At 62.6% G+C, this 47467-nt stretch carries 54 protein-coding genes and 2 pseudogenes (1 of these 56 only partly in view); 21 read left to right on the top strand and 35 right to left on the bottom strand.

Annotation, left to right across the window (positions count from 1 at the left end; translation table 11 throughout):
• The 3 genes and pseudogenes from NKJ84_RS04125 to NKJ84_RS04115 all read left to right on the top strand — a co-directional run.
• Nucleotides 1-402 (top strand): annotated as a pseudogene (locus NKJ84_RS04125) (hypothetical protein); the annotation flags it as partial.
• On the top strand, nt 399-794 hold the full coding sequence (locus NKJ84_RS04120) for a phage holin family protein (RefSeq protein WP_254818831.1): 396 nt from the start codon (nt 399-401) through the stop codon (nt 792-794). The pseudogene NKJ84_RS04125 and the gene NKJ84_RS04120, both read left to right, overlap by 4 nt.
• Nucleotides 791-1720, top strand: coding sequence for a hypothetical protein (locus NKJ84_RS04115; protein ID WP_352505445.1), 930 nt, complete (start codon nt 791-793; stop codon nt 1718-1720). The genes NKJ84_RS04120 and NKJ84_RS04115 overlap by 4 nt, the downstream gene beginning before the upstream one ends.
• Before the next feature lie 538 nt (nt 1721-2258).
• Here NKJ84_RS04115 and NKJ84_RS04110 read toward each other — a convergent pair.
• The 10 genes from NKJ84_RS04110 to NKJ84_RS04065 all read right to left on the bottom strand — a co-directional run bounded on the left by NKJ84_RS04110 (nt 2259) and on the right by NKJ84_RS04065 (nt 11642).
• On the bottom strand, nt 2259-2828 hold the full coding sequence (locus NKJ84_RS04110) for a c-type cytochrome (RefSeq protein WP_352476444.1): 570 nt from the start codon (nt 2826-2828) through the stop codon (nt 2259-2261).
• A complete protein-coding gene (locus NKJ84_RS04105; RefSeq protein WP_352505444.1) occupies nt 2809-3693 on the bottom strand; it encodes a cytochrome c oxidase assembly protein in 885 nt (294 codons plus the stop codon). The genes NKJ84_RS04110 and NKJ84_RS04105 overlap by 20 nt, the downstream gene beginning before the upstream one ends.
• Complete coding sequence (locus NKJ84_RS04100) at nt 3690-4031, bottom strand: hypothetical protein (protein WP_352505443.1); 342 nt, start codon at nt 4029-4031, stop codon at nt 3690-3692. Before NKJ84_RS04100 ends, NKJ84_RS04105 begins: the two co-directional genes overlap by 4 nt.
• A gap of 1 nt (nt 4032) precedes the next feature.
• Nucleotides 4033-4638 carry a cytochrome c oxidase subunit 3 gene (locus tag NKJ84_RS04095; protein ID WP_254818826.1) on the bottom strand — a complete coding sequence of 202 codons (606 nt, stop codon included), beginning with the start codon at nt 4636-4638 and terminating at the stop codon, nt 4033-4035.
• A complete protein-coding gene (gene ctaD / locus NKJ84_RS04090; protein ID WP_352505442.1) occupies nt 4635-6611 on the bottom strand; it encodes a cytochrome c oxidase subunit I in 1977 nt (658 codons plus the stop codon). The genes NKJ84_RS04095 and ctaD overlap by 4 nt, the downstream gene beginning before the upstream one ends.
• The gene (coxB, locus tag NKJ84_RS04085) at nt 6608-7582 is read right to left on the bottom strand and encodes a cytochrome c oxidase subunit II (protein ID WP_352505441.1); all 975 of its coding nucleotides are present in this window, start codon (nt 7580-7582) and stop codon (nt 6608-6610) included. Before coxB ends, ctaD begins: the two co-directional genes overlap by 4 nt.
• Before the next feature lie 38 nt (nt 7583-7620).
• Nucleotides 7621-8154: a c-type cytochrome gene (locus tag NKJ84_RS04080; protein ID WP_254818823.1), complete on the bottom strand. Its 534-nt coding sequence runs from the start codon at nt 8152-8154 to the stop codon at nt 7621-7623.
• Nucleotides 8151-9020, bottom strand: a complete 870-nt coding sequence (locus NKJ84_RS04075) for a substrate-binding domain-containing protein (protein ID WP_352505439.1) — start codon at nt 9018-9020, stop codon at nt 8151-8153. The genes NKJ84_RS04080 and NKJ84_RS04075 overlap by 4 nt, the downstream gene beginning before the upstream one ends.
• Nucleotides 9001-10758, bottom strand: a complete 1758-nt coding sequence (locus NKJ84_RS04070; RefSeq protein WP_352505463.1) for a methanol/ethanol family PQQ-dependent dehydrogenase — start codon at nt 10756-10758, stop codon at nt 9001-9003. The genes NKJ84_RS04075 and NKJ84_RS04070 overlap by 20 nt, the downstream gene beginning before the upstream one ends.
• A 104-nt stretch (nt 10759-10862) precedes the next feature.
• Entirely contained in the window at nt 10863-11642 is a 780-nt protein-coding gene (locus tag NKJ84_RS04065; protein WP_352505438.1) for a heme-binding protein, read from the bottom strand.
• A 214-nt stretch (nt 11643-11856) separates the two neighbouring features.
• Here NKJ84_RS04065 and NKJ84_RS04060 point away from each other — a divergent pair, with 214 nt between their 5' ends.
• The 3 genes from NKJ84_RS04060 (at nt 11857) to NKJ84_RS04050 (ending at nt 14184) form a co-directional block, all read left to right on the top strand.
• Nucleotides 11857-12687, top strand: coding sequence for an SIR2 family NAD-dependent protein deacylase (locus tag NKJ84_RS04060; protein ID WP_502900489.1), 831 nt, complete (start codon nt 11857-11859; stop codon nt 12685-12687).
• A 281-nt stretch (nt 12688-12968) separates the two neighbouring features.
• On the top strand, nt 12969-13604 hold the full coding sequence (locus NKJ84_RS04055; RefSeq protein ID WP_352505437.1) for a LysE family translocator: 636 nt from the start codon (nt 12969-12971) through the stop codon (nt 13602-13604).
• Between the two features lie 82 nt (nt 13605-13686).
• On the top strand, nt 13687-14184 hold the full coding sequence (locus NKJ84_RS04050) for a hypothetical protein (protein ID WP_352505436.1): 498 nt from the start codon (nt 13687-13689) through the stop codon (nt 14182-14184).
• 32 nt (nt 14185-14216) lie between these two features.
• On the opposite strand, the gene NKJ84_RS04045 is transcribed toward NKJ84_RS04050, so the two are convergent.
• From NKJ84_RS04045 to NKJ84_RS04035, 3 genes are all read right to left on the bottom strand, one after another.
• Nucleotides 14217-14513 carry a DUF982 domain-containing protein gene (locus NKJ84_RS04045; protein ID WP_352505435.1) on the bottom strand — a complete coding sequence of 99 codons (297 nt, stop codon included), beginning with the start codon at nt 14511-14513 and terminating at the stop codon, nt 14217-14219.
• Nucleotides 14514-14545: 32 nt separating this feature from the next.
• Complete coding sequence (locus NKJ84_RS04040) at nt 14546-14893, bottom strand: DUF982 domain-containing protein (protein ID WP_352505434.1); 348 nt, start codon at nt 14891-14893, stop codon at nt 14546-14548.
• A gap of 118 nt (nt 14894-15011) precedes the next feature.
• Nucleotides 15012-15215, bottom strand: a complete 204-nt coding sequence (locus NKJ84_RS04035; protein ID WP_254818814.1) for a hypothetical protein — start codon at nt 15213-15215, stop codon at nt 15012-15014.
• A gap of 295 nt (nt 15216-15510) precedes the next feature.
• Between NKJ84_RS04035 and NKJ84_RS04030 the strand changes: the two genes are divergently transcribed.
• A complete protein-coding gene (locus NKJ84_RS04030; RefSeq protein ID WP_502900970.1) occupies nt 15511-16095 on the top strand; it encodes a sigma-70 family RNA polymerase sigma factor in 585 nt (194 codons plus the stop codon).
• 11 nt (nt 16096-16106) lie between these two features.
• Here the strand turns inward: NKJ84_RS04030 and NKJ84_RS04025 are convergent, their stop codons facing one another.
• From NKJ84_RS04025 to NKJ84_RS03975, 11 genes and pseudogenes are all read right to left on the bottom strand, one after another.
• Nucleotides 16107-16283, bottom strand: coding sequence for a hypothetical protein (locus tag NKJ84_RS04025; protein ID WP_254818813.1), 177 nt, complete (start codon nt 16281-16283; stop codon nt 16107-16109).
• A gap of 179 nt (nt 16284-16462) precedes the next feature.
• Nucleotides 16463-16681: a hypothetical protein gene (locus NKJ84_RS04020; RefSeq protein WP_023676213.1), complete on the bottom strand. Its 219-nt coding sequence runs from the start codon at nt 16679-16681 to the stop codon at nt 16463-16465.
• Between the two features lie 222 nt (nt 16682-16903).
• Nucleotides 16904-17608 (bottom strand): annotated as a pseudogene (locus tag NKJ84_RS04015) (class I SAM-dependent methyltransferase); the annotation flags it as partial.
• 59 nt (nt 17609-17667) lie between these two features.
• Nucleotides 17668-18657, bottom strand: a complete 990-nt coding sequence (locus NKJ84_RS04010) for a GNAT family N-acetyltransferase (protein ID WP_352505433.1) — start codon at nt 18655-18657, stop codon at nt 17668-17670.
• Between the two features lie 7 nt (nt 18658-18664).
• Complete coding sequence (locus NKJ84_RS04005) at nt 18665-19729, bottom strand: glycosyltransferase family 4 protein (RefSeq protein ID WP_352505432.1); 1065 nt, start codon at nt 19727-19729, stop codon at nt 18665-18667.
• A 20-nt stretch (nt 19730-19749) separates the two neighbouring features.
• Complete coding sequence (locus tag NKJ84_RS04000; protein ID WP_352505431.1) at nt 19750-20682, bottom strand: glycoside hydrolase 5 family protein; 933 nt, start codon at nt 20680-20682, stop codon at nt 19750-19752.
• The gene (locus NKJ84_RS03995; RefSeq protein ID WP_352505430.1) at nt 20675-21436 is read right to left on the bottom strand and encodes a TIGR04290 family methyltransferase; all 762 of its coding nucleotides are present in this window, start codon (nt 21434-21436) and stop codon (nt 20675-20677) included. Before NKJ84_RS03995 ends, NKJ84_RS04000 begins: the two co-directional genes overlap by 8 nt.
• Before the next feature lie 2 nt (nt 21437-21438).
• Nucleotides 21439-22239 (bottom strand): nucleotidyltransferase family protein, encoded by an 801-nt coding sequence (locus tag NKJ84_RS03990; RefSeq protein ID WP_352505429.1) that lies wholly within the window; start codon nt 22237-22239, stop codon nt 21439-21441.
• Nucleotides 22239-23342, bottom strand: coding sequence for a CgeB family protein (locus NKJ84_RS03985; RefSeq protein WP_352505427.1), 1104 nt, complete (start codon nt 23340-23342; stop codon nt 22239-22241). Before NKJ84_RS03985 ends, NKJ84_RS03990 begins: the two co-directional genes overlap by 1 nt.
• A gap of 15 nt (nt 23343-23357) precedes the next feature.
• Nucleotides 23358-23954: a histidine phosphatase family protein gene (locus NKJ84_RS03980; protein ID WP_352505426.1), complete on the bottom strand. Its 597-nt coding sequence runs from the start codon at nt 23952-23954 to the stop codon at nt 23358-23360.
• Complete coding sequence (locus NKJ84_RS03975) at nt 23951-25054, bottom strand: inositol-3-phosphate synthase (RefSeq protein WP_352505425.1); 1104 nt, start codon at nt 25052-25054, stop codon at nt 23951-23953. Before NKJ84_RS03975 ends, NKJ84_RS03980 begins: the two co-directional genes overlap by 4 nt.
• A 160-nt stretch (nt 25055-25214) precedes the next feature.
• On the opposite strand from NKJ84_RS03975, the gene NKJ84_RS03970 reads away from it, so the two are divergent.
• Nucleotides 25215-27047, top strand: a complete 1833-nt coding sequence (locus NKJ84_RS03970; RefSeq protein ID WP_352505424.1) for a hypothetical protein — start codon at nt 25215-25217, stop codon at nt 27045-27047.
• A gap of 243 nt (nt 27048-27290) precedes the next feature.
• Here NKJ84_RS03970 and NKJ84_RS03965 read toward each other — a convergent pair whose 3' ends face one another.
• Genes NKJ84_RS03965 through NKJ84_RS03930 form a run of 8 tightly spaced genes read right to left on the bottom strand, consistent with a single transcriptional unit; the run spans nt 27291 to nt 36250 of the window.
• Complete coding sequence (locus NKJ84_RS03965) at nt 27291-28337, bottom strand: UDP-glucuronic acid decarboxylase family protein (RefSeq protein ID WP_352505423.1); 1047 nt, start codon at nt 28335-28337, stop codon at nt 27291-27293.
• Between the two features lie 23 nt (nt 28338-28360).
• On the bottom strand, nt 28361-29470 hold the full coding sequence (locus tag NKJ84_RS03960) for a CgeB family protein (RefSeq protein ID WP_352505422.1): 1110 nt from the start codon (nt 29468-29470) through the stop codon (nt 28361-28363).
• On the bottom strand, nt 29467-30561 hold the full coding sequence (locus NKJ84_RS03955) for a CgeB family protein (protein ID WP_352505421.1): 1095 nt from the start codon (nt 30559-30561) through the stop codon (nt 29467-29469). Before NKJ84_RS03955 ends, NKJ84_RS03960 begins: the two co-directional genes overlap by 4 nt.
• Nucleotides 30558-31688: a CgeB family protein gene (locus tag NKJ84_RS03950; RefSeq protein WP_352505420.1), complete on the bottom strand. Its 1131-nt coding sequence runs from the start codon at nt 31686-31688 to the stop codon at nt 30558-30560. The genes NKJ84_RS03955 and NKJ84_RS03950 overlap by 4 nt, the downstream gene beginning before the upstream one ends.
• A 2-nt stretch (nt 31689-31690) precedes the next feature.
• Nucleotides 31691-32794, bottom strand: coding sequence for a glycosyltransferase family 4 protein (locus NKJ84_RS03945; RefSeq protein WP_352505419.1), 1104 nt, complete (start codon nt 32792-32794; stop codon nt 31691-31693).
• Complete coding sequence (locus NKJ84_RS03940) at nt 32779-34071, bottom strand: TIGR04295 family B12-binding domain-containing radical SAM protein (protein ID WP_352505418.1); 1293 nt, start codon at nt 34069-34071, stop codon at nt 32779-32781. Before NKJ84_RS03940 ends, NKJ84_RS03945 begins: the two co-directional genes overlap by 16 nt.
• On the bottom strand, nt 34068-35147 hold the full coding sequence (locus tag NKJ84_RS03935) for an NAD-dependent epimerase/dehydratase family protein (RefSeq protein WP_352505417.1): 1080 nt from the start codon (nt 35145-35147) through the stop codon (nt 34068-34070). The genes NKJ84_RS03940 and NKJ84_RS03935 overlap by 4 nt, the downstream gene beginning before the upstream one ends.
• Nucleotides 35144-36250: an NAD-dependent epimerase/dehydratase family protein gene (locus tag NKJ84_RS03930; RefSeq protein ID WP_352505416.1), complete on the bottom strand. Its 1107-nt coding sequence runs from the start codon at nt 36248-36250 to the stop codon at nt 35144-35146. Before NKJ84_RS03930 ends, NKJ84_RS03935 begins: the two co-directional genes overlap by 4 nt.
• 256 nt (nt 36251-36506) lie before the next feature.
• On the opposite strand from NKJ84_RS03930, the gene NKJ84_RS03925 reads away from it, so the two are divergent.
• Nucleotides 36507-36779 (top strand): hypothetical protein, encoded by a 273-nt coding sequence (locus tag NKJ84_RS03925; protein ID WP_352505415.1) that lies wholly within the window; start codon nt 36507-36509, stop codon nt 36777-36779.
• A gap of 29 nt (nt 36780-36808) precedes the next feature.
• Here NKJ84_RS03925 and NKJ84_RS03920 read toward each other — a convergent pair whose 3' ends face one another.
• On the bottom strand, nt 36809-37405 hold the full coding sequence (locus tag NKJ84_RS03920; protein WP_352505414.1) for a response regulator: 597 nt from the start codon (nt 37403-37405) through the stop codon (nt 36809-36811).
• A gap of 1 nt (nt 37406) precedes the next feature.
• The gene (locus NKJ84_RS03915; RefSeq protein ID WP_352505413.1) at nt 37407-37604 is read right to left on the bottom strand and encodes a hypothetical protein; all 198 of its coding nucleotides are present in this window, start codon (nt 37602-37604) and stop codon (nt 37407-37409) included.
• Between the two features lie 166 nt (nt 37605-37770).
• Here NKJ84_RS03915 and NKJ84_RS03910 point away from each other — a divergent pair, with 166 nt between their 5' ends.
• The 7 genes from NKJ84_RS03910 (at nt 37771) to NKJ84_RS03880 (ending at nt 42916) form a co-directional block, all read left to right on the top strand.
• Nucleotides 37771-40875, top strand: coding sequence for a CheR family methyltransferase (locus NKJ84_RS03910; RefSeq protein WP_352505412.1), 3105 nt, complete (start codon nt 37771-37773; stop codon nt 40873-40875).
• A gap of 14 nt (nt 40876-40889) precedes the next feature.
• The gene (locus NKJ84_RS03905) at nt 40890-41231 is read left to right on the top strand and encodes a response regulator (protein WP_352505411.1); all 342 of its coding nucleotides are present in this window, start codon (nt 40890-40892) and stop codon (nt 41229-41231) included.
• Between the two features lie 151 nt (nt 41232-41382).
• Nucleotides 41383-41601 (top strand): hypothetical protein, encoded by a 219-nt coding sequence (locus NKJ84_RS03900; protein ID WP_254818791.1) that lies wholly within the window; start codon nt 41383-41385, stop codon nt 41599-41601.
• A 27-nt stretch (nt 41602-41628) separates the two neighbouring features.
• Complete coding sequence (locus NKJ84_RS03895) at nt 41629-42066, top strand: GFA family protein (RefSeq protein ID WP_352505410.1); 438 nt, start codon at nt 41629-41631, stop codon at nt 42064-42066.
• A gap of 146 nt (nt 42067-42212) precedes the next feature.
• On the top strand, nt 42213-42371 hold the full coding sequence (locus NKJ84_RS03890; RefSeq protein ID WP_352505409.1) for a hypothetical protein: 159 nt from the start codon (nt 42213-42215) through the stop codon (nt 42369-42371).
• Nucleotides 42372-42508: 137 nt separating this feature from the next.
• Nucleotides 42509-42694, top strand: coding sequence for a hypothetical protein (locus NKJ84_RS03885; RefSeq protein WP_254818788.1), 186 nt, complete (start codon nt 42509-42511; stop codon nt 42692-42694).
• Between the two features lie 3 nt (nt 42695-42697).
• Nucleotides 42698-42916: a hypothetical protein gene (locus tag NKJ84_RS03880; RefSeq protein ID WP_352505408.1), complete on the top strand. Its 219-nt coding sequence runs from the start codon at nt 42698-42700 to the stop codon at nt 42914-42916.
• 41 nt (nt 42917-42957) lie between these two features.
• On the opposite strand, the gene NKJ84_RS03875 is transcribed toward NKJ84_RS03880, so the two are convergent.
• Nucleotides 42958-43224 (bottom strand): hypothetical protein, encoded by a 267-nt coding sequence (locus NKJ84_RS03875; protein WP_352505406.1) that lies wholly within the window; start codon nt 43222-43224, stop codon nt 42958-42960.
• Between the two features lie 441 nt (nt 43225-43665).
• Between NKJ84_RS03875 and NKJ84_RS03870 the strand changes: the two genes are divergently transcribed.
• The 5 genes from NKJ84_RS03870 to NKJ84_RS03850 all read left to right on the top strand — a co-directional run.
• Nucleotides 43666-44382: a GntR family transcriptional regulator gene (locus NKJ84_RS03870; protein ID WP_352505405.1), complete on the top strand. Its 717-nt coding sequence runs from the start codon at nt 43666-43668 to the stop codon at nt 44380-44382.
• Complete coding sequence (locus tag NKJ84_RS03865; RefSeq protein WP_352505404.1) at nt 44379-45476, top strand: LLM class flavin-dependent oxidoreductase; 1098 nt, start codon at nt 44379-44381, stop codon at nt 45474-45476. Before NKJ84_RS03870 ends, NKJ84_RS03865 begins: the two co-directional genes overlap by 4 nt.
• Nucleotides 45476-46021, top strand: coding sequence for a flavin reductase family protein (locus tag NKJ84_RS03860; protein ID WP_254818785.1), 546 nt, complete (start codon nt 45476-45478; stop codon nt 46019-46021). Before NKJ84_RS03865 ends, NKJ84_RS03860 begins: the two co-directional genes overlap by 1 nt.
• 89 nt (nt 46022-46110) lie before the next feature.
• Nucleotides 46111-47088, top strand: coding sequence for a TRAP transporter substrate-binding protein DctP (gene dctP, locus NKJ84_RS03855; RefSeq protein ID WP_352505403.1), 978 nt, complete (start codon nt 46111-46113; stop codon nt 47086-47088).
• A 77-nt stretch (nt 47089-47165) separates the two neighbouring features.
• Nucleotides 47166-47467 carry the 5' portion of a TRAP transporter small permease gene (locus tag NKJ84_RS03850; RefSeq protein ID WP_352505402.1) on the top strand. 211 nt of this gene lie beyond the right edge of the window, so 302 of the gene's 513 nt are visible here — the first part of the coding sequence; it begins with the start codon at nt 47166-47168; the stop codon falls past the right edge of the window.

The raw sequence follows: 47467 nt of genomic DNA, 5'->3' as shown, positions 1-47467 counted from the left end.
TTGCGCGCGGCAAGCGAGCATCTTGCCAACAATGATCAACGGACCGCTTCGAAATTCGCCCTTGACGCCGCAGGCGGGCTCGAGCGGCTTTCCTCGTCCCTGAAGGATAAACCGTTCGACGAGGTGCTTGGCGAAATTCAGTCGTTCGGCCGCGAAAACTCGGGGGCACTGATCGCCGGCTCGGTATTGGCAGGCCTGGCTTTGGGGCGGTTCATCAAGAGCTCGCCACCCTCTGCCCAAACCGGAGCACCGGGCCAGTCGGGAACAGGCCGGGCGCCCGAGACGGGTCCTAGCTCGAATGAGTCGGGATGGCGATCGGCAGAGCCAGTTGAACCAGCCCCGTTAGGATCCGATCAGTCCGGCGATGACTGGGCCAATGCAAGCCTGGAGCGAAACCCATGACTGACAACCAGGACACTCGCAGCCTGACAACCCTTGTCAGCGATCTGGCACAGCAGGTCACAACACTGCTTCAAACCGAAAGCAGGCTGTTGCGGGCTGAAATGTCAGAAAAGTTAAGCAAGGCCGGCGCCGGCGCCGTGGAGGTAATGGGAGGCGTCATTTGCCTGCTTGCCGCCCTGATGGTGCTTTTGCAGGCGCTGGTGATTGCCTTGGCGAGCGCCGGCCTGGGAGCCGGATGGTCCTCGCTGCTCGTCGGCGTCGTGGTGGCAGTACTGGGCGTCATACTCCTGCGCTCCGGCAAGGCAAGCATGGCTCCCTCAGAGTTGACCCCCGACCGGACACAAGACCAACTTAAACGCGACGCACGCGTGATCAAGGACCAGATAAGATGACCGACAAATCCGCAGGCGAACTCGAACGCGATGCCGACATTGCCCGTGCCAAGATAACGGACACGGCAGACTCGATCCGGAGCAAGATGACACCAGGTCAGCTGATCGACGAATTCACCGGGATGTTCAGCGGCGAGGGATCCGCCATGCTCAGCAATCTTAAGACTCAGGTCAGGGACAATCCGTTGCCGCTTACATTGGTCGGCGCGGGCCTGGCCTGGCTGATGCTAGGCAAGGGCACGTCGGTAGACAGTTCAGCACTTGGTGCCTATTCGACCGGCAGGGAACCTGACGGCACCCGAAACTTCTCTGACCAGAGGGGCTTGGGCGGGGCCTGGCAGGACTCACGCGGCGATGAGTACGGTGCCGAGGGCGAAGGTTCCGCCGGCTCCATGCTCTCCGATGCCGCCCGTTCGGTTGCGTCCGTGGCAGGCGGTGCGACTGAGGCTGTGGCAGACGTTGCGAGCGGCGCCAAAGAAAGATTGAGAAGCACAGCCGGGCAGGTCGGCTCGGCCGCCACCGATAGGACGGGGCGGGTGCGGCAGTCGGCTCAGGACCTGTTCCAGCGCGAACCTCTGGCAATGGCCGCGGTAGGCCTTGCCGTGGGCACCGCCATTGGCGTGATGCTGCCTCACACCGCCGCTGAGGACGCGCAACTCGGCCCCTACCGCGACAAGCTTCGTGACAGTGCCGAGGAAGTCTTTGAAGAAGGCGTCGAGCAAGCCAAGCAGGTCGCCGCCGAAGCATATGAGACTGTAAAGGAAGAGGCTGACCGACAGGGTTCCAGCGGCGACGCCGAGACGTTGGTCGACCGCGTCGAGAAAGTCGTGAAAAAGACGGCAAGCAAAACCGAGGAAGCCATTCGCGATCGTTTGCCGGAGACCGACGAGGCTCCCAAATCGAACGAGTCTCCCGAAACGACGTGATTTCGCTGCGGTCGTTCGTGGCGACTCCGACCGCGGTCGCCTCGCGGTTGGAACATCGAAGTCGGCTAGGAGCCCGCAACCTTCGGCTGACAAATGTGATCGCGGCGCTCAAGTCATTAGCCGAGGCGCTCCGGTCCGTTCCGATTCTTCGCTCTAAATCCGTTCGGTTCTTCGGCTCCATGAGGCGTGTCTGCCCACGGCGTGGCACGCAATTCTCAGCAGCACTGTCCAATTCTGAAAAAAACAACCACCCCGTCAATTCGACTGGGACGACGACGTCGAGATTGCACTCGGCCCACTCGCCAAAGAAGCTCATATCCGAGATGCCCGCGAAACAATCCGCACAGCAGATTACCGGGCATAGCGGCGCTCGGCGATGTCCGACTGATCGCGGGCAGCCTCGCCGATGCGGGCCGGTTCCGAAAGGTTCGTCGGCAACTAACGCATCGAGCCGAAGGCGGTGACGATTGCCGGTCCCGGCAAACCGGCATCGGTAGACTGCCGGCAGGGTTTGATCTCGACTAGGCGAGCAACGATGTCATTTCAGCGAATAGAGGTAGGCAGCGACGTCCCGCGCCTCCTGCTCGGAAATCCTTGTCGAAGGCATTGCCGCGTGCGGATTGATCTCCCTTGCGGCCCGTATCCAACGGACCATGTTTCGCGGGTTGTTGGACAATACGCCGCCGATATAGACCCGGGTGGCCAAGCTGGCGTCGAGGCGTGGACCGACCATTCCCTGCGCGCCGGGAACGCCGGTGATCGTGTGGCATCCAGCACAGCCATTGGCCATCATGATGGGTATAGCGCGGGCGCCAACACCGCCGGTTGCATTGTCGGCCTTCTGCTCCACTCGACGGCTTTGCTCGAAGTACAACGCGATCCCGGCCAGGACTGCAACGAGCAAGACAATTGCTGCGGCGCCGAGTATGGGTCCGGACGGAGTAAAGCGCGATGTGGCGCGCACACCGATGCTGCTGGTGGCATTGTCCGTTTTATGCGCGACCCTGATGAGGCGCTCCGGCCACAACGTCAGCGCCGTCCAAGCTGCGGCCAGCACGACAATTGCCGTCCCGGCACCAATGACCAGCTTAGACAGCTTGGAGCGCATGCGACGTCTCCCATCTTCTCTGTCCACTGGAGCGGATCCACAGGCCGGCCAGCAGCAAAGCCGCGCCGCCATAGATCAGGCCGGCCGGAACCCACATAACCAGCCCGGCGAGCTGCTGGTCCTCGAGCGGACTAAGGTTCCACAATTTCGCACCGGCTGCGTTTACCGGATACCACAGCCTTGGCGAGACCAGCAGCAGCACCCCGAGCAGGCCGGTATGCAGCGAGGTGAAGAAGAGGTGCATGACCGCGCTGCCATAGGCTTGTTCGCGGCCTGAACGCGGCAGCAGCACCCACCAGAACAGCAGCCCTGTACCGAAGAAGCAGGCATGTTGCGCATAATGCAGGACACCCCGTGCAAGCGCCGCCTCGAACAGCGCCGGAACGTGCCACGCCCATATCGCGACGCCGTGCAGGAAGGTCGCGGCAACGGGGCGGCTGATGGCGGCCCAAACGGTTCGAAGCACCTTCGCCTGCCCGGCTGCGCCAAATGCCAGCCGCAGCTTGATCGGCAATGCCCACATCATCGCCGCCGCCGGGCGGGAGGCGACCAGCAGGGGTGCCGCCACCGCCATCAACAGCTCGTGCTCGATCATGTGGGCGGTGAAAACGCGCTCGCCCAATGCGTGGAGCGGACTGACCAGTGCTGCCGCCAAAATGGCCCAGCCGGTCGCAAACAGCAGGGCTTGCCGCATCCGCAACGGGCGGCTGCGGGCGCTCCGCCGCCACAGCCGAAAGGCGCCTGCCGCGTAAAGCAGTGCGACCATGGTTAGCGGCAGCGTGATCGGCAACGCCAGCGTCCAGCCGGCCTGCGGGGCACCGGCACCGTAGCAGATCGAGGTCGAGAAAAGCGCGTCGAAGCTCATCGCAGACAGCCGTCGAGAATGAGCGAGGCGGCGCCTTGCATGACGATTACCAGCGCAAACAGCAACGCGCTGAGAATGCCGATATTGGCGACGAAATCTTCAGTGCCGCGCGCACGGTCCGGTTTAAAGGCGGCGCCACCTTGCTGTCGCGCCCGCCACGACAGCGCCCCGCCGAGCAAGGCCAGCACTGTCAGCATCAGCGCAACGACCGGTATGACAGAAATACCGTGGGCGCACTGCCACTCCACGACCGCGTAATTCAGCTGCGTCGACACCGCCCAGGCCAAAGGCCCGGACAACAGCCCGCCCCATGATGTGCCCAAGCGAAGCGCACGCATCTCAGTCAAGCCTCGGCATCCAATAGATCAAAAGATAGATCGGGATCCAGGTCGCGACCACGAAATCCCAGTAGAAGACGTTGTCGCCAACATCCCCGAAACGCCGGCCGCTATAGCCATGGCGCGTGAACATCAGGACCGTCAGCACCAGCGTGTCGCCGACGTCGGTGATTAGGTGTGTGGTGTGGAGGCCGAGCAGGACCCACAGCATTGAGCCGTACGCATTGGTATCCCAATAGATGTTGAGGGCCGGAAATTCGAACCACCGCACGACAAGCGGTGCGATACCGAGCAGCGTCATGACGATCAGGCCGATGCGCACGGGTACCATGGCACAGGCTTCGGCGTAGCGATTCAGTATGTGATTGGGCACCACGCTGGCGAGCAGCAACAGCGTGACGATGGTGCCCGGCCAATGGTTGGGCGGCGGCACGCCCAATGGCCATTCGGGCGACAGATAGGCGAGGTAAAGATAGGCGCCTGCGGCGAGCGCGAAGCCGGTGCCCTCCAGCGCCATGAAGGCGAGAGTGCCCCACCAGGTCGGGCTGCGCGGTCCGATCCCGAAGGTCGGGAGTTTGGAAAGATCGGCGGCAGGACGCTGTTTCATTCCTCATCCTCCGGATCGCCTTTCGGCCAGAACCAACCGATCAAAGTGATGGCGATTGGCCCGGCTCCCCAGACCACCGCCCACGGGCTGAAGATCGAATAAAGAAAGGTGGCGCCGACGGCGAGCGCGGCGAACAATGGCCAGATCGACGGCGTCGCCGACTTCTCGCGCACATCTGGATGCGCCTCTGCCACCGTCGAAATGACAAGTTCGCGTGCGTCGACGCGAAGCCCGGTCGCGACAGGCAGCGTGTCACGTTCGGCCCAGAGCGGCTCGGAGTGGGTAACCACCGGAATCCGAGCGAAATTATAGCTCGGCGGCGGAGAGCTTGTCGCCCATTCAAGCGTGCCCGCATTCCAGGGATTGTCCCCGGCCGGGGCGCCCCTCGAGGCGCTGTACACCAGGTTTATGGTGAACAGAACGAAGCTTAGGAACAGGACAACCGCGCCGGCTGTGATGAACAGGTTGATGTTGCCCCAGCCGAGCTCCACCGGATAGGTGTAGACCCGGCGCGGCATGCCCCACAGGCCGACAATGTGCATCGGAAAGAACGCCGCATTGAAGCCTATGAAGGCAAGCCAGAAGTGCCAGCGTCCAAGACGCTCGCTCATCATCCGGCCGGTGATCTTGGGGAACCAGAAATAGGTCGCGCCGAGCAGCGGGAACACCGACCCGCCGATCAGCACGTAGTGGAAATGCGCGGTAACGAAATAGGTGTCGTGTACTTGCAGGTCCAATGGCACCGACGCCAGCATCACGCCGGTCAGGCCGCCCGCGACGAACGTGAAGAAGAAGCCGAACACGAACAGCAGCGGCGTCCTGATTATCGGGCGTTCGTCCCACAATGTCGCCAGCCAGCAGAAGATCTGCAGCCCGTTCGGGATGGCGATCAGCATGCTTGAGGCGGTGAAGAAGCTCGCGCCGAGCTTGGGCAGGCCGGTTGCGAACATGTGGTGAACCCACAGGCCGAACGACAGGAAGCCGACCGAAATCAGCGACAGAACCATGCCCAGATAGCCGAATACCGGACGCCGGGCGAAAGCGGCGATGATCGAGGACACCATGCCGGTGGCCGGCAGGAAAATGATGTAGACTTCGGGGTGGCCGAACAACCAGAACAGGTGCTGGAACAGCAGTACGTCGCCACCCTCGGCGGGATTGAAGATATGGGTGCCGACCAGTCGGTCGAGGATCAGGAAGGTCGACGTGATCATGACTGCCGGCATGGCGAACACGATGACGAAGGAGGTGACCAGCATCGCCCAGACATAGAGCGGAATCTTGTCCAGCGACATGCCCGGCGCGCGTTGCTTCAGCACGGTGACGATGGTGGCAACCGCAACCGCCAATGACGATACTTCGGTATAGGTGATCATCTGCGCCCACACATCGGAACGTTTGCCTGGCCCGAATTCAGGACCGGACAGCGGCACGTAGGAAAACCAGCCGACGTCGGGCGCCATGTCGAGTGCAAACGACACCCAGGCGAAGAGGCCACCGGAGAGATAAATCCAGAAGCTGAATGCATTGAGGCGCGGAAAGGCGATGTTGCGGGTGCCGACCATCAGCGGCACGAGATAGATGCCGGTCGCCTGAACGATTGGCACTGCAAACAGGAACATCATGGTCACGCCATGCATGGTGAATAGCTGGTTGTAGCGGTCCGGCCCGATCAGCCCGCGCTCCGGCCCCGACAGTTGGATGCGCATGGCAACGGCGCTGAGGCCACCGAGGCACAGGAAGACGAAAGCGGTGATCAGGTACCGCCGCGCGACAATTTTGTGGTCGACGCTCGAGAGCGCACCGATGATGCCCGGCACGGTCTGCCATGTCCGCGCCAGCCTGCGCTCGAGGCTGGCGTCGTCGAGGCCGGTATCGCGAGGGCCGTCGCGCTCGGGAACCAGGTCACCCTTTTGTGCTGCGGCGCGTTGCTGGGCGAGGTCTCGCCCATGGGCTAGGTCGGCGCTACTCATTTCAAGCCCTCGAGATAGGCTACTATCGCATTCAGCTCGTCCCCGTTCAGTCCCACCACGGGCATGCGGGCACCTGGCTTGATCCCTTGCGGATCGGCTATCCAGGCTGCGAGATTGCCGCGGCTCATCGCCAGCGTTCCGGCAGCGAGCGTCCGCCGGCTTGCGATATGTGTAAGGTCGGGAGCGACCGTGCCGCCGGCAATGGTGCCGCCGATCTTGTGGCACATCACGCATGGCCGTTTGAGGAACAGGTCGTGGCCGGTTTTGGCCTCGGTCGACACGGGGGCAGCTGCCGGCCGCAGCTGATCGTTCAGCCATGCGTCGAAGACGGGCCGAGGTTCGGCGATGATGAAGGTGCTCATATTGGCGTGCTGCGCGCCGCAGAACTCGGCGCACTGGCCGCGATAGACGCCGGGCTTGTCAGCCTTCAGATCGAGAACGTTCTCGTGGCCTGGAATGAGGTCCAGCTTGCCCGAGAGGTTCGGCACCCAGAAGGAATGGATGACGTCGGTCGAGGTCACTACAAGCCGCACCGGCTCGCCCGCCGGGATGTGGATTTCATTGGCGGTCGTCAGGATGCGGTTCGGCTGATCGTTTTCGTAGCGCACCTCCCACCACCATTGATGCCCGGTCACCCGGATCGTCAGCGCCGCATCCGAGCCGATGGCGGCAAGCGTCCGGTTAGCGAAGTAGCTCAGCAGCGTCAGGCCGACCAGGATCAGGGCGGTAGCGGCGAGTGCGGCGACGACAATTCGCATCTTGCCGCGCTCGGCGGCAGCGTCGAGGACAAGCGGATCGCCGACCGGCGCGGGGCGTCGGGCCAATGGCAGGATCAGCACGGCCATCACCAAAAGCCAGACCACCGTGCACAGCGCTGTGAAGAACCAGATCAGCCATGCAAGCTCGCCCGCGGCCGGGCCTTTTGGGTCAAGCGCGGATTGCCAGCCGCTGCATCCTGCAAGGAGCAGCATGCAGGCTGCGCCGCAGCACACGCTGCAAACAAGGCGGTTCACGGCGACTTCCCCAGAGTCGCGGCATCCGGCAGGCGATTTTCGGACGGATGGGGCATCATGTCGTCGTCGCGGCTCGGCGCAGCCGATTTTGGCGCGTTGCCGCTCAACGCGCGGACGAAGGCGGCAAGCTCCCAGATCTGGTCGTCCGGGATCTTGTCCCGAAAGCTCGGCATGCCGTTTGGCCGACCGTCCCTGATCGTGGCGTGGATGCTTTCGATCGAGCTGCCATAGAGCCACTTCTGATCCATGAGCGCCGGGCCCATGCCGCCACCGCCATTGGCATGGCAGCCGGAACAGTTGAACCAGTTGAACAGACGCTTGCCCTCGCTGAGGTGGAACGCGTTGGCCTCGAACACTCCGGCCTTGTTGTTGGACGAGGCTGGCCGCTGGCCGCCCGGCTCGAGGGCCGTGACGGCTGCCGGTTGGTCGCCCGAGCCGAGCGCCGACTGTGGACGCGTGTCGCGCTCCTCACGCTGGCAAGCGGCAAGAACGAGCATCGCCGACAGCACGCATGGAAGGCCGCGGTTCATCGCGCTGCCGCCCCGGCGACGTCGAGGCGAGGCACGTCATATGCCGCCAGGATTGCATCGATCTCGGCGCGGTGTTTGGCGAGCGCTGCGTCTACCTCCCTGCGCAGCGCATCGTCGTCGTGGCGCACGCCCATCGAAATGTCGTAGATCATCGGCAGCAGCGGACCGTCGATTCGCGGTGTAACCGGCGTAATCCGCAACGGTACTTTTTGCCTGGCACCGAAGTAGCCGGCCAACGGCCCCCAGACGACGGCCATATCGATGTCGCCATTCGCGACCGCCTCAATGATGCGCGCTGGCGGGTTTGGCGCCGAATAGTCGCCATAGACGGGGAAACCGACGAGATGGCCGACGATGCCGCGACTGCCGAGCGCCTGGACGGGTGGCGAGTTGGCGCCGTCGTCGCCGATCAGCTGGACGCCGATGTGCAGATCGCGCAGGCGAGGATCGTTGAAGGACGCGATTTCCGGCGCATCCCTGCGTGTCACGAAGACGTAGGAAGACCGGTAGTAGGGCGCGGTGGTGCGCAGCATCTCGAGATTGGTGGGCGTGCCGGGCACCAGATCGCACAGGCCGGCTTTCAGCGTGTTGCGGACGAAGCCGCGCCGCTGTGCCCACCACGTGTAGGAAATAGTCGCGCCAAGCTCCCGGGCGACGAGTTCGGCAATCTTGTTTTCAAAGCCCTGCCTGGCGGCATTGGAGAACGGCATGTTGTTGGGATCTGCGCAGATCCTCAACTCGCGCGCATCGGCAACGGCGGCGACAAACGAGAGCGCCAGTGCGCCAACCGCGGCGGCAAGCCGCCGCGAACGCGTTTTCCGTGAGCACATAACGCGGCCGATCGTCTCAAGGCAGCCGGAACACATACAGCGTACCTCCCGGCGTGGTTACATCCTTCAGATCCTTCATGACGTTGACGAAGCCGAGCGCGGCGGTGGCGTCGCGCGGGTCGAGATCGCCGGATACGATCGCACCGGCCCAGCCGCCGACGCCCGAAAGAACCGCAACATATTGGTGCCCGTCCGGGCCGCGATAGGTGATCGGCTGGCCGATGATGCCGGACGACGTCTTGAACTGCCAAAGCAGTTCGCCGGTCCTAGCGCTGACCGCCTTGAACCAGCCTTCCATTGTGCCATAGAACACGACGTTGCCGGCAGTGGCGACGGCGCCGCTCCACACCGGAAAGTTCTCCTTCAGGCTCCACGCCGGCTTGGCGGCGGCGATATCCCAGGCAGTAAATGCACCGCGATTGCCGCCCGGCCCGGGAATCATGCGCACGTTCATGCCGACATAGGGCGTGCCGGCGATGTAATTCACCTCGACGCCTTCTTCGTCCATGCACATGTTATTATGCGGGATGTAGAGCAGGCCGGTCTTGGGCGAGAACGCCGAAGGTTGCCAGTCCTTGAGGCCCGATGCGGTGGGACAGATGTCGCGGACGACCTTGCCGGTGCCGGTCTTCTTGTCCGGATTTACAATCAGCCGGCCGGTCTTCAGGTCGACGCCCTTGCTGGAATTGACAGGCCCGAACGGCACTGCCGACAGTACTTCGCCCGTAGTGCGGTCCAACAGATAGACGTAGCCGTTGCGTTCCGGTCGGACCAGCACCTTGCGGGGCTTGCCCTGCCAGGTCATGTCGAGCAGCACCTGTTCGTTGATGCCGTCGTAGTCGTGCAAATCGTGCGGGGTCCATTGATAAAACCATTTGGCTGCGCCGGTGTCGGGATCGCGGGCAAAGATGCCGGCGGTCCATTTGTTGTCGCCGGGCCGCAGATCCGGATTCCACGGACCGGGATTTCCGGTGCCGTGGAGGATCAGGTTGAGGTCCGGGTCATAGGAGATCCAGCCCCACACATTGCCGCCGCCGATCTTCCAGGCGTCGGGCGGCCACGATGTCACCCCGAGATCCTTGCCCTTGTCCATGTCGTAATGCGGCTTGAAATCGGGGCCGATCAGCACCTCGGCGTCCGGGCCGGTATTGTAGGCCGTCCAGACGACGTGCCCGTCGCCGGCGTCGAGCGCCTTGATCCAGCCGCGTACGCCCATTTCGCCGCCGGAATTGCCGACCAGTACCTTCCCCTTCACCACCAGCGGCGCCATCGTGATGGTCTCGCCGATATTGATGTTGCCGATATGGGTGTTCCAGACCGGTTTGCCGGTTGCCGCATCGACGGCGATGGCATGACCATCGAGCGTGTTGAAATAGATGCGCCCGTCGAAGAAGGCCGCACCGCGGTTGACCACGTCGCAACAGGCAACTCCCTGCGCGGCGGGCTCGGGGTTGGGCTCGAATTTCCACTTCATCGGCGCGCCGGGCTTGGTAAGGTCAAGCGCATAGAGGATGTTGGGAAACGGCGTCACGATGTACATCGCGTTGCCGACGACCAGGGGCGCAGCCTCCTGACCTTTGTTGACGCCGGTCGAGAAGGTGAACGCCACCTGCAGGTTTTTGACGTTGTCTTCGGTGATCTCCGCAAGTTCGCTGTAGCGGGTCGAGGCGTAGTTCTTTGCCGGCATCGCCCACTGGCCGTCGTCGGGCGGAGCAGCTGCGGCCGGCGGATTTATCGCAGGGCTTGATATTGACTGCGCAACCGCCGCCGTCATCAGTGCAAACCCCGCCAGCAGCGTCCATCCCAACCTCGCAGCCATTGGCCTGTTTCCCCCTCTGGCTGACACACGAGTTTTCGCCGCCACCTGTCGCCCTTTCCTCATTTGCGCATCGAGCCGCCGACCCCGGCGCCAAGCTCCGCCGCCACGTCCGCCTCGTTTCCGGCACACAATGGATGGCCCCAGCCGGAGGCGCTCTTGCCGCCGGGATCGAGGTCGTAAATGATAGCGTCCTTGCGGTTTGGGTTGACGCCTGCCGGTACCTTGTCCAGCCCGAGCGCGGCGCGCACACGCCAGGCGACATTGTGGTCGGCACAGGAGGAATCGCCGCTTATCCCCAGGGCCCCGACGATCCCCTTGCCGTCGTAGAGAGCCAGGCCGCCGCCAAACACGACGACACCGCCGATAGGCTTTCCCAGCAATGGATCGCTGGAGCTTCCAAACGTCGAAGGATCGCCGGCATAGGCCACCGCTGGATTGACCGGATTGGTGGCCTGCAGACCGAATAGAGGACCGCCGGGCTGCACCGGCGCATAGAGGTTCGCGGTGGACAACGCCATGTGGGCGAGGCTGAGCCCGTTGGCGGTATTGGCTTTTTCAGCGGCGATCAGCCGGCTGCCAGGCCACTGGGCGTCGGCGGTCGGCCCACTGAAGGCGACGGCGCAGACAGTTCCGTCGCGAGCCACGACTGCCGCCCATTCATTAGTGTCGAAGCCGCCATTGCCGGGACCGCCGCTGGACTTGACGTTGGCCTTGAGGGCGGCCAGCAACTTGTCATGGTCGGCCGGGCAAGGTGCTTGAGCCCAAGCCTTTTGCTGGACGGCGCCGATCGTAAGCAGGAACAGACATAATGCTACCGAGACAATCCGATGGCGATCCATTAGCTGCGCCGTCTTTGTTGAACACTCTCCAACGCGTAGGAGGCGCAGAAGTGCCAAAGGGAACGAAATAAATATCGGATTCGGTCGGACAAACTCGGGGACCGGAACTCGGGACAGCCGATCTGGGTGTTGGCACTCAACCGGAAATCGGAGTTATTCTTGCGATGGTCCAGGCGCCGTCGGAACAGAGCAGCACTTCTGGCAGTTGTGTCGAATGGTGTCCGCAGTCGAGCAACTGGCTCAATCGGTGAAAGAGCGACGAGGTATCTTGTTCGTTGGAGCCGGGGTGTCGATGAGCGTCGGCTTGCCGTCTTGGCAAAAGCTCATCGAGCACATGCAAAACGAGCTCGGCCTTGACGAGGACATGATCGGCGCACCGGAGGCCAGCTATCAGGCGCTTGCCGAATATTACCGGCTGAAGCAGGGGAGCCTCGGCCCTTTGCGCAGTTGGATGGATCGTGAATGGAGCGTCTCGCGGGAAGAAGTGCAGCGGTCGGCAATCCACAAGCTCATCGTATCGCTCGATTTTCCGATCATCTACACCACCAATTATGATCGCAACCTCGAGGTTGCCTTCGAGATTCATGGCCGGCCCTTTGTGAAGGTGGCCAACGCAAAGGACTTGCCCAAGACCACCGGCGAGGTGACGCAGATCATCAAATTCCACGGCGATTTCGACGACGACAAATCGCTGGTCCTGGCGGAGACCGACTATTTCGACCGGCTTTCGTTCGATTCGCCGCTCGACGTGAAGTTTCGCGCCGACGCACTGGGGCGCACCATCCTGTTCATCGGCTACAGCATGTCTGATATGAACATCCGTCTGCTGTTGCACAGGCTTTGGCAGACCTGGCGGCGGTCGGGCTACGAGAAGAGCCGCCCGAAATCCTTCATCTTCATGTCGCAGCCGAGCATCGTCCAGGAGGCTGTTCTTGGCCACTGGGGCATCGATATGCTGACCGAAGAGGCCGACGATCCTGAGGACGCGCTGCTCGCGTTCCTGAACGAACTCAAGGATAGGGTGGGCCGGCCAGACAGCGCGTGAGAAAACCTGCGGAAAGCGGATTGGTCCGGCAGTGGAACCGACTGATCCGATGTGAGTTCGGGAGGACTAGCGTATCCGGGACCGAGCCTGAATGGGCGCACGCAAACACAAGCGAAGAATGCATGCCAAACACGACCTGTCGGCCGAGTTGGCCTATGAGATCGATTTTTTTGCCCGCAGGTGCGGCCTGACGAGGGACGAAGCACTCAAGACGATGCGAGATGCCGGCCGGTTGAAGGACAGCGCGAAGGCATCTTGCGAAACCGGGGCGAAGTAGCGGCGTGGATTCCGCTTCGTGGACGGCTTTTGTCGGAACGGTCATCCTGATGCAGATGCCGCCGGGGCCCGACAGTCTGCTGGTGATTGCGCGCGGCATCGGGCAGGGCCGTGATATTGCCCTGTTCACCGTCCTCGGAATGACCCTCGGCGCCGGTATGGTCCAGCTGCCGCTCCTTGCCCTCGGCATATCGTCGCTGCTTCAGGCATCGCCGTTTGCCTTTGCCATGCTTCGCTGGGCGGGTGCAGCCTATCTCGTTTGGCTTGGATCGCGTCTGGTGCTGTTGCCGTCAGCCAGCGCCGCCGTCGAGGAGCCGCGCAATGTCGGACCGCTTGTGGCCGCACGCGAAGGAATGATCGCCAATCTGATAAATCCTTGGCCGATAACCTTTATGGTGGCATTCCTTCCGCAGTTCGTCGATCCTGCTCGCGGATCGGTCACGCTGCAATTGCTGCTGCTCGGTGGCACCCAGAAAATGACCGGTGTGCTGGTGCTGGGCACATATGCACTCGCATCCGGCACGCTCGGGGCCTGGATTATGAAACGACCGAAGGTAAGGCTCTGGCAGCAGCGGGTGGCAGGCTGTTTCGTCGTCGGTCTCGGTATCCGCATGGCGGTCGGTGGTGGCGCGCACCGCTGAGGATCGAGCGATGCAGCGGCCGCCGATGGAACATCCGCCGACAATTTTCGTTGACATGCTCCACAAGGCGAAGAGGTCGAGCATGTCGAAGTTCCAAGCCGCTACCCCGGAGCGTTTGCAGCAGCTCAGGCTTGAGGCAACGGCGCACTTTGCGCCACTCATACTGCGCGAGGCGCTGGTGCGTCTCTGCCGGGCTTGCGGAAGCGATAGCCTCGAACGTTTCGAGAAGACCATGGTCGACCAAATCGAGGCATTGCGTGACGAAAAGGCCGATTTCGACACGATGAAGGAATTTGCCATCGAACAGCTCTATGGCTGGATTCGAGAAGTCAGGTCTTCACCGGACATGACACAGCCCCTGGAGAGCGTAGATACCCGAAGGACCCCCGGCCGCTCTGAAGAGCCGCAAACGCTGGAAGACCAGTTGCAGGCAGGCCTGGAAGATTCCTTCCCGGCAAGCGACCCGCCGGCGGTCGTCTCCACCGCGATCCCGGGCGGATCGAAGAAGCTCGTCGGAACCGACGAAATCCTCAGGCAGCAGCGCGAGAAAAAGGCCGAGAACGCCAATCACTCGAGATAAAGCCGGGCTTTGGACGGAACTGCGGGAGACACCTACAGGTTTACCCGCTGTGCTGTCAGGGCATGCCCGTCACGCGACTCGCCTTCGACAAGAATGTTTGCCTCCCACGCGGCGTCGACAAACGCTTGCCGCGCTTTGCCGGCCGTAATTTCACCGGTTCGGGCGCGATTCAATACATCAGCGGCCGCCAGCGCCAGTGGGGCATTGCGCGCCGGCCATTTCTCGCTTTTCAGGCAATGTACTGCTTCGAAAACGGAACTGACCAATCGCGATCGCCCAGGCTTGCCGAAATAGATGCAAACAGGTGTATCGAACTCTATTCTCTGCACCGGATTCCTCCCGGTTCAAGCAAGGTGTCGCTTCAAGCAAGCTGCGTGTCTTTAGGGTCTACACGACTGTCCGACGGGCGTTTCAGCCAAACGTCGTAGGCCTTCGCAGCTGTTTTGGCGCGTGCTGGTGTTTCGGCTGCGATATCGTAGGCCAGAATGCCCGCCTTGCGGGCGAATTTATCGAACGCCGCACGCACCGTCTCGACGTCGACCTCGTCAGCCAGCCCGGCGCGACAGGCGTCGAACGCCGCCTTGTGCGCCGGACCGCGGCTCGGCCATTCATTTAAGACGTCATAGGCCTGCCAGATATTTTCGACATAGCGAGGGAAACCAAGGCCGACGAGAATTGGAACCGGGCGGCCAAACAATTTTTTTGTCATCTGTGTCTCCGCGAAAGAGCCTGTCGCATCAACGCCCGGGGCGGACCCGAGGCTCATGCTCTTTAACGCGGGATTGCTGCACGGGTTGCAGCAGGTTTGTTCGATCGTGCGCGGCCGGTCACTTGTTGGTCCGCATCTTTTGCCGAGGATTGATACCGCCTTGCGGCGTGGTGTCGTTCTCGACATCGCCTTCGAACGTATTGGTGCCCTGATCGAGCCGGTCGCCCTCCTTGATCGTGCCCCTGGAACTGCCGATGCCGGGATCGTTGGCAAGATCGCTATCGGCCGGCGTTTTGCCTTTGGCGTGCTTGTTTCCTGTCATGGACTCCTCCTGTTTCTTGAGGTGGCAGGCCGCCCTTGAGGTCGCGGCCAAGGCTCGCTGCGAATCGCATTTCGACGCGCCAAATGGCGGCGCCCGAATTGTCGGACGACCTTGATTTTGAACTCCGCGATCCCGATGGTTGTTCCGTCAAAAATATCGCCGTCGGCCGGGATTGCTCAGCCAAGCCCTCTCCGGTTTTCTGGAGCCGGGTGATTTTCGCAACCGGAACGATCTTTCGCCCAATGCATTTAACTGGTCTGCGCTCGCGAACTCATTCTGGACGGGAGCTGAACCATTGCCACCCACAGCCTACGCCTTGGCGACCCGCGAAGCCGAAGAAGTTTCCATCGTCGACCTCATACCCGCTTTGAGGGCTTTCGCCCGCACCTTCTGCCGCACTCCCGATGATGCCGACGACCTGGTCCAGGAGACGCTGACCAAGGGCCTGGCCAACATTGACAAGTTCGAAGCTGGAACGCGCATGAAGTCATGGCTCTTCACGATCATGCGCAACACCTACTACACGCGTGTCAGGGCCGCCGTGAGGGAAGCGCCCGGCCTGCTCGACTGCGCTTCGCTGCGGCCGATCTCGGAAGCGACGCAGGAATGGTCCGTACAGGGCAAGGAAGTCCACCAGGCCATCCAGAGTCTTCCCGAGCATCAGCGCGAGGTTCTGATGCTAATAGGCGTGCTGGGCGTCAGCTATGAGGAAACCGCCGAAATATGCGGTTGCGCGGTGGGAACCGTGAAGAGCCGGCTCAACAGGGCCCGCGCCGGCGTGCTTGAATACCTAGGCGAAAGTTCCTCGCAAACCCTGATGGAAAGGCGCAGCTATCTGTCCGAAGGACAACTGGACTTCGAAGCCGAGAGGCGCCGCTAATATATGTCACGTTAGTTACTGGTTCCGCGCAAGCGTCTTTCGACAAGCGCATGCTGCAATTCGATCGCAAGTTTGGTCAGCCGGTCAGGAACCCTTTCCTGCTCGATTGCCGCAAGCAAGGAAGCGATTTCCCGGTCTATCGTCAGATCGGCGCGCGTGCCGACGGAATCTTCCCTTGCGCGAGACATCGCGTTCTCTTGGCAAATGTTGGTCCCTTCATCTCACTCTGGTGGCAACAGTGCGAGTTTGCAAGAATTTGCAGGCCATCCATGCGACCGGCTTCGGTCCTTGCACAGCTTCGTCAGCGGTTGGGCTCTCGCTGCGTTTCAATTGCTCACCGGCTGCAAGCCATATGCTGCCGCAACGATCAGTCTTCAGGCCGCCGATCCGCTGAATGATCCTGGTACTGCTCCGATTTAACCCGATTGCCGTCGAGCCCACGCTCCTTGGTGTGCTGCTTCTTGTCTCTGTTGGACAGAACGGCGTTCTCTCCGATCTTGTCCTTGGGAAGATCGGTCATCGCGCCAGCGCCGGCGCCTTTGCCGTGACTGCCGCGACCGATGTGCTTCTTGCTGCCGGACGCCATCTCGTCCTCCTTCCTGCTGTCGAATAGCGGCTTTTCTCGTTCGGCATCCGAACCTGCGTTGGGCCGCAATGTTCCGCCGGAAATCGTAAGCAGGAAGGCATCGCCATCCCAGTGCCGGAACGGCTTTTCGCCGTCGACGACAACTTGCATGCGATTTGCGTTGGCGAACTTATGGACATCGGCGCGATCCAGCGCCGGCGATCCGCGATATGAATAATTCAAAAGCACGGCCATGCCTGGCCTCTTCAGCACGCGTGCGATTTCCACAAAATGTCGTTCCGCGAGGCCGGCCAGCACCAGATAGGGAAAGCTGTCGACGGCCAGCACGCGGTCGAAGCTGGCATCGCGAAAATCGGCAAGGTCGAAACCGCGGGTAGGGCGGAATTCTACATTGCCGAGCCCGGCGCATCGCCGGCGGGCGATCGAGATCATCGCCGGGGATATATCGCTGCCGACGATCCGGTGCGATAGAGCAGAGAGCACCTGTTCGAACCGACCGATGCCACAGCCGATATCTAGTATGTCGCGGTCGGTACCGGTAAAGCCTCGCCTCTCCAGCCATGTAACGATCTCAGCCGTAGCGGCCGCGAGGTTTTCCTCATTGCCCAGCGATGACAGCTGGACGCTCGCCGCCGGGGAGATCGCCGCCGCCGCGTCAAACCCGGCCGCCAGCCGCTTGACGACCGCATCATCGGTCTCGCCACCGCCACGCTCGTGCCGAACGGCAGCACCTATTTTGCGCAGCGTGGCGAAGATCTCAGGCCTGCGCTGAAGCAGGTCCGCGATCCGTTGTAATTTTGCCGTCTTTCGCGGATCGGCCGAATGCGTGTTTTGTGCAATCTTCGCCAGTTCTGCGGGTTCGATTCCTGTCTCGAAACGGAGAGCCAGCCTGGCGATGACGGCTTCGACGCCGGCACCGTCTGCCATGCAGTCCTCCAGCACCCGCCTTGCTGATGTCGACCGCCGAGGTCCTGGCTGGGTCGCGCTCATCGCCCTTTGCTCCGCGTCCAGATCTTGCGCATCGTCCACCGGTCGACGGCGCCCCAGCTGTATTTGTAGGCCTCTTGTCCGCGCAGAAAATCGAACTCTTCCGCGCCTTCGCAGATCGCCTGCCTTATCGCCTGGCCGATGAGCAGCGCGCCGGGACTTTCATCGGCATAGGCCGGATCGAAGCCACCGAGATAAGCGTAAGCGCGGCCCCGATGATGGAACCCGTAATAGGCGCCCACGATCACGTCACCGATGGTGATGAGCCAGCATCGGGCAAGCACTTGTGCGACCAGTTTCGGCAGCGCCTGACGGTGGAATGCTTCCACGCGGGAATCGGACAGAACCCCGTCGCCGTGTCCGGCCCAGCGCGCGCGGTGAAGGCGGATCAGGTGATCGAGGAATGTCTGCGGATCGGACAAAGCGGGTTCGATGGAGACCCTGCCGCGTCTCGACGCGGCCCCGAGGGCGCGGCGCAATTGGCGCCTCCGCCGCGCCGGAACACAGCCTTGAAGCGTCTGGTCGCCGACGAGAGCGAGCACCGGGCAAGCGGCATGACTGACGGCTTGGCACGATTCGAGCGCGGCATGCCTGATGGCAAGGCCGGCGCCGCCGGGAGGCAGGTCCTGCAAGATCCACTGCGACCAGCCGAGGGAAAGAACCGTGTCGGCGATGGCGACGGCGACCGGTTCGGCGGTTTCGGGAATACAAAGGACGTCCAGATAGTCGCTCAACGAAATGCCGAGCGGAAGCAGCCGCGCGCCGGCGTCCTGGCGTTCCAGATAGAGTGGCGCCAGGCCGACCAGATCGTCGCCACTCCAAACGGCGACGGTCGCTAGCTCGCCGGGAGCGAATGTCCGCCACCATGGCAGTAACCATGCGGGAGACTGGAACGGCGTCGCCGAGGGACTGCGCGACCAGAGTTCCCACCAGTGTGGCTCAAGGGCTTCGAGGCCGGCCGGATCGTCGATGATCTCACCGCGGAGCATGTCCCGCTCACTTCGCCGTCGCGAGCTGCCCGCTGTCTGTGCCGAGCCGTGCCAGCGCCCGATAGGCGTCCATGTAGGAGGAAATCATGCGGTCGAGTGAAAAGCGCCGCCGCGCCTCGGCCCGGCAGGTCTCGGGGTCCAGGCTGGGTGCGGCAGCGATGGCTTGCGCCATCTCGTCGACATCCCCGACCAGATACCCGGTCTTGCCGTGCTCGACCACATCCGGCAGTGCGCCATTCGGGAAGGCCACCACGGGGGTGCCGCAGGCGAGCGCCTCCATGGCGACGAGCGAACTGGTTTCCGCGGCAAGGCTCGGGATGACTAGGCAGCGGGCTGTATTCAGCAGGCGCCGCTTGGCGACAAAGCCGAGCGGACCAAGGAAGCGGCGCCGGTCGTCCAGCCGGGGTTCGACCTCGTCGCGAAAATACGCTGTGTGCGTTTCATAGGGGTAGACCTTGCCACCGATGACCAGCGGCACGCTGGCCTTCTTGGCTGCGTCCAGCGCCAGATGGATGCCCTTTTCCGGGCAGACGCGGCCGAGCACGAGCGCAAAGTCGTGTTTGGCCTGCGGTTCGCTCAGCGCGTCGACGTCCACTCCGTTGGGAATCGGCCCGATCAGCCTGGCTCCCGGCGGCGCGGTTCTTTGCTGAGCCGCCGATACCGCATGCAGCCACAGATCCTCCCGCGCCGGATTGAGAGCGTCGGCCGGATACCAGTCGAGCGGCAAATGCAGGGTCACCAATGTCGGCCCGTCGCCCGGCAGATAGGCATCGAAATCGATACCGTGCAAATGGACCACGTCGATTGGCCAGCGAGCGCGTGCGGTAGCGATTGCAGCGCGATGAGCACGCTGCGCCCGGCGCTTCGCCGCTTCATCGAGCACGCCCGGTTCGGCCGGCGTCTCGATGAGAGTGCCCGCAGCGCTCGAGCCCTGGCAACCGATCACGATCGAGCGGTGTCCGGCCTGTACGAGCGCCTGGTCGAGCATCGACAGCACCTGCTCGGCACCACCGACCGCATCCGGCCCGACCGGGGCGAGGGGATAGGCGACGTTGAGGACGGTGAGCGTCATGGCGGGAGAGCCGAAGCTCCTCACGCCGCGGAGGCGCGTAGCCTGCCGACGGAGGGGGCAGCGATGCTGCCGGCATAGCGGCGCGTCATTGCCGCGCAGAACTCGGCGAATTCCTCCGGCACCAGCGGCGGACTGCTGTGGTGCGGCATCATTCCGCGATGCTCCGGCGTGAAGCAGAAAGTAACGGTAACGTCGAAGTCGGCCAACGCCTCCATCTGCCGGTCGAACCAGTCAAGCGCGTTCGGCCTGAAGCTGTCGGCCCAGGAAAGTCCGGTACGCAGATTGGTGACGCCGAGGCGTTTCATCCAGGCAACGGCGTCATCAAGCCGGTGATCTTCGAAATGGAACCACTGCACCAGTCCTAATGCCGGCGTGTGGTGCAGGAACTCCTCGAGCGCGGGCTTTGGCGTGCCGTCCTGGCGAAGCAGGCCCATGTAGAAATGGCGATAGTAAGACGAGCCTTCCGCCTCGCGATGGCGCGTCGTCGCTTCCCACTCGCGCGGCAGGTCGTAGAGGCTGTACCATTGGATGCGCGGTGCGTTGCCGATCAGCAATTCCGCGGTCCGGCGCAGGCCCCAGACCTGTACCTCCTCGGCGCCGAAGGTCGACACGCCGACCTCGCTGACCCATACCGGAAGATCGGTGACAGCCGAGATCTCGCCGACCTTCTGCGGCCATTCGTGGATCTGCCAGAGGTTCCAGTCGAGCGGAAAGCCGTGTACGGCGACCGCGTCGACGTGATCGAGCACGCCGAATTCCTTCATCCGGGTCATGAAGCCGGCATCGATCGGCGAGATGCCGCCCAGCACCTTGGTCAAGGCGGGATTCTCCGCCGCGATCGCGTCGGCGGCCAGGATTGCCGTAGCGGCGAAGCGGCTCCAGTCGGGGTCGAGCTCGGGATCCCAGTGGGATTTGTTGTTGGGCTCGTTCCAGATCATCGCGGCTTCAATCATTTATCTGTCCTTTCGACGGGTAGACGGCGCCGCCGCCGGCCGGCACGTCGGCGGTGCGGCAGAAATAGACCTCCTGTTCCGGTTGCAGCACGATCTTGAAGCCGGCGCTGCGAAGCATGGCTTCGGTGCAGGCGCGATTGGGAATCCACCAGTTGGTCGGGTCGTCGGCGTAACGATGCTCGATGAAATGCAGCTTTGGGAATTCCGGCCGGTCGAAAAGGTCGTGGGTCCAGAAATGATAGTTCTGCTCGAGCGCCGGCACGTTGGTGCTGCCGCGTTGCATCGACTGGAAGATCATCAGGTCGTCGGCGACGTGCTCCCGGATCAGATCGAGTGCGAGCAGAGGATGGCGCAAATGGTAGAGCACGCCCATGAACAGCACGATGTCGAACCGCTCATGCAGGGCGCCAACGTCGTAGACCGAGAGCTGCCGGAATTCGATGTCGCAGTCTGCGACCTCGGCGGCAAAGCGCGCCTGCGCCAGGTAAGCTTCATCGAAGTCGATGCCTAGCACGCGGCCGGCGCCGCGACGTTTCATCTCGATCGAGTAGAAACCCGCATTGCAGCCTATGTCGAGCACCGCCTTACCGGAAAGATCGGCGGGAATCGCGCCGGCGAATTTGCGCCATTTGATCAGCGGATAGTTGCCAAGGAAATGGTCGGGAGCGGTTTCGATGCCGGCCAGCTCCATATTGTGGAACCATGGGCCGAGCGCATTGATACGGCGGCGGATCTCGGCATCGGAATGCAGCATGGCTAGCCTCCTTCGCCTGCGAGGATAGGGACGTGCTGGTGGCCGGGCAGCGTAATGGCGGCTTGGTCGTCCTTGGTACCGGCGGCGCTTTCAAGCAGCCGCAATGCGGTGCGGTAGCCGTTGAAGGTGCCGACGTCGACATAGGCGGTGCCAGCCTTGATGCCATAGGCTTCGCCCCCGGCGGCGAGATAGGCGTTGACCAGTGTGCCGATGTATTCGTCGCACCGGTCCCGTTCCCGCCACAGCGCGGCGAGCTGATGAAGGGTGCGGCCGGGCATCTTGAACGCACCCCAGATCCAGTTCGATGCGGCATTCTGTTGCTTGACCTGGATTTGCTTCACCCGGCCGTCCGGGTCGACAACGACGGCATCGAAGAACTCCGGCTGGTCCACCGGAAACAGCAGGAAGGACAGGCCGTCGTCCGGGAGGGCCAGGAAGCCGTCTTCGGGAAACCAGATCGTGTCGGGCAACCCGACCAGAACGGTCTCGTCGGCTGCGACGAGCGGTGCGGCGCGGAAGATGGCGTCGCAAAGGCCGACCGGAGAGGGCTGCACCACAAACAGAGCGGCCGCGTCGGCATAGCCGGCAGAATAATATTCCAGGATATCCGACTTACCCGAGCCGATGACGAAGCAGATCTTGTCGGCCCCAGCGCGGACCATGCGGCGCACCAGGTATTCGCTGACCGCGCAAGGCCGCTCGGTGTTGCCGTCGATGCGGCTGCCGACCGGCAGAAGCTCCTTCGAAAAGCCGAGCGGCTGGATGCGGCTTCCCCGTCCGGCTGCGGGCACGATGCCCAACATCAAACTGCCTCCTTCAATGGCTCGCCATGCGTGGAGCCGTGCAGTGCATCGGACAGGATGCGGTCGAATTCCTTCGCGCGCCGCGCCGAGGTGTGTTCGTCCAGCACCCGCTCGCGCGCACGGCGGCGAATCGCGTCAAGCTCGGCGTCGGACAGGTCGAGCGCCGCGACCACGTCGTCGGTGCTGTTGGCCACGACGATCTCTTCACCGGGCCGGAAAAAGGCCTCCAGTCCGGGCCATGTGTCGCTCACCATCGCAGCCCCGCAAGCGGCGGCTTCGAACAGCCGGCCGGAAGGACACCAGCCCCGTTCGGCCATCGCCTCGCGGGTCACGTTCAGGGTCAGTCGTGAAGATGAAAAGAAGGCGGGGTGGTCGGCCGGCGGCAGATGCCGGACGAAGAAAATATTGTCGCTCCACGGGAATTCCTGCGGATATTGTGCGCCGCCAATAATGAAACGGCGATCCGGCAGGCGCGCAGCCGGGCTGACCAGCAACCTTTCGACCCCGGCCTGGCGGTCTGCCGCATAGGTTCCAAGATAGGACAGGTCACCGGCAAACTCCGGCCTGGGCGGGGCGGGCCGGTGTCGCTCTGGATCGACATGGCCGTAGAGCGGCATGACGCGGCGTGCACCCAGCGTCGACCTCAATGCGTCGATCGCGGTTCCTCCCGTGTAGCTCAGCACGAGATCGAAATCGCGAAGCCCTTCCGGCCCGAAATAGGCCGGAGGCTCGCCTTGTTCGATCCGCGCCAGCGTCACCGGCGTGTCCAGATCGTAGAAGACCTTCAGCCCGCGACAGGCCTGGTGAGCAAGGCGGGACGCGCTCACGGCATCGGGACAATAGGAGGTGACGATGACGACATCGGCCTCTTTCATCGCCTGCTCGGCAACGCGTTGGATGTCCTCCCAATCCGGGTAAAGGACAAGGTTGCCGCCATCCAACTGGTCGAGATCGCGTGTACCGGCATAATAGGGGGTGTTGCGTTCGAAGAAGGTGATGGACCAGCCCAGCCCGGCCATCGCCCGGATCAATCCGCGCCACAGCGTGGCGTGGCCGTTGCCCCACGACGATGTCACGGTAAGACCGAAAATGACTATGCGCATCCGGCAAATTCCTCGTCAGGCAGCTTCGTTGAGTCTGATCAGCTTCGACCCCCAGTCCCCCCAAACAACCGTGGTGATCGACGCTGGGTCGATATCGAAGCGAAAGCAGTTCCCCAGCGACAGGCCGAGCACTTTGCACACCGCGGCCTTGATGACGTCGGCATGGCTGACCAGTGCAACGCATTGGTTCTGGTAGGTGCCGCGGACCTGTTCGATCAGCAAGACGACGCGTTGCTGCACGTCTAGCATGGTCTCGCCGCTCGGCGTTCTCGCCTGCTGACGCTGGTCGTTCCACGCTCGCCAGTCGGCATCCTTGTTCAGCTCCTCGAAGGTCTTTCCCGACCAGGTGCCGAAGTCGATCTCATCGAGTTCCTCGCGGATCACGATTTCACCGGCATTACAGGCGAGCGCCATCGGAGTCGCAGTCTCCTGCGTGCGTTCGCGCGGGCTGCAGAAGATTGCCGCTACCGGCTCGCGTGCCATACGGTCAGCCAGATGCGAGGCCTGTGCCCTGCCGGCCTCGCCGAGGCAAACGCCGGCCATCCGCCCGGCAAGATAACAGCCGACATTGTCATGCGCGGCGTGGCGCACCAGAAAAAACGTCGTCGTCATTCCGCCGCATCGAGCATCGGCTCGTCCTTGCCAGCGATGAAAGAGAGTGTGCGCTGGCGGGCTTCCGCGTCGGTGAACTGCTCGGGCGGCGATTTCATGAAATAGCTGCATGGGCCGGTCAGCGCGCCCGCGATGCCGCGGTCGAGCGCCAGCTTGGCGCAACGCACCGCATCGATGACGACGCCGGCCGAATTGGGTGAATCCCACACTTCCAGCTTGAGCTCGGCATTCAGCGGCACGCCGCCGAAGGTCGTGCCTTCAACCCGGATATAGGCCCACTTGCGGTCGGTCAGCCACGGGACATGGTCGCTCGGCCCGACGTGAATGTTGCCGGGCTCCAGGGGAACGTCGATCTGGCTGGTGACGGATTGCGTCTTTGAGATCTTCTTTGATTCCAGCCGCTCGCGTTCCAGCATGTTGAGGAAGTCGGTGTTGCCGCCGAAATTGAGCTGGTAGGTGCGATCGATGCGCACGCCGCGCTCACGGAACAGGTTGGCGAGCAGCCGGTGGACGATCGTCGCACCGACCTGGCTCTTGATGTCGTCGCCGATCAGCGGCAGCCCGTGCTGCTCGAAGCGCCGGCGCCACTCCGGCCGCGAGGCGATGAAGACTGGTATGCAGTTGACGAAGGCGCAGCCCGCCTCGAGCGCGCACTCGGCATAAAAGCGTGTTGCCTCCTCCGAACCGACAGGCAGATAGGACACCAGGATCTCGGCGCCGCTTTCGGCGAGGATGTTGCCGACATTGGCGACCGGCTCGTCGGCCTCCTCGATCTCGTCGCGCAGATATTTGCCGATGCCGTCCAGCGTCGGTCCGCGTTCGACGCGAACGCCGGTAGGCGCAACATTGGCAAAGCGGAAAGTATTGTTGGGCGCGCTGTAGATCGCGTCTGCCACATCACGTCCGACCTTGCCCTTGGCGACGTCGAAAGCGCAGACCACCTCGATGTCCTTGACATGGTAGCCGCCAAGATCGGCATGCATCAGCCCGGGTATGGGCTCATTGCTCCTTGCGTCGCGGTAATAGGTGATGCCCTGAACAAGGGAGGAGGCGCAGTTGCCGACGCCGACTATTCCGATCCGAACTTTCTTCGATCCCACGAAACCGCTGCCTATGCTGTTGAAGGTAAGTTCTTCGTGCCAAACCGCCTGCCTCCCGGATTGTTCCTTGCCGGCTGTAAAAATCGTGCAACCGACGGTGGATCAAAGTAGCGCCCGCCGAGTTGTGCAGCCGGGGGGTGAGGCCAACCGGGACGAGACAATGATCGTCTATGGCGACCACAAGCAACCTGAGAGCGCGCGATATGTTCGCGCCTCGGCTCGAGACGCGGCCGGGCACATCGCGGACATGCCAAGCGGGATCGGACGGCACGCAGCGCTGGTCGGCCTGTTCATCAAGGTTTCGGAATTGGTCCAGGGCCTTGCCGATGCGGAATTCGCGGCCAAGGGCATGGACAGGAATTCCCCACAACGGATCGCTGGCGCAAATCTCCTGGTCGGCTTGGCCCGGGACGTGGGCAGATCGTGGAGAGCCGGATTCGCCGTCGACGGCCCGGTCGATGCCGAAGTGCCGCGAATGTTGGCCGAACTCGAATGCGATGGCGACATTCTGACCGGCGCGGCTGAGGGCTACGCTCACTACGCGCTTTATCCGGAGAGCTATTTCGTCGCCGCGCGGCAGTCGGGTCTCGATGCGAACACATGCGTAATCGGCATCCGCAGCATCGGCCTTGGGCTTGCAGCGATGGTGGCTGCAGCCATCGGCGCGCCAGCACCCGTCAGCGTCCGTCCGACCGGCCACCCGTTTCGCAGGCGGCTTGCCGCCGATCCGGAGCTGATCAGGGGCTGGATGGCGAAGCCGTCGGCCCGCTTTGCCATCGTCGATGAGGGCCCGGGTCTGTCCGGCAGCTCGTTCCATGCCGTCGTCGCATGGCTACAAGCGCTGGGCATCGATGCCAGGCGCATCCATCTGTTCCCAAGTCATTTGGGTGGCCCGGGCCCCGAGACGTCGGCGGACATCCGTGAGGCATGGACGGTGTGCCAAAAACACACCGCGGATTTCGAACGGACTTTCCCCGCTGGATCCGCTCTGCCGGCGCTGCGGGATTGGGTGGCTAGAATGATCGGCCGCACAGCGGTCAGCCTGATGGAAATATCCGCCGGAGAGTGGCGTCGCTTGCATTATGGCTCGCAGGATCAGTGGCCGCCCGTTCATCGCGGCCTCGAGCGGCGGAAGTTCCTCGCTTCCGCCGGCCGGGAAAAATGGTCGGTCAAATTCGTCGGCCTCGGTGAAATCGGAATGCACAAGGCCGAGACCGCCAGGAGGCTGCACGACGCAGGCTTTGGCCCGGAAGTCGCCGGGCTGTGCCATGGCTTTCTGGTCGAACGCTGGATCGACGGCACAACGCTGGACCGGGCAACGCTTTCGAAAGAAAAATTGGTCGCTCACCTGGCGCGCTATCTCGCCTGGCGCGCAGCCAATCTGCCCGCCTCGGAGCCAGGCGCCTCGCTGGAGGCGCTTGCCGACATGGCCGTGCGGAATACAAGTGAAGCGCTGGGCGAACGCCGCGCGGCGGAGCTGCAGACCTGGTTCTCGAAACAGGCTCCACCCAAGACCATGCAGCGGGTCGAGATCGACGGGCGGCTTCATCCGTGGGAGTTCATCCTTTCGCGCAGTGGAACGCTGGTCAAGACGGACGCCCTCGATCATTGCCGATCGCACGATCTGATCGGCTGCCAGGACATCGCCTGGGACATTGCCGGCGCCCGTGTCGAGTACAGCCTCTCCGACCCGGCGACTGGGGCGCTTTGCAAGGCTGTGGAAGTGAGAGCCTCACGTCCCGTCGATGCCAATCTGGTCCAATACTATGAGCCCTGCTATCTTGCGTTCCAGCTTGGCTTGTGGAGCATGGCTGCACGATCTGGCGATGATCGGGAACAGATCCGGCTGGCGGCCGCGGCAAGACGTTATACCTCGATGTTGCTTCGTTTCCTGGAGAACCAAGGGGAACTGCGGCCCTTCGACCAGGATCAGTCCAGCCGGCGAAGCATATCCGCTTCCTTTTCGAGGATGGCGACTACCTCCTCGCGCTGAAGATGCGTCATCATCAGGCTCACGCAACATTCCAGATAGGTGATGGAGGCGCGCCGCAGGAAGGCAGCCGTCTCCTTTGCGGCCATTTGCTCGATGTCTTTGGCGGATCGCTTCGGATGCACAATCGTCTCCATGCCGGTACCTTGGCAGAACCAGAAGCTGGACGGGTTGTTCCCGCGACGAGAAAAAGTGACGAAATCCGAAACGACCGCGCGATCGTGCAGCGGCCAGACGCTCCCCGCCTCAGGCGGGCAGGTTTTGCAGCCGGCCTGAGGCAGAACGCACGGTGGCGGCAATTCGACGTCTTCTGTCGATCATCTGCGCCGTCTCAAGCTCGGCAAAATAGCCGATCGTGCGCATCAAACCTTGCCTGAGCGGCACTTTTGGCGACCAACCGAGAAGCTTCTTTGCGCGGGAAATGTCGGGTTGCCGACGACGAGGATCGTCTTGCGGCAGCGGCAGGAATTTCAGGCCCGATTTGGTTGCGGTCATGCTTCTCACCAGGCTCGCCAGTTGCAGGATGGTGAACTCCCCCGGATTGCCCAGATTGACCGGCTGGCGTGGATTGGGATCGACCTCCATCAACCGGATCAAGCCGTCGACCAGATCGGAAACGTAGCAGAACGACCTGGTCTGCAGCCCGTCGCCGAATATGGTCAGCGGCCGTCTCTCGAGTGCCTGCATGATCAGATTGGAAACGATCCGTCCGTCCGCAGGGTCCATCCTGGGGCCGTAGGTGTTGAAGATGCGCGCGACACGGATATCGGCTTTTCCCATTCTCAGATAATCGAAGCATAAGGTTTCGGCGGTGCGCTTGCCTTCGTCATAGCAGGCGCGGGGGCCGATGCAGTTCACGTGGCCGACATAGTCTTCCTTCTGCGGATGCTGTTCGGGATCGCCATAAATTTCGCTGGTGGACGCCTGCAGGAAGCGGGCGCCATCACGGGCGGCGAGCTCCAGCAGATTGAGCGTCCCGATGACACAAGTCCGCGTCGTGTGGACCGGGTCGGCCTGGTAACGCGGCGGCGAGGCCGCGCATGCCATGTTGAAGATGCGATCCACCGGTTCGCCAAGCTCCAACGGCCGGCAAATGTCTTGCTTGATCAGCCGAAAATCCGGACGATCGGCGATCGATGCTATGTTCTCCATGCGGCCGGTAAGGAAATTGTCGACGCAGATCACGCGCCAGCCGGCCTGGAGCATTGTCTCGCAAAGATGCGAACCGAGGAAGCCGGCGCCGCCGGCGACAAGCACGGTCTTGGTCCGTTGCGCCTTTCTTGATAGCTGCATCTCTATCTTCTCCCGTCTGCGGGTCATGCTGCGCTCTCGACGTCCAGATCGAGAACAGAACGTGGCGATTTGGCTTGCGCCAGCAGCGCAACGAATTCGCGGGCTCTTGCGATGCTTGTGTGAGCTGCCAGGATGAGCACGCGCGCCTGCTTGGCCATGGCAAGCCGGGCGCCGTCGGATTCTCCAGACAGGATACCGATTACGTCCTCGGTTCTGCGCGCCGTGTGGATCGTCCGCCCTGGAAACAAGCTGTCCAGTCCGGCCCAGCAATCGCTGATGATCGCCGTGCCGCAGGCGGCTGCCTCGAAGAGTCGCACGCTGGGCGACCATCCGGCCGCGATCATGGAACTGCGCGTGACGTTCAACGTGTAGCGTTGGCGGCTGTAAAAGGCGGCATGGTCTGCCGGCGGCAGGTGTTCGATGCGATCGACATTGTCCGGCCAGGCGATTTCGCGCGGATATTGCGAGCCGGCAACGACGAAGCGACGCTCAGGCATGCGACGCGCCGGTTCGAACAGCAGGGCCTCCAGCGTCGCCTGGCGGTCGGGGCTGTACGTGCCGAGATAGCCGAGATCCCAGCGGATTGGGTCACCGGTTCCGTGATGCCGTTCCGGGTCGACCGAACAGTAGAGCGGCTCGGCCCGCCTCGCGCCGAACTCCGCCGTCAGACGGACAAGCGTCGGCCCGCCGGTGAAGGAGAAGTAGACATCGAAATACGGGACCTGCCGTCTGGCAATATACTCGCAATCATCGGTTGAAAGCTTTGCCAGCGTGACCGGCGTGTCGATGTCGTAGAAGCAGAACTGACCTGTGCACAGCGATGCCACGACGTCGATGATTTCAGGACCTTCGGGGACGAATGAGCCGACGACCACGATATCGGCATCGCGCAGGCAGCGCGCAAAATTGCGGCGAAGATCATCGGTCGTTTCATAGTAGCGCAAGGCGCAGAAATCGGGGTCGCGCAGATCCCGGTGACTTGCGTACCACGGCACGTCGCGTTCGAGAAAGGTGACGCGGTGACCGAGTTCGTGGAGACCTTTAAGCAGCCCCCGAAAGGTGGTGGCGTGGCCGTTTCCCCAGGACGAGGAGAGCGACAGCCCAAGAAAGACGATGTCGAGCGGCTTCGTCATTCGGCCGCCTCCACGGTCGGACGCTCGAAATGGCGCCTGAAAATGGCGTCGGCCAAAACGGCCCGTGTCGTATAGGTATGTTCGCCAAGTACCCGCCGAAGCGCGGATGCCCCGATCGCCTTGGCCCGTTCGGCGCTAAGGCTTTGCATGATCTCGGCGACATCCTCGCCATCGCGCGCGACCAGGATTTCCTCGCCGGGTTTCAGGAACAGGTCCACACCGAGCCAGGCGTCGGTGATGAGGCATGCGCCGGCGCCGGCTGCCTCGAACACGCGCGTCGCCGGTGAGAAGCCATTGGCCGCCATGCTGTCGCGGCTGATGTTGAGCACCGCCTTGGCCGTGACGTTCAGTGCATTGTGGTCACGCGTGCCGACATGGCCGAGCCATCGGACATTGGCGGGCATCTGCTTGTCGCCCCAGCCAGATCCGCCGAGCAGGAAGCGCTGATCGGCCGAGCGGCCGGCCGGGTCGAGGAAGAAGGCCTCGACGCGCGCCTCGCGGTCCGGCAGCCGGTTGCCGAGGAAGGCGAGATCGCAGGCAAAACGCATATCCTTGCCGACCGGATGATGCGTTTCCGGATCGAGCGCATTGTAGATCGGCACGCATTCGGCCGCCCCCATGGCCCGATAGGCCCAGACCACCGGGTCGCCGCCGCCATAGGTCAGCACGAGGTCGATTTCCTGCAACGCGCGATGCAGCGGATGGTCGGGTTCATCGCGCAACTGGCCGAGCGTCGCCGGCGCATCGACATCCCAGAATACGGTCAGCGCATCGGCACGGGCGTGATCGAGCACCGCCCGCAACAGCGCGTCGTCGGCGAAACCGACGCCACTCGCCTTGACGACGATATCCGCCTCCGCCGCCCGCGCGGCCACCTGCATCATGGCATGCGGGGTGGCCTCGTAGACGACCACGGCACACCAGTCCGGCGCCTCCATGTCGCGGTTTTTCTGGCGATCGTAGACGTCCGGCTCGTAGAAGGTGATGTCATAGCCGAGCCTTGCCAGGGCCTTGAGCAATCCGCGGTAATAGGTTGCCGCGCCGTTCCAATAGGACGACAGCAGGCTCGATCCGTAGAATGCGATATTCATTCGGCGGCCTCCTTTGCAAGGATCGTGTCGGCGGCTCGGCGGTGCCCGCATTCGGCGAGCACGCCGAACAATTCATCCGCCCGGTGCCGGCATGTGTGCCGCAGGCGGATGGTCTCGAGGCCCGACGTCGCCAGAGAAGCGGCGAGATCCGCATCGTGCAGCACGGCGCGAAGATGACGCCGCATCTCGAAGCCATCATTTGCAAACAGGAAATCGGTGCCGGGCCTGAACAAGCGTTCGACATCGGACCAAGGCGCCGAAACGAGCGGAATGCCGCAGGCGAGCGCCTCGAACATGCGGATGGTCGGGATGCCGGGCAGGCTTTCGCGGTATGGACGCCGCGGGATGTGAACCGTGATGCGGCTCGCCGCGAATGCCTTCGGCACGTCGGCATTGGCGATCCAGCCTTCGTAGCGCAGGCCGGCGGCCGCAAGGTCGGCGAGCGCCTCCCGCGGATAGCGAACGCCGTGGACGGTTCCGCTCAGGCCGAGCTCACGTACCGGGCCGACCAGGAACTCCCTGATTTCAGCGCTGCGCTCGTCGTCGCCCCAATTGCCGATCCAGATAAGGTCGGAACTACGCTCGATTTCAGGATGCGGCTGGAACAGGTGGTCATCGGCAGCCTCGTGCCAGGTGAAGACCCGCTTGCCCCATCCGGCGCGGAGATAGCTTTCCCGCAGCGCCTCGCCGAAGGCGAGCACGCCGTCATAATGTTCAAGCCGCAAGGAGGAGATCGCTTGCGTGGCCGATATGGCGCGATGGTGCGTGTCGTGGAACAGCAGCGTGAAACGCCCGCCATTCGCTTTCGCCCTGCCCAGCCGCGCGACAAGATCCGGCTCGGTCCACTCATGCACGATCACCACATCGGCATCGGAGATCCAGGCTTCGTGGTCGAAGGCGGCGTCATAGGTGACCGGCATCAACTCGGGAAAGTCCTTCCGGAATCGTTCGATCGCGAAGGATCCTTTCTCGGCCAGCAGGTTCGACCGGCTCCAGCCGTCGGCGGGCTCCAGCGCGATAGCCTGGTGCCCGCGCACGACCAGCTCACGCATGATGCCGCGCAGGAAATGTGCGTTGCCGTGGTTCCAGTCGGAAACGATCGAATGGGTGTAGAACAAAAACCGCATAATCAACTATCCGCCATGGTGGCCAGGGCCGCCTTGTCGTAGACGCCGCGCATGGCGGTCGCCTGTCTTGCCAATGAAAATCTGCGGCTTCGGCGGGCCGCTGCCTCACCGAGTTCTCGCCGGCGCTGCGCGTCGCTGCAAAGGCTGCTGATGCATCTGGCGAGATCGCCCGGATCGCGCGCGTCGTAAAACATGGCCGCGCCGTCCCACAGTTCGCGATAGGTCGAAATATCGGCGAGCACCAAAGGCGTCTTCGACATCGCGGCTTCCAGCGTGGCCAGGCCGAACGGTTCGTAGAGCGACGGCGATACGAAAATGCCGGCCCGCGCCATCAGCAAGCGCACTTCCTCATGCGGTACCGGCCCGACGGGAACGGCGTGGCTGAAGCCAACATGCTGGCCGTCCGGGCCTTGCAGCGAGCCGGCGACGAAGATCGGCCATTGCGTCAGGGAGGCGGCCCGGTCCAGCATCGCCGCATTCTTTCCTTCGTCCCACCAGCGCGCGGCGGCGAAAACGACCGATTCCCGCCTTTCGCTCTTCGGCCCGGGCTGTGCACCGTTGCCGACGACGCTTAGGCGGGCGATCGGCCCGTAGCAGGTTTCAAGCATGTCGGCATGGCTGCGGCTGGGTGCAACGACCATGCCTGCTTTGTCGAAACCGCGCCGGTTGCGGTCCTTCTGCCAGGCCCATTCGCCGTCCGCCGCCTGTCCTTTGACGGCGTGGAACCATGTCACCACGCAGGAATGCGACACCGCCACGACGGGGCAGGGCACGTCGAGCCCCGCGGCCTGCGTCGGCGCGTTGAGATGGACGATTTCGACGGCGTAGTCACGTATGAGCGGGTGCAACTCCTGCTGCAGTGTGTCGAGGTCGTGCTCGTTGCGGGTCATCCAGTCCGGCGGCGTGTTGAGCCATGTCAGCGCCGCAAACGACTGGGCCTCCTCGGCCTGCTGCCTGGACGGTTCCGGACCAAGCCCGGCAAGCACGACGCTGTCGCCGCCGGCGACCAGTTGCCTGGCCAGATCGAGCGCATAGCGCCAGACGCCGCCAACCGCATCGACAGTCATCAAGATACGCCGCGGCCGCGGGCTCAGTGTCCGCAACATGTGGCCTCCAATTCGGCCAGCGGACGCGGCCGCTTCTCCTGGATGTCGCTGAACGTTCGGAAGGATGCGAGATAATGTTCATGCGCGCGCTCCCAGGCGAGATCGTCCGGCTCGCCCCAAAGTTCGCGGTAGCTCGGCGAACTCGGATAAGGATAGAGCGGCACCGGTTCGTTGGCCCAAACGCCGTTGTCGATCAGGTGCTTTCGCCAATAGTCGACCAGCGCGGGATCGTCTTCGACCACGCCGATGAGATTGGCCTGAACGAACGGCACATGGCGCCTGGCGTCGACCAGCAACGCAGCCAGTTCCTCGGTGCCCAGCCGGCAGCGTTTTGCCAGCATGGCGCGGCCTTCCACCGTCAGGCTTTCGAGGCCCGCCTCGATCGAGACGCAGCCGGCGGCACCGAGCAGCTTCAGCAGTTCAGGTTTCCAGAGGTCGATACGGGTCTGCACGCCGAACTTCACATCGCGATCGACCAGCGCTTCCAGCAATGCCTTTTGCGGCAGGAAGATCTCGTCGATGAAGTAGATGTAGCCGACGCCCTGTGCGATCAGCCGGTCGATCTCGGCGATCACTGCTTCGTGGTTCCGGCGGCGATAGGCATCGCGGAAATCGATCTTGGCGCAGAAGCTGCAATTGTACGGGCAGCCGCGCGACGCTTCGACCTCCGCACCGAAACCGACCTGATCATCGTCGAAGCGGTGATGGTGGTGCGAATGCGCGGCAATCCAGTCCGACGGCCACTCTAGCGGTGGGTGATCGATGAACGAACTCGCATGCACGCCGCCGTTCGAGACCAGTTCTCCATCCTCGAAATGGGCCGTGGACGGCACCGCAGTCCAGTCGTCGCGCCGGGAAAGTTCCGCGACCACTTCCTCGCATTCGCCGCGCACGACAATGTCGACGCCAAGCTTGCGCAATGTCGGCGTCGGCGTCGCCGAGCCATGCGGCCCGACGGCGACGGTGCGACCGCCGCGCCCGGCAAGCCGGTTGAGGAAATCGGCCGGCACGCGCAACTCGGGCGGTGCACAGCGCCAGAACAGGTAGGTCGGCGCGGTGCTGACGACGGTCATGTCAGGCTCGAAGGCGGCGACGCGATCGGCGAGCGCGGCGTTGTCGAGCTTCTGGATCTGCCCGTCCAGCATCAGCACCTCGTGGCCGGCTGCTTCGAGCAGCGCTTTCGAATAGCCGAGTTCGAGCGGCAGATGCGGCTGCCGGCAGCCGAAATAGATGCTGTCCTGGTACGTCCAGGACGGATTGACCAGAGCGACCCTCATGCCACGTACCTCGCCGGTTCGGGATGCGGGTCGAGGCGATGACGCTGCAGCCAGTCGGCGAGGTCGCGGATGCCGTTTTGCCACGGGACGTGCGCTTTCCATCCCAGTGCCGCCTCGATCGCGCGTGTGTCGGCGACGAAGAACGGTTGGTCGCCGGTGCGTTCGCGGTCGTAACGGATCGAAACGTCCCGTTTCGTTATGTCGCAAATCTCCTTCAGCAGCATGCGCAGGCTGACGGCGTTGTCCGGTCCGCCGCCGAGATTGAATGCTTGGCCCTTGATCGCCTCGATGCGGTCGAGCACAGCGCGATAGGCCGCGACCGCGTCGGCAACATGGAGGATGTCGCGCACCTGCTTGCCATCACCGTAGATGGTGATCGGCCGGTCGGAGAACACGTTAAGCAGGAAATGGGCGACCCAGCCCTGATCCTCCGTCCCGAACTGGCGCGGTCCATAGATGCAGCTCATGCGCAGCACCGCCGTCGGCAGGTCGTATGACTTGGCATAATCAAGGACATACTGATCCGCCGCGCCCTTGGAGCAGCCATAGGGCGTGCAGAAATCGAGGCCGCGCGTCTCGTCGACGCCATGCGCTCGGATGCCCGCGTCGCGAGGCGCGTATCTGCCGTCTTCTTCGCGCATGGCAAGGTCGGCGAGGCGGCCATAGACCTTGTTGGTGCTGGCGAAAATGACGGGGATGCGCTTGCCGCTGCGGCGAGCGGCTTCCAGGACGTTGAACGTCCCGCGCAGGTTGATGTCGAAATCCTCGTCCGGCCGAACCAGGCTCGTGGTGACGGCGGTCTGCGCGGCAAAGTGGAAAACCGCCTTCGAACGCGCCACCAGCGGCATCAGCGCCTCGGCGTCACGGACGTCGGCGATTTCGACGGCGAGGCGGTTGCCGTGCTTTTGCGTCAGCCATTCCAGGTTCTGTTCGACGCCGGGACGGCTCAGATTGTCGATGACCAGCACCGGCTCGCCGTCCGACAACAGGCTGTCGGCGAGGTTCGAGCCGATGAAGCCGCTGCCGCCGATAATGGCGACGGGCGCTTCGCGAAAATTGCGTGAATCCGGTCTCATGATACCAGCCCTCGCGCTTCGAGTTGCCGCTTCATCTCTGCACTGCGATCGATGGCGACCGTGTTGCGCACCCAGGCGACGAAATCGCCGAGCGAATGCTCCAGCCGGTACTGCGGCTGGAAGCCGAGCAGTTCGCGCGCCTTCGAGATGTCGGCAAAGCAGTTGCGGATATCGCCGGAGCGTGCCTTGCCGAGGATTTCCGGCTGGCGGCCAGGCACGCCCATGGCTTCGGCGAGCAGCCGAGCGACCTCGCTGACCGGGTAGGCCCGCCCGCTGCCGATGTTGATCACGTGGCCGCGCGCCTGAGGCTGTTCCAGCGCCAGCCGGAAGGCGAGGGCGACATCGCGTACATGAACGAAGTCGCGCTGCTGTTCGCCGTCTTCGAAAATCAGCGGCCGCTGGCCATTGGCGATGCGCGAGGCGAAGTTCGCCAACACGCCGGTATACGGGTTGGAGAGTGCCTGTCCGGCACCGAAGACATTGAACAGGCGCAGCGCCACCGCATCGACGCCATAGGCTTCGCCGAAGATCAGCACGGCTCGTTCCTGGGCATATTTCGTCAGCGCGTAGATCGAGGCGAGGTCGACCGGTTTCTGCTCGTCGGTCGGCAGCGGCAACAGGACTTCTCCTTCCGGCGAGAGGGGATTCCATTGGCCGCTGCGGATGTCGTCCGGCTGCCGTCTTGCATTGTCGATGCGCCGGCCGTCCGGCGTGGCATAGAGACCCTCGCCATAGACGCTCATCGACGACGCAACGACGATCCGTTCGATCGGCCGTTTGATCAGTGCCTCCAGCAACGTGGCGGTGCCGAGGTCGTTGGCGCCGACATAGCGGGCGATCTCGTACATGGACTGGCCGACGCCCACTTCAGCCGCCAGGTGAATGATCGCGTCGACATCGTCGACCGCCTCTGCGATGGCGTCGCGATCACGAACGTCGCCTTTGATCAGCTTGGCGCCTGGCGGCAGGCTGATTGCCTCGCCGCCATGCACCTGGTCCAGCAGCGCATCGAGAATTGAAACCCCATAGCCATGTTCAACGAGTTCCTGGGCGACGTGGCGGCCGATAAAACCGCAGCCTCCCGTGACCAGTATACGTTTCACGACAACTCCTCATACGAATGGCTTTGCCGCCCCAAACTTCCGGGCGAAAGGTTTGTTCCCTTGCTTCAACAAAGTTCCCGAGCGCTGCGCTCCGGAAGCGACCGCCTTGGGCTGGGCACGGGAACATCGAAGCGCGCTTGGTGTTAGGAGCCATAATCGACCAACCGCGCGCATATGCTCGGCAGCAATGCATCTGCTGGTTGTACGAGGCAGACCGGGATCTCGCGGTGTGCGGTGGAATCGAAGGGAGATTGGAATGTCTGAATCGAAGACGACCACCGATCATGATGAAATCCGCCGTTGGGCCGAGGATCGCGATGGCCGGCCGGCGGTGGTGCGCACCAAGGGCGAGGGCGGCATACTGCGCATCGACTTCGGCGAGCCTGAAGAGACGTTCGAGCCTGTCGAATGGGACGAGTTCTTCAGGATATTCGACGAGAACGAACTGGCCTTCCTCTACCAGGAAGAGACCAGCGGCGGCAAAACCAGCCGCTTCAACAAATTCGTCGAACGCAACCGGAAAGGCTGACCTCGTCTGATTGCCGGCAACTGCCGCGGTCAGTGCAGCAGGTTCGCTCCACGTGCCCTGACGATGTTTCGCATGATGCCGTTGAGCCAGTCCTCGGTGGAGGAGCCGGATGGTCTCCGGTCGATTTCGCCGATAGCCTGTTCGAGCGTCCGCTCGACCAGCCGGTCGGAGGCCTCGACATCTCCCAGCAGCAGGCGCGCCGCGAGCCTGAGCTTAGGCAGCAGCGAAAATACGTCGTCCGAGGGCTCCGACGCTCGACCTCCTGTCGATGCCGACGTCTCGGCTGGAAAGAGAGCGTCGAAAACAGCCTGGGCGTCCGAGGATTTTCGGAGGCTGCTGGCATACCGAAGCCGCTCGGGAATAACGATGTCTTCATCGCCGCTGAAAAACACGAACGGCACGCCACGGCGCATCAGTTCGTCGGCGATCGGAAATACCCGTCGTCCGTTGAGATTGATGTCCAGGATCGCGGCTTCGGCCTCGTCCGTATGTTTCGATGCCTGTTCCACCGTCGCTACCGGGCCAAGCACCACGGCGCCCATCTTGCTGAAATAACGTGCAAGATCCCCCGCCAGCATCCATTCGTCCTCGACGATCAGGATATGCAGGCCTTGCAGGTCGCGCACCTCATTGTTCCTTCTTTCTGCGGGATCTACGCTTGTCGGCGCGGACTTCTGCAAAGTGGCGCTCCAATACCTCTTGCAACCGTTCCGCGAGCGCGAGCAGGCGAGCCGGAATGTTTTCAGATACCGGGAACTTGGTCAGATCCGGCGAGGGCAACAGAATTCGCTTGGCCGGCTTTATTTCAGGTGATCGTTTTGCCATTGGAACCGCCTCCAAAGTCAAATGTTAATGCCCACCGGCGGTACTTTGTTCCGTTGGTGGACTATTTACTGGCCTCAGGCTCGGCCCGGTCTTAATCTGAGGCGCGATTTGGGTCTAAGGCCCGATTTGACGGCTTTGTGTTTGCGGCTGTTACCAGGGGCTTGGCGTGGCATCCCAGAATGGAAGATTTCCCATAGTCGGGGTCGGCGCATCGGCCGGCGGCATTCCCGCGATGGAGGGCCTGTTCAAAGGGCTGACCGGCGACACTGGCATGGCGTTCGTCGTCGTCACGCATCTCAGCCCGGAGCGGGAAAGCCTGCTGCACGAGGTCATCCGACGTTACACCGAAATGCCGGTCTTGGTGGCCGAGGAGGGGGCAGCGGTCCAACCCGACCAGGTCTATGTGATGCCGCAAAACGTCGTCCTCACCATCCGTAAGGGCGCGCTTTCGCTGCGCCGGCCGAACACGCTCAACCGCGAGCGCAAGCCGATCGATATCTTCTTCAGCGCATTGGCCGAGGACCAGGGCGAGTATGCCGTCGGCATTATTTTGTCGGGTGGCGATTCGGACGGCACGCTTGGCGCCAGGGCCATCAAGGAGCATGGCGGGCTGACCATTGCCCAGGCCTCCAACGGTTCCGGCCCCCGCAATCCAGATATGCCGCAGAGCGCGATTTCGAGCGGCCTGATCGACATAGCGGCGCCCGCCGAGCAGATCGGTGCAAAGCTTCAGGCGTTTGTCCGCGGTTTCGACGTGCTGAACGGCCTGACCGAAGCGGACGACGAACGCAAGGCCGAGATAGATCGAGCCCGCGATGAAATCTACGCCATTTTGCGCAGCCATTCCGGTCACGACTTTTCCGGCTACAAGGCCAAGACGTTCCTGCGTCGCGTAAAGCGGCGCATGCAGATAACGCAGCTACAGTCGATCAGCACCTACATAGAACGGCTGAAGAGGGATCCCGACGAGGTGGCGAAGCTGTTTCGCGACCTGCTCATCAATGTCACCAGCTTTTTTCGGGACGCCGAAGCGTTCAAATTGCTGGAGGACAAGATCATACCGCAGATTTTCGAGGGCAGGAACGCGTCCGATGCGGTGCGTGTCTGGGTGCCCGGCTGCGCCACCGGCGAGGAGGTGTTCTCGATCGGCATGCTGATGCGCGAGCGCATGGAGAAACTTCCCGCGCCGCCGCGCGTCCAGATATTCGCGACCGACATCGACGAGCCGGCGCTCGCGGTGGCGCGTGCGGCGCGTTATCCCGAAGCGCTGCTGCACGGGCTATCGCCACAGCGCAGGCAACGCTTTTTCCACAGCGACGGCGAGAGCTATGTGCTGGCCAAAGAGGTGCGCGAACTCTGCATTTTTTCCCCGCACAGCGTCATCCGCGATCCTCCGTTCTCGCGTATGGATATGATTTCGTGCCGCAACCTGTTGATCTATTTCGGCCCGCAGATCCAGAACCGGGTCGTCCCGATCTTCCACTATGCGCTGAGGCCGGGCGGTTATCTGTTCCTCGGCACCTCGGAAAGCGTCGGTCAGCACGGCGACCTGTTCGCCACGGTCGATAAAAAGCAGCGGATATTCCAGGCGCGGGAACATGCCACGCCGCGACCGCCGGTCCTGATCGGCAATGGCTTCACAGCTGCCCTGCCGGCGGGACGCCGTGGCTCAAAAAACGATGGCGCGAGCCATTCGCTGCGCCAGGCAATCGAGGCTCAGGTGCTGGAGCGGTTCGCCCCGCCTCACGTGCTGGTCAATGGCGATGGCGACATCGTCTACTATTCGGCGCGGACGGGTAAATATCTGGAAGCGCCGCAAGGTGCCCCGAGCCGGCAGTTGCTGACCTTGGCCCGCCGCGGGCTGAGACTTGAGATGCGCGCCGCGTTGCGGGAAGCAGCAACGACGCGCCGCACGGTCGTGCGGGAGAACATAGCGGTCGAAGAAGACGACGGACAGCTTCAGTTCATTACACTGACAGTCGAGCCGTACACGGAACGCAGCAATGGCGAGCCCCTCTACCTCGTCCTGTTCAATCCGGTGGGGCAGGCCCAGATACGCTCCGATCCGGCCCGCGAAAGCCGCGGCACAGACGACGCGGCCGATCTCGAACGGGAGTTGCGCGACACGCGCGAGCGGCTGCAGTCGACCATCGAGGAGTACGAAACCGCGCTGGAGGAAGTAAAATCTTCGAACGAGGAACTCGTCTCCGTCAATGAAGAGGCACAGTCGACGAATGAGGAGCTTGAGGCCTCGAAGGAGGAAATGCAGTCGCTCAACGAAGAGCTCAACACCATCAATGCGGAACTGACCGGCAAGATAGAGGAACTCGATCGCGCCAACAGCGATCTCAGAAACCTGTTCGAAAGCACGGAAATCGCCACCATCTTCCTCGACCGCAACCTTGTGGTGCGAACCTTTACTCCTGCCGCGTCGTCGTTCTTCAACTTGCGTCCGTCAGATGTCGGCCGACCGCTGACCGATCTTTCGAGCCAACTCGACTACCCCGAGTTGAAGCGGCACATCCAGGCGGTGTTCGAGACGGGAGAGACCCTGAACCATCACCTTGCGCGCGACGACAAGGGCCGGTTCTACCTGGTCCGCATCAACCCTTACCGGGACAAGAGCGGCAGCATCCAGGGCGTGGTCGTGACACTGATCGACGTGACGACACTGGCGCAGGCTGAAGAGCGTCAGCAGGTGCTCATCTCGGAGCTGAACCATCGCGTCAAGAACATGCTGGCGGTTGTCGCCAGCATCACCAACCGGACGCGGGAATACTCGGCGTCAAAAGACGAGTTCGCTGAAGCTTTGATCGGCCGTCTGCATGCAATGTCACGAGCCTACAGTCTGCTCTCGCGCGAAAGCTGGACGGAAGCCTCCGTCGAGGAACTGCTGCGCCAGGAGCTTGGTCCCTTCGGGGCCGAACGGTTCGAGCTCGATGGCAAGCGGGTAAGCCTCAAGCCTGTACAGGGGCTTTCGTTCGGCATGGCAATCCATGAACTGGCGACCAATGCCGCTAAATATGGCGCACTGTCGAAGCCTGCCGGGCGGATAATTGTGAAATGGTCGGTGGTGGATGGAACCTTCAAGCTCGTCTGGCGCGAGAAGGGCGGCCCCCGCATCAAGGAGCCAACCGACAGCGGCTTCGGCCTTACCCTTCTGCGCGGAGAAATCGGCTACAGGCTGGGCGGAAAAATTGAAACAACTTTCCGCTCAAATGGTTTGGAGGCGGAAATTGCATTCCCTCTGACCCGCGAGGGCTCGTCGTGACCGGAAAGGTGCGTGTGCTGATCGTCGAGGATGAATGGCTGATCGCCGACGACGCGGCGGCTTACCTGCGCAAAGCCGGCCATCAGGTGGTTGGACCGGTTTCGTCGGTAACGGCAGCACTTCGGCTCGTTGGCGAAGGCGGCATCGACGCGGCGTTGTTGGATATCCAGTTGAACGACGAAACCAGCTATCCGATCGCGGAAGCGTTGCAAACGCGCGGTGTTCCGTTCGCCTTCCTCTCCGGGTACGGCGAACGCGAAATTCCAGCCGGGTTCCGCGCTTGCAGGATCGTGCAGAAGCCGGCGAGCCAAAGTGCGATTTTGAATGCCGTAGATGAACTCGCGCGCGCCGGCTGAATTCCTGTCGTTCCAGCGGGCCCGCCTTTTCAATCCAGCGGCTTGTCGGTGGGGCAGCGAGGTGCCAGCCTGCCGCCGCCGATTCCGGTCGAGGCCTTCCGGAACCATTTCCGCCATCGTTTGTTCGGCTCGAAGAAAGGAGCCGCGCGAAATGGAGCGACGTAACGCGTTAATTGCGATGGTGATTTCGGCCATCATCATCGTCGGCTTTCTCATAGGCTTTTTGTACGGCGATATGGGCTGGCAAACCTCGCCGCTCAAAAGAGCCCCTGAACAGAACCAGGGTGGCAATGCTCCGGCCGATACCTCGCCTGCCGCCGGCATCAAGAAGAACCCCAAGGAAAATACCGAAATGCCAGGCCAGCAATGAAGGCCGGTCCAGCAATGAAGTTAACCAATGCCACGAACTGAAACGGGCTCCTGTTTTTGCGGCGCCATAACGGCGGAGATGCGCGGCGAGCCTTTCTGGATTTGCTCCGATCACGATGACGACTGTCGCAAGGCGATAGGAAGCCCTCTGACGGTGTGGGTCGGTTATCGGCCTTCCGAATTCACGTTGCTCACCGGCACGCCGAGGACCTTTTCGAAAACCTCCGGCGTGCTCCGGTCCTTCTGCGCGGATTGCGGGACATCGATCGGCTATGTCGACCAAGGGTTGCCCGACGAACTCTATCTGGCAATCGGCTTTCTCGATCACCCCGAACGGTTTCCGCCACAGGCCCATGCATACTGGGACATGAGGTTGCCCTGGGTCGACTTTCCAGACGAGCTGCCGCGGGTGGGGACGTATTCGAGGCGGCGAGATCCGACCTTCGGAAATCCGGCGGAACGCTAGCCTGGGGTCCTTGCAAGTTGGAAGACGTGCCATCGGGGCTGCGTACGAAAACGACAGTTGGCGCGGGGCCGAAAACGCGCAATTATCGGCCGATGAGCCGCCGTTTGGATGACAAGCTCGATTGCAAGGCGTGCGGGACGATCCTGATGGATATTCCTGACGACCCGAAGGATTCGACGCCGATCTATTGCAGCAATTGCGGCGCCTATCTCGGCGAATGGGGCGAGCTGCAGGAGGATTTCTATAAACAGGCTTTCGGTGCCCAGGCCTTCGATCTGAACAACGGAACCATCATCAAGAAATAATCCTGGATTGCGCAGGCCTTCCGCCGGCCCAAGCCACGGCCTGCTGGCCCGGCTATTCGCAGCAATTGCCGTTCGGACCGGGCCATCTGGAACTTTTCTCCCGACCCGCTTGTTTGGGTGGCGGAAGGAGAAACGCCATGAGCACAAAACCTCCCCCTGTTCCACCGGAGAATCTGAGCCCAAAAGGAGCCGGTGACAAAAAACCGGTAGCCGCCGACCAAGCACCGCACGGCCAATCGACCGTGCCGGATCCCGACAAGCAGGGCCAGCAAGGCAATACGAAGGTCAACACCACCCATCAAGGCAACGTCCAGGATCGCTAGGTCATGTCCACGTCGAAGAAGACTCCTGCCAGCATCCGCCAGGGTGGTCCCGGCGCGGCGCACGAAAACGCCAAGAAGCCGCTGAGCGTCGAAAAGCCGCCGGCCGATTCCGACCGGCGCAGCCACAGCAAGGTCTCCGGGGGCGGCGGCGAACGCGACAGCCACCATACCCACGACCCCGAAAAGAAAAGCGACACCCGGCCTGCGCATCAGGGCAAGTGAAATCGGGTGGCGACGCGAAGATCGGTGGCTCGAACGAAATTTCAGCGGGGACGGCGCGCCGAGGCGAACGGCACGACATTGTCGACATTTGCCGCCGGCAAATCAAACAGCATCGGAAGCCCTCGCGTCGCGGCCATCTCCACGATCAGCTCTTCGATGGAGTGATTGGTCAGACGCGTCTCCACGCCCAGCCGGATCATCGCCGCCAGCTTGTGCACCGGCACCGGCACGGACTTCGCCCGGTCGTCGAGCAGCTTGCTGATTTCGATCACGACGTCTGCGTCGATATCCCTGGGCAAGTCTCGCATAAGCGCCTCCCCGCCAAACGAAACGAAAAGCCCGCCGCACCTTTCGATACGGCGGGCGATCCAGTAATGCGCACCGGCGAGGGGATCGGGTGGGCGTGCCGGCGCGCGCAGATCGCAAGTATTTTAGTTAAATCCGCCAGCCTCGATGTGTCACGCGAAAACGTCTGTACGTTTTTACCGAACCGCGCGGATCGTTGGCTCTCCCCGCGTCGCGCGGCGCGACCGCACGGATGGCGTGACCCTCTGCCCTCCGGACAACGAACCTAAACAGTATACATTATAAACTTAAAACATCTTGCCAGGCGATCCAGCCTGTGCTCCACTTCACATTGGAACGTGGCCTGCAGGTCGAATTCTCTCGATATGTAGCTTCATTTCAACGGATACTGCGAGAACACCAGCCTCAAACGATATACGAAATCTTCGCATGGAAAGGCGTGGATGACGGAAACGATAGAGCTCAAACGGGTTGGCGATGGCAATCTGCGTGCCCAGGTCTATCAACAAATCCGTCTGACCATACAGCATGGCGAATTGGCGCCTGGCCAGAAGCTCGTAGATGTGGACATTGCCGCCCAGCTCGGCATTTCCAGAATGCCTGTCCGCGACGCCTTGATGCAGTTGGTGCATGAGGGCTATCTCGTCGGCACCACACGCGGCTTCACGCTGCCCACGCTTACCGCAACGGATGTCGCCGACATCTTCGAGGTCCGCCGCTTGCTCGAGCCGCGGGCCGCCGCACACGCTGCGCGGACACTCGACGCCGCTGGCCTCAAGACGCTTGCGGCCGCGCTTCGGGAGGCGGAGGCTGCGGCTGCCGGCGGCGATGCCGACCGCTTCTTCCAGGCCAATTCGGCATTCAGGAATTGTTGGCTCGGCGCTGTCGAGAACCAGCGCCTTTCACAAACCATTGCAAGGTTCGCCGACCATGTCCTCGTCGTCCGTTTAAGGACGCTGTCGCACCAGCCGACGCAGGCCGTCGTCGTGGCCGGCATGCGCGCAATCTATGAGGCATTCGTCAAGCGCGACGCCGTCGCCGCTTACGACCGCATGACCCATTTCATTCAGAACGCCGAGGAGCGTTTCATGAAGCTGAGCCCTCCGTCTCAAAATTCCACAGGTGAAGGTGAGAGCATGTCGCAGCGGGGGAAACCATGACCAGGAAGCAGCACCCGCTGAAAGGGCCGAACAGGTTCAAGCTCGGCGTCTTCTCCATGAACGCCGATGGCGGCCTGGCAATGACCACCGTTCCCGAGCGCTGGCGTGCCCGCTGGGAAGACAACCTCAATTCCGCCTGCATCGCCGACCGCGCCGGCCTCGAGTTTCTGCTGCCGATCGCCCGCTGGCGCGGCTTCGGCGGTTTGACGCATGTGCGGGAATGGTCGTTTGAGACGTTCACCTGGGCGGCGGGTCTTGCTGTCGCCACGGAAAACATCGGCCTGTTCATGACGGTGCATGTGCCGCTGGTTCATCCGCTGCAGGCTGCCAAAGCGCTTGCGACGGTCGACCACATCTCCAACGGGCGTGCCGGCTTGAACATCGTCTGCGGCTGGAACCCGGACGAGTTCGCCATGTTCGGGCAGACGGTCGGCGAGCGGACCTACGATCAGGCCGAGGAATGGATCAACATCATCGTGCGTGCCTATCAATCGAGGGAGCCGTTCGACTTCAGCGGCGAGTTCTATGATCTGAAGAGTGTCGTTAGCCGGCCGCCAAGCTTGCAAGTGCCACGACCGGTGACCATGAACGCCGCCTTCGGCGCGCCGGGGCGCAACTACGCGGCGCGCCACTGTGACTATCTGTTTTCGACTTTTTCCGAAATTGCCGACGGCCGTGCGCATGTGGTCGACATTACGAACCGCGCGGCCGAAGTCGGGCGCGAAGTCGGCGTCTATACGGTCTGTCACGTCGTCTGCCGGGAGACCCAGCAGGAAGCCGAGGACTACTACCGGCACTACGCGCTGGAATGCGCGGACGAGGGTGCCGTCGACGAGCATATGCGCAAGAAGAAGGAATTCGCGAACTCGCATGACGCGAAGGCCTTCACCGAATATCGGCAGAGGTTCGCCGGCGGTGCCGGGACCTTCCCGCTCATCGGCACGCCGGAAAAGATCGTCGACGACCTCACCGAGATCATGGAACAGGGTTATTCCGGCGCCGCCCTCACATTCGTCAACTACACCTACGAACTGCCCTTCTTCTGCGACCGCGTGCTGCCGCTGATGCGCCAGGCCGGGCTTCGAGTAAATTGATGCCGGCCGCCGCCATTCCGACGCTATGGGTGGATGGGCACAACGCCATCGATCCGCGCGCGTTCAAGCAGGCTATGCGAGCCGTGGCGGGCTCCGTCGCCATCCTCGCGTCGGAGCATGACGAGATCGGCTTTTGCGGCATCACGGCGACCGCTCTCTGCTCGTTCAGTGCCGAGCCGCCTTCGCTGCTTGCCTGTGTCAACCGCGGCAGCACCTTTGCCTCGGCCATTCGCGAAGGTTTGCCTTTTTCGGTCAATCTTCCCGCCGGCGACCAGGAGAACGTTGTGCGTGCGTTTGGCGGCATGACCAAAGCCAAGGGCGCCGCGCGGTTCTCGTCCGGATCATGGGTGCGCGGCGAAACCGGCGCGCCCTTGCTTGTCGGCGCGAGGGCAATGTTCGAATGCCGGGTGGCCGAAATCATTGTGCGGGCGTCGCACATGATCGTCATCGGCATCGTCTCGGGCGTTGCGCTGGATCGCGCTCACCGATCGCCGGTCTTCTACGCGCATGGGCGGTTCCTGACAGTAGGAGATGATGTCAACTAACCGCCGTTCGTGTGGCGGCGAAGCGTGCAATTTCAGATCGGCCCGATGATGGGCTCCGGCGAAGTGAATCTATCAGAGGGAATACGGCAATGCGCATTTGGAAATCCCTTGTTCTGGCTGCACTCATGTCGGGTGTGGCGGGTATCGCCATGGCCGAAGAGGTCGTCCTTAACGCCGTGCATTTTACGCCGACGCAGAACGGCTACGCCCAGAGCTTCCTGAAGTTCGTTCAGAAGGTGAACGAAAAGGGCAAGGGCTTGGTCCAGATCAACGTGCGTGGCGGGCCGGAGGTCATTCCACCGATCCAGCAGGGCGCGGCGCTCAGGAGCGGCCTGATCGATGTGATCGACACACCGGCAGGGCAGTTCCTCGAACTCGTGGCCGAAGGCGAGGTTTTCTCCGCATCGACGAAGACGCCCTGGGAGGTTCGCGACAATGGCGGCTGGGACTTCATCAGCGCAATTTTCGAGAAGAAGGCCAATGCCCATCTGCTGGCGCATGTCGACGCGGGCTCGGGCTTCAACGTCTTCACCGTCGACGAACCCAAGCTCAACAGCGAAGGCAGCATCGACTGGGGCAGTTTGAAGATCCGCTCGTCGCCGCTCTATCGCGATTTCCTCGAATCCCTGGGCGCGACAGTGATCGTGCAGGCGCCGGGGGATGTCTATACCTCGCTCGAGCGCGGCGTCGTCAATGCCAACGCCTATACCGTATTTGGCTATGCATCCTTCGGCTGGGACAAATTCACCAAATACCGTGTCGATCCGCAATTCTTCAAAACCGACGTGCTGATCTCGATCAACAAGGCCAGATGGGACACGCTGTCGCCCGAGGCGCAGAAGCTGCTTGCCGACACGGCCGTCGAATACGAGCGCGCGAGCTATGACGCCAACCTTGCCGAATCCGAAAAACAGGCACAGGCGATGATCGACGGCGGGCAGAAGGTTGTCAGCTTGACCGGCGCCGGCCGCGACAAATTCCTGGCGGCTGCCACGCAGGCGAGCTGGGCGAGAATGGCCAAACGCGATCCCACCAACATCGATCAGTTGAAGAAATTCTTTCAGTAGCCCGAGCCGAGGGTGCCTTGTGCGCCCTCCATCAAAGCTGGGCCAAGGGGCAAAGGTGGACATCAGGGTCGTCGGGCATGGACAGATTGTTTGCAGCGATTGGGAAGCTGAGCCTTGCGTTGGCGGCGGTGGCAAAAGTGGTGCTTGGCCTCATCATTGTCGCGGTGGTTGCTGATGTGTGCGTCCGCAATCTGGGCCTGAGGCCGCTCGCCTGGGCAGTATCGGCGACGGAATACGGCTTGCTTTACGCGGCATTTCTGCCGATGCCCTGGCTGGTCCACAGCAAGGGCCATGTCTTCGTCGAGTTCCTGCGCAAGGCGCTGCCGGTGCGGGCACGGGCGGTGCTTGAAAAGCTGGTCTACCTCGCCTGCATTGCCGT

Source organism: Mesorhizobium sp. M0048, assembly GCF_040323405.1.
GTDB lineage: Bacteria > Pseudomonadota > Alphaproteobacteria > Rhizobiales > Rhizobiaceae > Mesorhizobium.
This window is presented reverse-complemented; position numbering and strand designations above follow the sequence as displayed.

What these genes read in the sequence shown, in the direction of transcription:
- NKJ84_RS04120 (WP_254818831.1), top strand. Translation starts at nt 399, where the DNA reads ATGACTGACAACCAGGACACTCGCAGCCTGACAACCCTTGTCAGCGAT.
- NKJ84_RS04115 (WP_352505445.1), top strand. Translation starts at nt 791, where the DNA reads ATGACCGACAAATCCGCAGGCGAACTCGAACGCGATGCCGACATTGCC.
- NKJ84_RS04110 (WP_352476444.1), bottom strand. Translation starts at nt 2,828, where the DNA reads ATGCGCTCCAAGCTGTCTAAGCTGGTCATTGGTGCCGGGACGGCAATT.
- NKJ84_RS04105 (WP_352505444.1), bottom strand. Translation starts at nt 3,693, where the DNA reads ATGAGCTTCGACGCGCTTTTCTCGACCTCGATCTGCTACGGTGCCGGT.
- NKJ84_RS04100 (WP_352505443.1), bottom strand. Translation starts at nt 4,031, where the DNA reads ATGCGTGCGCTTCGCTTGGGCACATCATGGGGCGGGCTGTTGTCCGGG.
- NKJ84_RS04095 (WP_254818826.1), bottom strand. Translation starts at nt 4,638, where the DNA reads ATGAAACAGCGTCCTGCCGCCGATCTTTCCAAACTCCCGACCTTCGGG.
- ctaD (WP_352505442.1), bottom strand. Translation starts at nt 6,611, where the DNA reads ATGAGTAGCGCCGACCTAGCCCATGGGCGAGACCTCGCCCAGCAACGC.
- coxB (WP_352505441.1), bottom strand. Translation starts at nt 7,582, where the DNA reads ATGCTGCTCCTTGCAGGATGCAGCGGCTGGCAATCCGCGCTTGACCCA.
- NKJ84_RS04080 (WP_254818823.1), bottom strand. Translation starts at nt 8,154, where the DNA reads ATGAACCGCGGCCTTCCATGCGTGCTGTCGGCGATGCTCGTTCTTGCC.
- NKJ84_RS04075 (WP_352505439.1), bottom strand. Translation starts at nt 9,020, where the DNA reads ATGTGTTCCGGCTGCCTTGAGACGATCGGCCGCGTTATGTGCTCACGG.
- NKJ84_RS04070 (WP_352505463.1), bottom strand. Translation starts at nt 10,758, where the DNA reads ATGACGGCGGCGGTTGCGCAGTCAATATCAAGCCCTGCGATAAATCCG.
- NKJ84_RS04065 (WP_352505438.1), bottom strand. Translation starts at nt 11,642, where the DNA reads ATGGATCGCCATCGGATTGTCTCGGTAGCATTATGTCTGTTCCTGCTT.
- NKJ84_RS04060 (WP_502900489.1), top strand. Translation starts at nt 11,857, where the DNA reads ATGGTGTCCGCAGTCGAGCAACTGGCTCAATCGGTGAAAGAGCGACGA.
- NKJ84_RS04050 (WP_352505436.1), top strand. Translation starts at nt 13,687, where the DNA reads ATGTCGAAGTTCCAAGCCGCTACCCCGGAGCGTTTGCAGCAGCTCAGG.
- NKJ84_RS04040 (WP_352505434.1), bottom strand. Translation starts at nt 14,893, where the DNA reads ATGACAAAAAAATTGTTTGGCCGCCCGGTTCCAATTCTCGTCGGCCTT.
- NKJ84_RS04035 (WP_254818814.1), bottom strand. Translation starts at nt 15,215, where the DNA reads ATGACAGGAAACAAGCACGCCAAAGGCAAAACGCCGGCCGATAGCGAT.
- NKJ84_RS04025 (WP_254818813.1), bottom strand. Translation starts at nt 16,283, where the DNA reads ATGTCTCGCGCAAGGGAAGATTCCGTCGGCACGCGCGCCGATCTGACG.
- NKJ84_RS04020 (WP_023676213.1), bottom strand. Translation starts at nt 16,681, where the DNA reads ATGGCGTCCGGCAGCAAGAAGCACATCGGTCGCGGCAGTCACGGCAAA.
- NKJ84_RS04010 (WP_352505433.1), bottom strand. Translation starts at nt 18,657, where the DNA reads ATGCTCCGCGGTGAGATCATCGACGATCCGGCCGGCCTCGAAGCCCTT.
- NKJ84_RS04005 (WP_352505432.1), bottom strand. Translation starts at nt 19,729, where the DNA reads ATGACGCTCACCGTCCTCAACGTCGCCTATCCCCTCGCCCCGGTCGGG.
- NKJ84_RS04000 (WP_352505431.1), bottom strand. Translation starts at nt 20,682, where the DNA reads ATGATTGAAGCCGCGATGATCTGGAACGAGCCCAACAACAAATCCCAC.
- NKJ84_RS03995 (WP_352505430.1), bottom strand. Translation starts at nt 21,436, where the DNA reads ATGCTGCATTCCGATGCCGAGATCCGCCGCCGTATCAATGCGCTCGGC.
- NKJ84_RS03990 (WP_352505429.1), bottom strand. Translation starts at nt 22,239, where the DNA reads ATGTTGGGCATCGTGCCCGCAGCCGGACGGGGAAGCCGCATCCAGCCG.
- NKJ84_RS03985 (WP_352505427.1), bottom strand. Translation starts at nt 23,342, where the DNA reads ATGCGCATAGTCATTTTCGGTCTTACCGTGACATCGTCGTGGGGCAAC.
- NKJ84_RS03980 (WP_352505426.1), bottom strand. Translation starts at nt 23,954, where the DNA reads ATGACGACGACGTTTTTTCTGGTGCGCCACGCCGCGCATGACAATGTC.
- NKJ84_RS03970 (WP_352505424.1), top strand. Translation starts at nt 25,215, where the DNA reads ATGATCGTCTATGGCGACCACAAGCAACCTGAGAGCGCGCGATATGTT.
- NKJ84_RS03965 (WP_352505423.1), bottom strand. Translation starts at nt 28,337, where the DNA reads ATGCAGCTATCAAGAAAGGCGCAACGGACCAAGACCGTGCTTGTCGCC.
- NKJ84_RS03960 (WP_352505422.1), bottom strand. Translation starts at nt 29,470, where the DNA reads ATGACGAAGCCGCTCGACATCGTCTTTCTTGGGCTGTCGCTCTCCTCG.
- NKJ84_RS03955 (WP_352505421.1), bottom strand. Translation starts at nt 30,561, where the DNA reads ATGAATATCGCATTCTACGGATCGAGCCTGCTGTCGTCCTATTGGAAC.
- NKJ84_RS03950 (WP_352505420.1), bottom strand. Translation starts at nt 31,688, where the DNA reads ATGCGGTTTTTGTTCTACACCCATTCGATCGTTTCCGACTGGAACCAC.
- NKJ84_RS03945 (WP_352505419.1), bottom strand. Translation starts at nt 32,794, where the DNA reads ATGTTGCGGACACTGAGCCCGCGGCCGCGGCGTATCTTGATGACTGTC.
- NKJ84_RS03940 (WP_352505418.1), bottom strand. Translation starts at nt 34,071, where the DNA reads ATGAGGGTCGCTCTGGTCAATCCGTCCTGGACGTACCAGGACAGCATC.
- NKJ84_RS03935 (WP_352505417.1), bottom strand. Translation starts at nt 35,147, where the DNA reads ATGAGACCGGATTCACGCAATTTTCGCGAAGCGCCCGTCGCCATTATC.
- NKJ84_RS03925 (WP_352505415.1), top strand. Translation starts at nt 36,507, where the DNA reads ATGTCTGAATCGAAGACGACCACCGATCATGATGAAATCCGCCGTTGG.
- NKJ84_RS03915 (WP_352505413.1), bottom strand. Translation starts at nt 37,604, where the DNA reads ATGGCAAAACGATCACCTGAAATAAAGCCGGCCAAGCGAATTCTGTTG.
- NKJ84_RS03900 (WP_254818791.1), top strand. Translation starts at nt 41,383, where the DNA reads ATGGAGCGACGTAACGCGTTAATTGCGATGGTGATTTCGGCCATCATC.
- NKJ84_RS03895 (WP_352505410.1), top strand. Translation starts at nt 41,629, where the DNA reads ATGCCACGAACTGAAACGGGCTCCTGTTTTTGCGGCGCCATAACGGCG.
- NKJ84_RS03890 (WP_352505409.1), top strand. Translation starts at nt 42,213, where the DNA reads ATGGATATTCCTGACGACCCGAAGGATTCGACGCCGATCTATTGCAGC.
- NKJ84_RS03885 (WP_254818788.1), top strand. Translation starts at nt 42,509, where the DNA reads ATGAGCACAAAACCTCCCCCTGTTCCACCGGAGAATCTGAGCCCAAAA.
- NKJ84_RS03880 (WP_352505408.1), top strand. Translation starts at nt 42,698, where the DNA reads ATGTCCACGTCGAAGAAGACTCCTGCCAGCATCCGCCAGGGTGGTCCC.
- NKJ84_RS03875 (WP_352505406.1), bottom strand. Translation starts at nt 43,224, where the DNA reads ATGCGAGACTTGCCCAGGGATATCGACGCAGACGTCGTGATCGAAATC.
- NKJ84_RS03870 (WP_352505405.1), top strand. Translation starts at nt 43,666, where the DNA reads ATGACGGAAACGATAGAGCTCAAACGGGTTGGCGATGGCAATCTGCGT.
- NKJ84_RS03865 (WP_352505404.1), top strand. Translation starts at nt 44,379, where the DNA reads ATGACCAGGAAGCAGCACCCGCTGAAAGGGCCGAACAGGTTCAAGCTC.
- NKJ84_RS03860 (WP_254818785.1), top strand. Translation starts at nt 45,476, where the DNA reads ATGCCGGCCGCCGCCATTCCGACGCTATGGGTGGATGGGCACAACGCC.
- dctP (WP_352505403.1), top strand. Translation starts at nt 46,111, where the DNA reads ATGCGCATTTGGAAATCCCTTGTTCTGGCTGCACTCATGTCGGGTGTG.